Below are 57671 nucleotides of genomic sequence, written 5' to 3'. Positions count from 1 at the left end.
CAGTAGATGTAACATCAGAAGGTGTGATCCCTAAGTCAAAGACTTGAAGGTAAGTGGTACACTCATCACCTGAATTTCCAGTCGTTTTAAGATAGTAATATAACTTTCCGTCATTTATATGAACGATTCCTTTGTCAAAAGTGGGTCCTGAAGTATGCTGATATACCTGTTCGAAATTACTTGTACCGCCTTCTGTTTTCACAATATTCACACGACCGCCGTTCAATCCTATCACATAAATATTATCTCCAGAAGCATACAGTTCACTACCTGCATTATACTCAACGGTAGTAAAATCACTATCACCAGCTTTTCTATAGGTATGAAGCTTTTTGGTGATATTATATTGCTTATCTTTTACCTGAGATACAATATGTTCATCTCCTCGGTCTGTAACCTCAAAATCAAAACCACCTACAATATGAACCATATTTTTTTGTGTGGTCTCTACCCAATCTCCCGGTTCAAATACCAATACTTCACTTGCTTTTACCAATGGAAAAGTCATCGCTTGCCCTTTATGATTCTTCCATTGAGTCGCTCCAGTTGGGTCGTCCGAGTAAGCGTAATACACTCCATTTTGATATTGGAATTTATCTGTTCCATCATGTAATCTACGTTGGAAACCCAACCTCATTTTTCCTCCTGCAAATTTTACATTGCCATAGATACTCCAGTTGTGCGTTTCTCCTTTGCTTTGTGCTCCTAATGCAGTAATCTTTTCAAATTTACCCCATTTTGATGCTGAATCATCGTACTTGATATAAGCCATAGCGCCATCGTAAGAAGAACCTTGACGCATCTTTAAAAACAATTCATCATCATCATTTAAAAAGAACTCAGGATAAGTCATTCTTGAGAAGTTATCTGCATCTCTCACCCCATTCATCGTACAGTGCCTGTAATCTCCATCAATAGGATCTTTGACAAATTTATCCAATGTAAACTCACTGTCAGCTACTTCAACTGTATTACTTTGTGAATAGGAATAACGGAAATAGTCATTTGTAAAATTTCCGACATTTCTATAAGCATGCATATCGTAAGCCAAATGAATTGTTCCATTACGTGGACATATACCAATGGCAATTGTATTGTGTGTCTCCCCTATCCACCATTTACCTGTCAGACCTGTATGTTGGTGTGGAAATTCAATGGTTTTCATAGCGCCTGTTTGAGTGTTGTATCGCGTCAACATCACATGACGATCCTCTTTACCTCCACGATACCAAGTCATAAAAACATAATGTTTATAGGTTTTTATACAATCCCCGTGCGGATTAATCGTCCTTCCGTAAGCATAATCATAAGGAGTGTCAGTACTTTTATTTGTACTCGATTGGTCTTTAACACCATCAAAATACAGGGCCTTATTTGTAATCTGTAATTCCTTCAATAACTGTACTTGTGCAAAAGCATTTTGAAGGTTGGAAATACTCAGAATAAAAAGAAAGAGAAATAAAGTAAATCGCTTTGGGAGCGTCACTTTTTCTTGTTTGTTAAGTCGTGTCCTCATGTTGTTTAAACTAGTTGAAAATTAAAAAATGCTATGTAAGCTTGAATTTTAGTTGTGCCTAAAAATTTACTGGCAGCGTCATTCATTTCTATTTAAAAACACTTAAATATCAATACTTATCAATTAAGCATAAAGTGTCTGTAATAATTTTTTAAGAGTATATTTGGAATATAAGATAGAAGTAAAAATTCTTCATTTTAGATTGTAAAAAAATGAATGAACTTACATTCAGAAAGTATCGATTTTTACTAAAAGAGATATTCCAGACATGCTCTAATAGAAAAAATACACGCACATAAACATAGAAGTATACATTATGAAAATAGTCCTTTAATAAGGTAAAATGATGCATTTATATAGGTTTTATTTTCTGTAATACCTATAAACATTTAAAAATAGAGAGATTGACTGAAATTACTTAGATCATTCTCCCTTTTATACGATTATTATCTACTACTACTTAATATTTTATTCATAATTTTTTCAGCACGCTTCTGTTCTTCAATACGGAAAATCAATGCACAACGAATCGTTCCTTTAGGGTGACTGGGACTCGCTACGTAATAAATACACCCAAAATCACCTTTATCTGGATCGACAAATTCATAACGTGCGAACTTGTAAGGTCCGGCTTGAATAAGGAACTCTTTTCGCTTTTGTCGAGTGCCCTTCAAAACTGCCCTACGTTCTGCAAATTTCTCATCAGTGTTTTCTCCTCCATAATTATGTTTTGCTCTGGTGGGGGCCATAAGAACAAGAACCATATCTTCCTCCAAAAAAACTTTTAGACTCTCACATATACCCAAACCCAGGCTTTCTTTTGGATACCCATAGCTATGTTTTGAAGCTACATCCTCAACTCTTAAAGGAATACCTTTTAAGTTTTCTTTTTCATATTGATCAAATTCTTTATCTGACATTTCTGATACTTTACTATCAATCGGAACGTCTAAGTAAATGACTGCCTCACTTACACAGCTATTATGCTGGATTGTTTTTATTTTTTTATCTTGGCCTAAGGCATTGAGGATGATAACACAAAAAAGGAGCGTTAATACTGATTTTATATTTTTCATTTCGATATAAAGAACAGGTTATAGAGGAGACTGAAATAGAGAATCTCAGTCTCCTTCATATCGTTATCTACTACTTTTTAATATTTTATTCATAATTTTTTCAGCACGCTTCTGTTCATCAATACGGAAAATCAATGCACAACGAATTGTTCCTTTAGGGTGACTGGGACTCGCCACATAACAAATACACCCAAAATCACCTTTATCTGGATCAATAAATTCATAACGTGCAAACTTGTAAGGTCCGGCTTGAATAAGGAACTCTTTTCGCTTTTGTCGAGTGCCCTTCAAAACTGCCCTACGTTCTGCAAATTTCTCATCTGTGTTTTCTCCTCCATAACTATGTTTTGCTCTAGTGGGGGCCATAAGAACAAAAACCATATCATCTTCCAAAAATACCTTTAGGCTCTCACAGGTATTCAAACTCATACTTTCTTTTGGATAAAGGTAACAATGTTTCGAGGCTACACGCTCAACTCTTGAAGGAATACCTTTTAAGTTTTCTTTTTCATATTGATCAAATTCTTCGGCTGACATTTCTGATACTTTACTATCGATCGGAACGTCTAAGTAAATGACTGCTTCACTTACACAGCTATTATGCTGGATTGTTTTTGTTTTTTTATCTTGGCCTAAGGTATTGAGGGTGATAACACAAAATAGGAACGTTAATACTGATTTTATATTTTTCATTTGTTTTATATTAGTTTTTACAATCTTCATAAGTAGTTGAGAATGTTTGTGGTTTTCCATTTTTTTCTTCCATTACAACAGGATGAAATTTCACTTCATTTCGATAATCATTTATGTTTAGACTAATTGTACTTCCAAACATTTTATACAATGCTGCTTCATGACTATAACCTTCATCAATCAAGCGAAGTAACTCGCTATCCGCTTCACTAGCACTTGAATAACTGGCCAAAATAGTTTCCATATCTGAATAGTTATTGATATGTGCTGACCATATTTTTTCTCCAATACTCATGATAAAGTTATTTTCCTCAAAATATTCATACTCTGTACTACTTATTTTTTTTTTTCATGTATAGTTCATGAGAAGTTTTATATATTTTAAATAAGGAATAGATATCCGTTGCTGAGGGTGGATTATTGGTTCCCATAGGGTGCGTATGTATATTTCCAAGTGGAATCCCATAAAAAAGATCTTTTAGTATTAATCCTTCCCATGCTTGATTACTAAACCCTTCGGTTATAACATCATCTTCAATTGGGTCTGCCATTGGATTTAGTTTCCTTGCTTTCCCTCCATAACCATCATCTACAAGCTCGGTATAAACAATCATTCCCCATTCTTTTGGATTCCCACTTTGATTCTCTTCGGTCCATTTTTCCTTGAGTCTCATAACTGCTAAATCAAAATCAGCCATATACCAATCATCTTGTTCTGAATAAATTGTATTTGTGATATTTGTTGCTTGTTTACAGGGTTCAGCGTAACTGACAGGTACTACATTATCTGGATTATTACTGCCAGTGCCTCCACCTGGCAAAACATCTTCCTCCTCAACAATATCACAAACCCTCACATAATCAACAATTTCCATAGAAATAGATTCAACTTCACAATGATGACTTATTAGCTCATCTTCAACATAAACATCCGTACAAAAAAGGTTTGTTACTTCTTTATAAATTGGTACATCATAACAACCTAATTCATTCACTTTAGATGTTCTAGCATTAGTACTGGAAATACTATATTGATCTGGAAATATTCGGCCGGTAACTCTACCATTTTGATATATATATCCATCAATTAACTCCCCAGAAAGGTTATGATAATATACATTAGCATCTAAATCAAACTGTTTCTCCAAAAACCGGTCTTTGTAAACGTTAAATCCTTTTCTCTCCATATAATCTGGAGTATACGCCACTGTCATAAAGAATGGAAATATATTTCCATTTTGGCGATTTTGGGTGACAACTAAACGAGTCATTGAAAAAGTGAATCTCGGATCATTGGATGTCTCCCTTCTCGCTTTAGCTTCAGAAGAAAAGAAATGTAATTTTCTATCTGAATTGACAGGCACATCGATTACTTTAAGAAGTTCGGTTTTTTGCACACTGTAAGCCCTTTTCCAAATGGGTTCTACATATATCTTTTCCCCAGTTTGAGTTTTCATGTAAGCTGGTTCTCCTTTTGTAAAAGTATTGAACCACTCTTTAGCTCTTGCACCACTATGCCCAAGCTGTTGGTTGTCTTCATCTTGAAATTCATTTTCCTGTTCTTCTAAGAAGCCCTGACACCTGATAAACAGAAATAGCATCAATATCAAAGGCATAAAAATTCGAATTGTTTTCATTGAATAATAGTTTAAGTTTTAAGTACTAAAACAAAAAGGTAGGGGTAAGAAAAATGGTTTGTGATATGGTTCATAAAGAAATTATTGAGACATGATACGAACCACCTTGCCTCATCCCTTTTCTTCTGTTTTAGTTTTGTGAAAAATTTAATTGTTACATTCATAGTCCATTCGCTCAAGCGTATCAAGCATACGCTGTAGTTTTGGAGACCATCTTTTTACAGGTTTATTCTTAATTACTTTATATTGATCTAATAGGCTTTCGCAGTCTCCCTTTTTATAATGTAATTCAGCTGTTAAAAAATAAGGAGTAAACCTTGAAGGTGTAATCAGTGATGCCATGTTCCAAGCTTCTGATGCTCTTCTATGATTCCCTAATTCAACTTGACATTTTCCATATTTTTCAAATAATAAGGTATTAGGAAATAAGGACATTGCTTTTGAATACCTATTCAAAGCCTGTTTAAATTCTCTCATTTTAAAATATTGACTACCTGCACTTTCCAAATAGAAATAATTAGATTCTAAATAAGGATCCAATAGCTGCACATTATTATTTAATTGCTGTATATCAGAAAATTTTTTATTCCTAAATTCATTCCATTGAGTATATGCTTGAATTTGTGATAAGAGAAAAATAGTTGCCCAAATGTATACGAACAAAAGTAATATTCGAATAAAATTAATTGATCTATATGTTATTATTCGATCTATAAAATGAGATAATGAAAAGGATACATCTGAACCCGATCGAGACAAAACAGCAATACAAACCACAACCATCAGCATGATTGGAAACACCTCTGATGGATAAGAAAATAGAAGCATTGGCAAAAAAGATAGTAAAGTAATAACACTAATTAAAACACTTTCACTAATAGTTCTATCTAACAGAGTACGCTTCATAGTTTTGAATAAAGAAAGTACTAATCCTCCCAATAACAAGAAGCCTATAACCCCATAATCACATATAATTTTTAGTATTTCATTGTATGGAGTCCATACATCTCCTGCAAGATAACTCCAAATATGCTGACTGTTTTTTTTGAAATAATCAGCTTGCCAAAGTAAATAATTACTTTTAAAACCTTCTATTCCACATCCTAATAAAGGGTGTTCTTTTACTCTGCCCAAAGTAATCTCCCAAACCAGCAACCTTCCATTTGCTGAATCCAATTTATAGGAATACAGTTTGATAGCTATTATCAACAAAATAACTCCACCTAATAAAAATATTGTTTTTTTTATCAGATGATTTTGCAACAAACTCCGGTAGTTTATCAATAAGAATGTAAATAGACATCCTAAGCAAATCAACCATGATGTTCTAGATTTAGATTGAAAAATAATTACAAGTCCAATAGCTAAAACAAATAGCCAAAAATTTACTTTTAAGAATCTATAAATACCTTTGGTATAGATTTGTTTGGAAAGTCGTAACAACACCATTGGCATATTCAAACTAATAAAACAACTGAGTATTCCTTTATTAATAAAACTGCCTCTGAAATCTTCCCAAATATATCCTGGAGCAAAAAATCTTACTTGAAAAACATAAGCATATACTACTTGTAATATTGCACCGAAGAAAAAAAGCAAAAAGATAAAACCAACTTTATTACAGTTTAATTGCCTCACTAATATATACACCCCAACAAAAACTATATTTTGAACGAGATGAATGACATGAACCGAATTCATCAGTAAAAGATGATAAACCAAGTAATATATAACTATTGTAAGCATACAAAAATCTATCTGAGATAGATACATTCTGCTTAAACGAACCGGTTGAAGAAAAAGCAAGATAACGTATAAGGTCAATACAATTACAGCACAACATAGAATAGTAAAATCTTGTCTATAAAAGAACGAATTATCTTGAAGAGAATAAGAGATGATTGATACTATAATAAATAAAAAAAAAGCAACAACATAAATCCAATAGTTCGTTTTAAATGTTCTGATTAAGTTCATTTTTTTTAAAATGATTTTAGAAACAATTCATAAAGACGTCGTTTACTTTGTGTAAGGTAATTTGATACTAAAACTGAATTTTATTATCCAAAAAGAGAGTAAAAAGTATAAGTTACAAAGTTTACTGATTTGTGAACTTTGATCAGTGTAACCCAATCTCAAAAAAAGAACATCAATGATTATGGACAATTGAAAAAGCCACACATAATCAAATCGTTTTATAGCCTTTTTTATTTGATTAAATAGTAAATACCAGAACAAATGAAAACGGACAAAATATCGTGCACCATGACTTGAAGTCATGGGCTTATGGGAAGCTGTTCCATTTTTCAACTTTCATTATAAACTTGATATATATCAAATATTTATAGTTTTTTTCCATTAAAATGCGGATAATTCAAATATTATAATTAAAAGCCGATCAATGAGTTATCTTCCCAAAAGCCCATAATCTCAATTATGGGTCTACGAAACACCCGTTTTCTTCTGTCTTAGTACTTAAGCACTAGGACAAATGAAAAGGGACATTTTATCTTATCTTTTTTATCCTACTCTTCGTTAGATTTTTATCACGTAACTAAGGCTATGCTCTGCTAATCTGCCTCGATTAGAATAAAAAAACCTTAACCTAAAATTATCCCTTTTCTTCTGTCCTAGTACTTATTTTATTCGTTACAATCTTTATAGACTTTTGCATTTGTCCTTCCGTCACCATCATTGTTAGTTTTCATCAATACTGGATAAAATTCTTTTGGATCTGTTCCATCATCTGATACTGACAGTGTAATATTATCTTTAAATATCCTATAAAGAGCTGCTTCAGGTGAATAATACCTATTGTATACTAAATCTTCATATTCTGCTTGAGCTGATTCTACACTACCGAACTTATCAAATGTAGACCTAACATCTGAATAATCATTGATTCGTAAGGTCCATATTTTTTCTCCAATAGTCATCAAAAAATGGTGATTTTCAAAATATTGAAACTCTTCTTCACTAATGCCATCATCATTAACACCTAAATTTCTATTTTTCAGAGCATCTTGATATAAATTTGCCAGTGTGTAAACATCTAAAATTGATGGCGGATTTCTTGAACCTTTCGGATGTGTATGAATTTGTCCAAGAATAGTTGCTACAGGATTTTGATAAATAGCTCTCGAACTAACACCTGCCCATAGATGATTTGAGAGTCCTTCTGATATTTCATCACCTTTATCGTTTGCTCGAGGAATTAATTCTCTTTCGCCTTCCATCTCACGCGTATAAACGAATGTACCCCATTCATTTGAAGCATTATCCTCCCATTTTTGAATTAGGTCTGTAAATGCTTGATTAAAGTCTACAGTACCTGGTTCTCCTCCTGCATTTTCTATCATATTTGCTATAGTTTGAGCCTGAATACAAGGTTGTGTATAATCAATTGTTTTTGAATAATCCGGTGAAGTACTAGTACCACCACCACCTGAAGGCAACTCATCCTCCTCAGTTGCAGGACATATTGTATCATAACCATCAATAACTATTTCAATGGATATAACTTCACATTCTTTATTTAAAAGCTCATCTTCTAGATAAGCTTCAGTACAAAAAGACTCTATTTGTTCTACATACCTTGGTTCTTCATAACAGCCTAAACCAGATGTTCTGGCATTATTAGAGATGGAAACACTATTTTGATTTGGGGCTATTCGTCCAATAACTTTACCATTTAAATATTTATATCCATCAATCAGCTCTCCAGAAAGATTATGATAGTATACATTGGCATCTAGATCACTCTGTTTCTCCAAAAATCGATCTTTGTAAACATTAAACCCTTTTTTCTCCCTATAATCAGGAGTATATGCAACTGTCATAAAAAAGGGAAAAACATTGCCATTTTCACGATTTTGAGTCACAATCAAACGAGTCATTGAAAAAGTAAATCGATGGTCATTCGACGCATCTCTCCTCACTTTGGCTTCTGAAGAATAAAAGTTTAATGTTCTATCTGAACTGATAGGTACATCGATTACTTTGAGATGCTCTGTCTTTTGTACGCTGAAAGCTCTTTTCCAAACGGGTTCTATATAAATCTTTTCCCCATTTTGAGCCATCATGTAAGCTGGTTCACCATTAGTATAAGTATTGAACCACTCTTTGGCTGTTGCTCCACTATGTCCAAGTGGTTGATTGTCTCCCTGTTGAAATCCATTTTCGTGTTCTTCTAAAGGACCCTGACACCTGATAAATAGAAAAAGTATCAATGCCAAAGGCATGAAAATTCGAATCGTTTTCATTGAATAATAGTTTAAGTTTTAATAAGATATTTAATTGTATATCAAGCATACATTGACTTTACTGATTCATTTTAAATAGTTTAACTGTAACAATCTATAACACGATGTACCTGTCACAAATAAAAAAGTACACTATTAGAGAGATAATATTTTCTCCCTATTGCAATGATTGAGTGATACTTACCAATATATATCAGGAAACAAAGGTTCTATTTTCAATCTATATCAGTTCGATTTGTAACAAATTCAAGTCAATAGTTTGTTCTAATAATGTAGCTGAACTCAATAATTCTAAATTTTACTTCATCCATTTCAAGTGGTTTCAGAAACAGTTAATTTATTGATCAAATGTTAGCTTGTTTTATGGTAGCAATTTGATTCTAATACTGAGAAATATTATCCAAAAAGAAAGTAAAATAGTATGAAATCTAATTCGGTTTTATGATCAAATGACTATTAAATTCACTGTATAATCTAAGTATAGCCGAAGTTTTATTAAATCATTTAAAGGTATATGGGTATCCTTCATTCTCCTCAATAGCAATTTATAAGATTAGAGATTTACCATTCCTTTTTTCTTGGTAAGTACTAAGCCAAAAATAATTGATAACTAATTCAATAATTATTTTTGGCTTAGTACAACTTATTAATAGTAAATAGTGGTTCTATTCATACGTTTTTCAAGGTAGTAATCGCAAAACAATAATTGGAAATAGTATTAAATAATTTTGTTTTAGTACTTAAAGGTTAAGCAATCATAAGATCATAATTATTGCTTTTAATATTTTCATGATCCAATTAATCTACCGTAGGAACACTCCCCCACCAATCATCATTCGGTTGCCAATCCGCTTTCAGCATTTCTAAACGCAACTTTTCATGGTGCTTAAACACCCTTTCTTTTTTCTTGGCAATAACTTTAGCTTCTTTCTTTGCATCGTATTTTGGGTCTGAAGTTGGGTAGTTTGCCCCTACACTTTTCAACCAAGTCAGCAACTGATTTGATAGAGCTTTTGTCCTTTTTTCTTCTTGTGAAGATAGATCATGATCCTCATGAATATCAACCGATAAGTTATACAGTTCATCATGTCCATCTTCCCAAAAATGAATCAATTTCCAATCGCCTTGCCTTACGATAGATACAGGTCTTCCGCCTTGATTTCCGTAATGAGGGTAATGCCAATAGAGAGGACGTTCCTTTAGTTTTTTGCCTTTTAAAACGGGTAGAATACTTTGACCATCTGCGTGATTTTCTGGTTTCAATGGCAACCCTGCCAAATCTAAAAGAGTAGGATAAAAGTCGCTTCCTGCTACGGGTGTTTCGCTCTTCTCTCCTTTGCTTTTCATCCAAGGTACATTAACGATGTAAGGTACTCTGATTCCACCTTCCCATTGGTAGCCTTTTCCTCCTTTGAGGGGAAGGCAATTGGTTGAATAATTATCACCAGAAACAACGCCTCCATTGTCTGAAGTGAAAACTACAATCGTATTTTTATCTAATCCATTTTGTTTTAATGCATCAAGTACCATCCCAACGGCATCGTCCATTTGCTCGATCAGGCCTGCATATACAGGGTTGTCTTGATGTTTTCGCATGGGGAGTAAATCTCCCTCTTCAAAACCAGTGGTATCAATTCCTTGTTCCTCTGCTTTTCTTCTGTATTTCTCCCACCTTTCTTTTGATGTTTGAATAGGTCCATGCACCGCATAAAATGAAAGGTAAGCCAAGAACGGTTTATCTTTTGAGCTTTCAATAAATTGGATAGTCTCTTTCGCCAAACGCATTGAAAGGTTCTCCCCTTTTTCTTTATTCTTTAAGTTGGGATTGTTGAATGGAGCAAAGTAACCGCCTCTAGGGCTTCCACTATGATACCCACCAATATTGATGTCAAAGCCAAAATCATCGGGATAAAATCCTTTTTCTCCCAAATGCCATTTCCCTGCAAAAAAAGTAGTGTAACCACCTTCTTTTAAAGCCATAGGGAGCGTCACTGTACTGGTATCCATATGGTGCTTGTAGTAAGCAGGAAGTACCTTCGTAAAACGCTTTTTCTTTCGCCACTTTTCTCCTTCCGGTGAACCAATCCAGTCTGTGATTCCATGACGTGCCGTAAATTGACCGGTCATAATCGTTGCCCTTGATGGACTACACACCTGACACCCAGCATACCCGTTGGTAAAGACCATTCCTTGATTGGCAATACCATCGATATTGGGCGTTTCATAATAGTCACTTCCCATACAGCTCAAATCAGAATACCCTAAATCATCTGCTAAAATGAATAAGATATTAGGTTTTGATATTTCCTTTTGAGGTTTTTGTAGCTGACAACTCCACATCAACAATGTGGATAGAAGTATGATAGACTTATTAATATACCTTTCCATTTTTAGTTATTAATTAAAATATCCGCCTCTTTTTTCAATCGCTTTATAGGACCTTGGTCTCCCAAAAGAAATACTTTAGAATAATCAGTGCCCTCAATTTTTTGAGTGGCAATAATTCTTGCATCAGGATGAGCATTTCTTATAAAGTTGGAGAGTTTGAATGTCGGTCCTTTTCCTTCAATCAATGCCTCTCCTTTGGAAAAGCTTTTACCTGCATTTTTGCTATTCCACCAAGCTACTTTTGATGATTCCCCCTCATTATAGCCTAATAAATAGTACATTGATGGGTGATCACCCATTCGTAAATCTCCTCTTCCTTCTACTGGTAAATTGGTATCATTTCCTGACCATTTTTTCCCTGTCCAATGATAGTTAGTAATTTTCTTTGGACCTCCATGATTTGAATGATTAGGCTCTCCATCATACCAATACACATGAGGGTGACCTTCACTGTTTACAGTTGCTCTACCGATATGTCCCCATTTCTCTCCTGTATTGATAACGATTGTCTTTTTATCTGCATATTCTTTAGTTACGGGCATTTCCAAAGCTTCTCCTTCTACATTATACCATTCATCTTTTTCTGTATCTAGTTTCATATAATAGCAGTTATGACGCTCACTAGTATGTGGTCGCATATTCTGACAAACATGATAATTATAAGCTACCATGATGTCATTATTATTTCCTTTGTGAAAATCTAAGTACCATGAATCGTATACGTCATTGCATATTTTTGTGGGAGCTGTAGGTTTAGCTTTGACAATGGATTTCAGAGGAGAAAAAGTTTTACAATTGTCTTTAGAAACTTGATACACCCAATTACTACGATGGGCCCCATGTCGGAAGAATAGGTAGATATCTCCATTGTCCATTTTGATAAATTGACTATATGTGGCAAAGGGTGTTAGATTGTCCACCACTTCCCAGCTAGAAATGTCCATCGGGCGTTTTGATACAACATGAATTTGCTTTCCACAATTGTAGTTGCCTAGTGGGTTTTTACCCATTTCTGGTGATCCACCATGTCCTCCAAAAACGATATGAATATAGCCTTCTCCATCAACAACCAATGTAGGCTTTCCATGATTATCAATTTTACCGGGTTTCTTACCCAATAAACTTGTTCCGGCCTTGTAAGGACCAGTCCATTTTTTGGTTTTATGGTTGTAAGCGGCTACGTAAGGATCTTCTTTCTCTCCTTGATAAGTCACATAAGTTACTCCTTTATAGTATTCTCCGGCATGTCCAACGATGGGATTACCTAAAGCATTGTTGGAGAAATAATCCACCTCTTGTCCAAATACGGAAATATTTAAAAAGAGGCACTGAATGATCAGTAAGAGATTAAATGTTTTATTGATATATCTTTTCATTTTTATATGCTTTTCTGATTTCTTAAAAGAGGTTGTTCTGCTTATACGAATGATTTGTACCTTCTATGTAAACAGTACATACAGGCGGGTAAACACGTAGGTTTACCCTTACAGTTTTTGGATTCGTGTCACTGCCTCTAAAAAATAATAGTCGGCATAATTCAATGATACATCAATTTCGCTATCTCTAGGCCAGTTTCCTACGCTATGTTTCAGTAAAAAACCTTGATTGTCTTTGTACGCAGAGAAGTATTTATCAGAACTTAATGAAGCGATAATATTTTCTGCTAAAAGCTTATGCTCTTGATCGTTTGTAAACTGATACAGTTCTACCAATGCCGAGGCATAAACACATGCCGCTGAGGCATCTCTGTATTGATTCTTTGGATCCTTCACATCAAAATCCCAAACTGGAACAAAGTCTTCAGGCAAATGCTTGTGGATCAAAGTCGCCACTTTTTTCGCTTGTTCTAAATACCTTGGATCTTTTGTATATCTATAACACATTGTATAACCATACAATGCCCAACCTTGACCTCTCGCCCAACTCGTTTCATCACCATATCCCTGATGTGTCAACTTCTTAGTCACCGAACCATCTATTGGATTGTAATCTACAACGTGCCATGTGCTGTAATCCTCTCTAAAATGATGCTCTAATGTTTTGTTTGCATGACTGATGGCCACTTTTTTGTATTTGTCATCTCCTGTTAGAATCGAGGCCTCAAATAACATTTCAAGGTTCAGCATATTATCGATGATCACTGGGTAAGTCCACTTTTCCTTACCAAAATCCCAACTTTTAATACAACCCACCTTAGGATCAAATCGCTTCATCAAAGCATTTGAAGCATCAATCACTACTTGCTTAAACTCCTCATTTTTGGTGAGTTTATAGCCTTCTCCAAAAGAACAGTAAAACATAAAACCTAGATCATGTGTGGTCGCGATATCTTTCACTTCTACAAAAAGGTTCTGAAAGTGCATAGCCGCATCTTTCCATTTAGGGTCTTTTGTATTTTCATATAATTTCCAACATGCACCCGGAAAGAACCCTTGGGTCCAGTCCATTTTTCTTCTTGCCCACTCTACTTCACCATGTTCATCAGTACTTCGTGGTACTTTGTTTTCAGCATAAGCCGATCTCACTAAAACGCCATATTGTTTAGCCGATCGTTCTATAATATTTTTACTTTGATGTGTTTCATTTTTACATGCAAAAAGTCCAAAAACACATGCTGTTATAATTAATAATCTATTCATTTCTTTATTGTTTGTTAGAGAGTGTCTACTACTTTTTTATAAAAATTCTGTAATGTGTAAAATGCTTTCTTTCTGTTGCCTGTTTCCGAGATCAAACCTTTTCGATTCCAACCATTTTGATAAACATCATGCATCCTTCTTGGAGACCTGAAATCGACTAAAATCCAAGGAGAAATACCACTTAGTTGAGGGATTTTTGCGAGTGTAGGTAACGTTTCTCTGTAAAGTAAATCCTGATGTTCTTCACTCCATATCGTGTTTTCATCTGCATGATACCCTTGCAATGCTCCTGCCCCAAATTCAGAAATAATAACAGGTTTATTTTTATCAATTTCCCAACGGATATTTTTAATATTCTCTACAGTTCCCCCGTACCATCCATAGTACTGATTGAAACTTAGGATATCTACTACATCCGCAAACTTATCTTCTACGACCATGATATTGGGATCTTCCTTTTTACCATGATCTTCCAACGCCGCCGTGATCAATCGGGTATTGTCTAATTGTCTTGTTGATTTAGCCAATCGAGTTAAAAAAGTAAGGCGTTCTTCAGATTGTGGGGTTTCATTGGCCATAGACCAAATGATCACTGAAGCCCTGTTTTTATCTCTTGTAATTACTTCCGTAAGCTGTTTTTCTGCTTTTTGATAAGTGGTTTCATTCGTCCATTCAATTGTCCAATACACTGGTATTTCTTCCCAAACCAACAAACCCATTTCGTCTGCTAAGCGGGCCATATTTTCATTGTGTGGATAGTGGGCTAATCTCACAAAATTGCATCCCAATTCTTTTGCCCAACCTAAAAGGATTTTTGCATCCTCCATAGAATAAGCTCTACCGCCTCTCATTACGTTTTCTTCATGAATAGCTATGCCTTTCAAAAACACTTTTTCTCCATTCAACAAAATGTCAGCACCCTGCGTTTTAATCTGACGAAAACCAATTCTATCTTCTACTTTGTCATTTTCTGTAGAAAGAATTACATCATACAATATTGGGGATTGATCACTCCATTTCTGAAGGTTTTTAACCGGAAAATCTACTTTCACAAAACCTTCCTTATTTGTTTTGACTTTCTCTTTGATGTTTAATTCTGGAATTCGAATTGTGACTTCTAATTCTCCTTTATGATTTCCATTTAAACGGACATAACCACTAATTAACCCATCATTTTCTTTATCCAGTTGCAGGCTGTAGTCTTCTATAAACGTCTCACTTAATGCATAAATCGTCACATTTCTTGTTATTCCTCCATAGTTCCACCAATCTGTACTCAAAGTAGGTACTTCGTCAGCGGAACGTTTATTGTCCACCTTTACAATCACAAAATTGTCTTTCGATTGAACAACATCCGTCATCTCAAAATTAAAAGGAGTAAACCCACCTTTATGAGTACCCAGCTTTTGGCCATTGACATACACATCAGCTACATAATTTACGGCTCCAAAATGTAAGTAGTACCTTTGGGTTGGGTCAAAATCAGGAATATCAAATGATTTTTTATACCACAATGTCCCTTCATAGTAAAATAAATTTTCCTTTTGAGAATTCCAGTCTCCAGGAACCACCATAGTAGGAGCGTAATCAAAATCATACTCCACTCTCTCTTGTTTACTTTTTGCTTTTTTATTTAAAAAGAAAGCCCCAGAACCAGGGTTTTCAGTTTGATCATGCGGTTCCCTTCTATAATTGTAATACCCCGATTCATAAACATCAACGATATAATTCCATCTTCCATTTAATGAAATTCCTTCTCTGGAATACGTATTTTGAAGTAAAGGTTCATTAGCAAAGGACGCTAATGAAAGTAATAATATAAAGAGTGTTAGTAGTTGTTTCATTTCAATCTATTTTTTCCATTTCTCCAATTAAAATATATTGCCTAAGTGTAAAATTGAATTTCTACTAACTTAAAATAATATACTTTTAAATGAAGCACTATTTACTGATACGAACTTCAACTTTTAAAGCCCTTAGAGAAGAGACTTTAAAAATTGAAGCTGTCTGAATTGTTGTATTAAAGGTAGAAGTTCAAGCCTTTACAATAGTCTAAAAAAGTGGTGAAATAATGCAACACCATTATTCATATTACAATTTGTATATTATTGTACCTCGTTATTTACTCTTTCTTTTTGCTCTACAAAGTAAGGTTGAAACTTATAAGCCGAATGTTGATCCCATTTTTTGTTTACTTTAGGTAAATAGCCTTTCAGTTGATTTAATTGCTCCTTGTATTTTTCATTATTTGCTTCATTAGTAAATTCATTAGGATCAACAGTATGATCATATAATTCCTCCCCTCCATCTTCATATTGAATGTATCTGAATCCACCTGATTTTACTGCATGATTTTTATAGCCGAAAGTAGTCATTGCAAAGGCATTTTCCTCTGCTTCTCCATTCATTGTAGAGACTAAACTACGTCCTTCATTTTTGTTATTCGCCGGCAATCCGCAAAGTTCTAACAACGTAGGGTAAATGGATAACATTTCTGCCGGGGTATCTATTACTTTGTTTTGAGGTACTCCAGGACCTGCAAAAATCAATGGTGCATTTGTAGCTGATTCCCATAAAGCATGTTTGGCAAATGTCCCTTTTTGGCCAAGTCTGTAGCCGTGATCTGACCATAGTACAATGACGGTATTATCAGCATATTGACTATTTTCTAACGCATCTAGTGCTCTTCCAATCTCATAATCCACAAAACTCACACATGCTAAATAAGCTTGGATGATTTTTTTCCATTCGCCACTTTCTTTGGCCCATTCAGTAGTGGGCATCATGGGTAGGTCATTAATTTTTAATGCTATAGGGGGTACATCCTCTAAGTCATCAGGTTGATAAGGTGTAACTTCTATACTATCTAGCGGATGTAAATCAAACCACTTTTGAGGAACATAAAGTGGTACGTGAGGACGTAAGATACCAAGTGCAAGGAAGAACGGTTGATCATATTTACGATTCAATCTTTCATTAACCCAATTGACCGATTCATGATCAGGCATCAATGAATCCGCTTCAGGAAACGCTCCCCAGTCTGTACTTGTTTTGCCATATCTTTTTCGGTCTGAAGTTCCCACACCATCCCAAACAAAACGCTCTTTAGGGTAAGGACCAAATCCTTTGTACCTTCCGCCTGATTCATGAAAAACATTATCTGGTGCATGTTTATGAAATAGCTTCCCAATCCCCATAGTGTAATAACCATTCTCACGAAAATACTCTGGAAGAAAAGTAATATCTTTTGTCGCATCATTACCTTTCCATCTCACATTGTTATCTTCTGTCATGCCATATATACCCGTTGTGGAAGGTCTTAAACCTGTCATCACTGATGCTCGTGAAGGCCCACATAAAGGGGCTTGACAGTGTGCATTTGTAAATAGCACACCGCTATTGGCTAATCGGTCTATATTAGGTGTTTTGGTGTTCGAAAACTTATCCAAACAACCCAGCCAAGTGTTTAAATCGTCAACGGCTATAAATAATACATTTGGCTTTTTTGGGGTTTCGTTTTGCTCTAATGGTTTATTGCCTGATTGACATGCACCAAACAATAATAGGGTTAAAACCGCTAAAATATTTTTTTTATTCATCATTTTATATGCTCAGTTAAATGGTAATAAGTAAACTAAGTTTTCGATGTACTTAATACACTTATAAAAATAGACCTGAACACCGAAACAATAGTCTTTAAAAATAGTCTAAATGTCTTTTCTCTTGTCTTTCAACCTATAACTCATTTCCTAACCTTATCACACTAACAGACAGCTCAGGCAATGTTATCACTCCTGTTCCATCCTTGATCAATTTTTTAGGGTTATCATCAATACCTATATTGACAACAGGTCCTAATTCATCAAAGACTAATGCTTCATGTTTGAATGTGCCGTTATAAACTGTATCTCCTGACTGAATAATGAAATTTGCTGGTTTATAAGATAGATTGACTGCCACCACTATTTTCTGCCCTCCTTTTTCAACTAGGACAGCGTTTACGGCATTCATCGTATCGGTAAGTCTGGTAGAAGTGATTGTAGATTTTATTACTTCAGCATTTATAAAGGCTTCATGCATGATCTCATACACCGATAAATAACCTCTTTTTTGTAAGGGATATATAGGCTTTCTTCTCTCATTAACCACTACCATTGGGTTGGTTTTCTTGTTAAAAATAAACCAATTGGCTCTGTCAAATACCTCTTGATTTTCTGTCATATAGAGGTACACATCTGCCATTCCAAGGCAGGCGCCAGAGTTCACTTCTACATTATCATTGGCACTCACTCCCCATTCACTCATCCAAATTGGTTTTTCTCCCGCTACACTTCTCACCCACTTCACATCAGTATCCAAAACCACTCTTGAAGTCAATAAGGCACTGTAAGCTGTATTACTTTCCTCTGCTACGTCTGGGTCTTCTCCCATATATCGATGGAGAGAAATAGCATCGTAATAGTTTTTATCCCCGATGATTACTTTATTATAAGCTTCATGATTTCTTCTCCAACTTATGGGAATCGATACTCTCACTTCTGGAAAACGTTGGTGTAATGCTTCTGCTACTGAGGATGCTCTTTCATAAAAATCATGTTCTGTTTTGGTTTGATTAGAGCGTTGAGATTTCCAGAAATGCTCATTACCCAACTCTATATCTTTGACTTCAAAACCCAGGCCTTTATCTTTCTCGGCTCTTGCTACACAACTTTCTGCATCATCAAAATTCATTGAGTACGTCCACATCATGTTGAAACCCTGCCCATACTTTGCTTTTTTCTCTTCATTTAAAAAGGCAATTTCATTGATATGCCCTTTAATTTTTTCGACATAAATCTCCAAGCCTCCTTCATGGGACTTGTTGTCCCAGCTATCATTTTGATAACCATCCGTTTGCCATTGGTAGAAGTTGGACCACAATCCGCTTGGGAAACGGATACTGACAGGATTGAATTTTCGGATAAAATCCTTTTCTACAGTACTCTTAAAACCTTCAATGTTGTAGCCTAATAATTGGTTTTTGAAGGGTACTTTACTTCCTTCATCCACTTTCAGAACAGCACTGATCGCCCCTTCTATCTCGAAAGGATAGTTATCAGGTTTGGGCACATCAGGAATTTCTTCCTTCTTATCCTCTTCCTTTGGTTGTTCGTTTTCCAGAACTACATCATCTTCAATCTGCTCTTCTATGGTCTTCGACTTACAACTGAAGAGTACATTTGCTAGGATTAAAAATAATAGTGTTAGTTGTTTCATTTCATTTTGGCTGTTAATTCAATAGTGCCAATTTTTCTTGGCTTTCTATTTTATGTATTGTCTCTTCAAAATCATTCTCCTCAAAAACCATTTGAGCATATTTCAAGTCTTTTAGAATCTTTTGAAATGGCTTTTTAGTGTCTTTTATTTGTTTGTATTCCCAAGGTTTTTCATTCTTCAAGTAAGGTAACATGTAGAGGTATCCTTTTTTTATACTCCTCCCATCTTCACTTTCCATGCCCCAAACATCAACACCCGCTTTCTTACCGATGATTGCCAACTGAAGAAAACCGTGTAAGTTCATTACTGAGTAGTTAAATGATTTCGTTCTTGCTAGTTCTCTAGGCTGACTTCCATCTGTTTCAATTTGGTCAAAAATCCTTGCTTTAGTGATAGTATTAAGGTGCTCTTTCACCTTGTCGGTCTCCCCTAAATAAGTTAGAATACTTAATAATTGAACATCATATAGCGTACCATGATTATTCTTTCTTTCCAATTCCTCTATTCCTAGGGTGCTGTTCTGTAACCAATTAATATATGCAGACAACCAAGCATTCATCTCTTCTTCCAAGCTTGGTTTTAATATATTATGATCCTTGAACAACTGTAAGCAATCGAGCACCTCAATAATTTTTTCAAACTCTATTATCCCAAAACACCTTCCATCGTATTTACCGGGAATACTTTGAGCAAAATTCATGTTGGGATTCATCCTTGTTTGTTCATCTATGAACCAAGTCTGAATGAGTTTAATGGCTTTATCGGAATAGTTTTTATTAGTTGTAAAATAATAGGCATCTCTAAGTGTAATTACAGCGTTGAAAAAAGACTGTAATTCATTGAAATCTGTAAAATCGTTTCTTGTATCTGGGTTAATTTCTCCGTCTTTTCTGATATAAGGTAATCCATTTTCAGTCGATGGATTTTTCCACCAATAAGGTGCTATCGTCATGTAATCATGTTTACTCCCACTTGGTGGAGTTCCTTTTTTATTGGTCACTGAAAAAGATCTACTCTTTAATAGAGCATCCGCTTTTTCCATCAATTCTTGATAGTCTTCTATTGCTTTGGGATGATTTTGTTTGATAAGCTCTTTTTGTTGGGCTAGTTCATAATCATCAAAAAGAAGAACATTATTTTCCTTTTTACTATCACATGCGATCAGACATAGTGATAATAGGAAGTATAAAATTGAGGCATATTTTATTGTTGTTTTCATTTATCTGGTATTTAGTACCTGAAATAAATAAGAAAGTATTTTTACTAGAAGTCAGAGACTTCTAAAGATCTTTAAAACACAAGAGTCGCTATCGCTTAACTCTTGCGCTATATTGAGAAGTAGAACCACTGGTGCGAATGTTAAGCGACAGCGTCATTCGTGTCCTACTGATCATAAGAAATCTCCTGATTTCTATATTTATGTTTATTGTGGTTTGTGTAGACGTTTTACTCAAACGCCCCTACAGAGATTTCTGTAAAAAAAGCGATTGGTCGATATCCCTTAGGTACAACCAATCGCTATGTATCACCAATTATTCAAAAATAATTTTCTTTGTATCAACACCTTGATGTGTACGCACTTCTATGACGTAAACACTTGGTGATTGAGATGTTAAATCTATTGTTGTCTGATGAACGAATTCACCTTCAGCAATTACTTCGCCTATCATAGAGTATACCCTATACTCTGCATTCTCAACGGTTGGAAGCTCTACATGTAGCATACCGTTGGTGGGATTTGGATACACTTTTGATGAAACTTTTACAGTTTGGACTGAAGTGATCGTTTTCATTTTAAAGTTGGCGGTAATTTGCAAATCATCCGTTACAATAATTGAAACCGGATTTTCTGTTCCTATATAATCACCTGACCATGATTCAAATTCATAACCTTCTTCAGGAATTGCAGTTAAAAGTACTTCTGAATTGATTTCGTAAATATCAGCTTCAGGCCCAACAGTTACTGCACCATTTTCTGCCTCCACTTCAATTCCAAAAGTTTTGATTTCCCATACGGCATTAACTGACATATTTGAATTAACAATTGTATTTTCATCAAAAATTGCTCCCTCCAAGGTCTCCCAATGCTTGAAGATTTTTTCAATGTGAGTTGGCACATCTGGTAATTCTACAGTACCTCCTGCACTGGCCGTTTTTACAGTGGTCATTGTACCGTCATCAAAAGTAACGTCATAAGTGATCATCGTAAAGTTTGCTGTAATATTCAATGCTTCTGAAACTGTAATCACAGCAGGATTCTCCATTCCTTCTAAATCACCTGACCATGAGGTAAATTCAAAACCTTCTGCTGGAGTAGCTGTTAGAGTAATTTCTGCATTAATTTCATACAATTCTTGATCAGGGCTTACGTCCACTGTTCCATTTTCAGCAGTGATGTTGACTTCAAATGTTTTCGCTTCCCATACTGCTGTTACCGTCAAATCTTCCGTTACAATAGTATTTTCATCAAACATTGCTCCCGAAGCGGTAGACCAATATTGGAAGATTTTCTCAGCGTGAACTGGTACTTCTGGCAGTTCTACTGTACCTCCTGCATTGGTCGTTTTTACAGTGGTCATTGTACCGTCATCAAAAGTAACGTCATAAGTGATCATTGTAAAGTTTGCAGTGATGTCCATTGCTTCCGAAACGGTTACCGTTGAAGGGTTTTCAGTGCCCTCAATATCACCTGACCATGAGGTAAACGCATAACCTTCTGCTGGAGTAGCTGTTAGAGTAATTTCTGTATTAATTTCATATAATTCTTGATCAGGGCTTATGCTAACTGCTCCATTTTCTGCTATAATATTTACCGCAAAAGTTTTTGTTTCCCATACGGCCATTACTGTCATGTCTTCTGTTACAATAGTATTTTCATCAAACATTGCTCCCGAAGCTGTGGACCAATACTGGAAGATTTTCTCCGCATGCAAAGGTGTTTCTGGCAACTCTACCGTACCATCTACGGCTGTAGTTTTCACCACTGTATTTTCTCCATCATTAAAAGTAACTTGATAAACTTCTACTGTTGGAATATAAGTAGCAACAATATTTAAATCTTTTGTTACTGTAACAGTAATTGGATTCTCGGTACCTTCATAATCGCCAGACCATGCTGAAAATTCATACTGATCATCTGCTGTAGCTGTTAAAACTACTTCAGTATTGATTTCATAAGTTTCTTGTTGAGGATTAGCCGTTACTGTTCCATTGTCTGAAGTCACTGTAATACTAAATGTCTTCATTTCCCAAACTGCTGTCACGGTCATATCTTCAGTCACCACACTGTTTTCATCAAACATAGCTCCAGAAGCGGTAGACCAATACTGGAAGATTTGCTCTGCATGTGTTGGTATTTCCGGTAACTCTACTGTTCCATCGGCTGCAGTTGTTTTTACAATTGTATTTTCTCCATCATCAAACGTAACGCTGAACACCTGAACGTAATTTGCGGTAATTGATAGATCATTTGTGACAGTAACAGTGGCAGGATTTTCTGTTCCTTCATAATCACCCGACCATGATGTAAATAAAAAGTTTTCGTTTGCGGTTGCTGATAAGGTTACTTCTGTATTGATGTCATACATTTCTTGATCAGGACTAACGGCAACAGACCCATTAGCTGAAGTAATTGTAATACCAAATTGCTTGGTCTCCCAAACCGCCGTCACGGTCATGTCCTCTGTCACAATAGTATTTTCATCAAAAACGTCACCTGAAGCTGTTAACCAATGTTTAAAATCTTCTTCTGCCCTTGTGGGTACTTCTGGTAAATCCACTGTACCATCGGCTTTTGTTGTTTTGATCGTAGTGTTATCGCCATCATCAAAAGTGACATCATAGGTGATCATCGTAAAGTGAGCAGTGATGTCTAATGTCTCTACTACTGTAATCGTAGTAGGATTGTCCGTTCCTTCATAACCTCCCGTCCATGATGTAAATTCATAGCCTTCAGCAGCAGTAGCTGTTAATGTCACTTCCGTATTGATATCATATGTTGCTTGATCAGGGCTAACGGTAACTGTACCATTTTCAGCAGTGATGTTTACCTCAAATGTTTTCGTTTCCCAAACCGCTGTCACGGTCATATCTTCTGTTACGATTGTATTTTCATCAAAAACGTCACCTGAAGCTGTTGTCCAATGCTTAAAAATTTTCTCTGCATGTATTGGGGTTTCGGGTAAATCAACTGTTCCGTTTTCGTTTGTGTCTTGTGTTGATGTATTGGTCCCATCATCAAAAGTCACTTGGAAACTAGTGTTTACTTTTTTCAGTTCAAAATAATCTACATCGATACCAAATTGAAAGAAGTAGAAACGTAATACATGCTCGCCTGCTTCCATAGTATACGTTCCTACTTTTTCAGTGATAAAAGTGGAACTACCTGTATATTGTAATACTTTCTCTTCTACAAAAGTGATGTCTTCATCTGGAAAAGAGACGGTCAATTGCTTTAAGTCCCCCGTTCTTCTCACTTGATGATTGACATACAATTCATATTCTGCGGTCTCGGGGATATTGATTGTATATTCCAGCCATTCTCCGGTTTTAATGTCACGTACTTTTGTACCATCAGAACTGATATCTACCATTTCGTCTGGTCTAAAATCAGAAGCATTTTGATTCACTTTATCCCAATAGGCCACATTTATACCTCCGAGATCATAATGTTCAAATTCAATTCTACCAGGAATTTGATGGGGAGTGTTATCCTCTGTATACGCCAATTGTTCTATGACAGAAGCTTCAACGACTGTAATTGTTACGCCTTCTGTAGTAAGCCTCTTATTATCATTATCTACCACTGTGGCAGTAATAACGTATGTACCGGGTTCGGTGGGAGTCCATGAATGTGACCATGGTTCACTGGCATCCGACTTTACTTGTTGTCCGTCTACTTTAAAATTTACTCTTTCTACTCCTGCATCAGAGGAGGCATCGGCTGTGAGGGTAATCGCTGTATTCACAATATATGTGGAACCTCCTTCTGGTGCCGTTATTTCAGCGACGATAGTGTTCTCTTCTGCTAGCACATTCTGCGTCATTCCAATTAGAAAAAAAGCAGAAAATAAGAGAAAGTTGCTTAAGAGGGAATTCATTCCCGAAATTGTTAGTTGTTTTTTCATGTTGCTCAAAGATTTCAATCTATAAGTAATAATTCGAAAGCATTCATTTCATCGTCATTGAGAAATGTTGCTTTAGCTAAGTAGCTGATCATAATTAAATATAGTCTATAAATGTAGAATGAATTGATCTCAGGTAAGGCAAAATTTACAGTCCTAGCCATAGCTAAGACGAAAAATTTTAACGAAACATGAGTTTAATTCAAATGCATTTAAGCTATAGATAATTTTGAACAGGTACTTATAATGGAATAATCATCACTTCAAAAAAAGCCTTACCCTCTTAAAAAGGAAGGTAAGAACATTGTAAACTAAATTATCGTCAACTTTCAATTGACACCTTTCTACAAACAATTATAGGATCTACTTTCAAGCTTCCTTCTTCTTCATTTTTCCATTGATGAAAAACGAAGCAAAAAATCTAGGCTTAGAAGTCAAAAGCTAAATTTCATTCCTCTCGCCTAAATGATTTTAAACTCGCTAAAGCTCAAACAAGAAAATCATTTTTAACGGTACATTCCATGAAATTCTTAACGCTTTTCCCTTCAAGGCCGGGGAGAATACTACCAAACTAAAATGGTAGAAAGCTCACTGGCGCGAATGTTAAGCGTTAGCGTCATTTGTGTCCTTCAGATCATCAGAAATCTCCTGATTTCTGAATACTATAATTAACGAAAATTTAGTTTACAATGTAATAAGGCTTAGAATAATAGTCGTTATTTGATTAGTAGCTTTTTGGTCTCAACTCCTTTTTTGGTACTTACTTCAAGAACATAAACACCTGGTGTATTACCTGATAAATCAATTTTAGTAGCTTTTTGGAATGTACCTTCTGCCACTAATCCTCCTACCGTTGTATATACTTTGTAAGCTGCATTTTCAGCTGTAGGAAGTTCTATTGTGATGCTACCGTTCGAAGGGTTAGGATATACTTTTGAAACTACTTGGATAGGATCAATTGACGTCACTGCATTCATTTTGTAGTTGGCAGTGATATTCATATCCGAAGTTACTGTTACCGTCGCAGGGTTATCTGTACCAGTGTAATCTCCTGACCATGATTCAAATGTATAACCTTCTGCTGGAGTTGCCGTTAATGTAATTTCAGTATTGATTTCATAAACGTCTGCACTTGGTCCAACCACTACTGATCCGTTTTCAGAAGTAATATTGACATTAAACGTTTTCATTTCCCATACTGCGTTTACCTCCATATTTTCGGTCACTACAGTTGTTTCGTCAAAGATGGCACCTGAAGCAGTTTCCCAATGCTGGAAGATTTTTTCAATGTGAGTTGGTGCCTCTGGTAAATCTACAGTTCCATCAGGTTTTGATGTTTTTACGGTTGTCGTTGTACCGTCATTAAACGTCACTTCAAATGTAGGTGTCAAACTTGTGAAGATTGCTGTAATTGAAAGGTCTTTTGTAACTGTCACCGTCAATGGGTTGTCAGAACCTTCATAATCCCCTGACCAAGCAGTAAACTCATATCCTTCAGCTGCAGTTGCAGTCAATGAAAGTTCTGTATTAATATCGTATTTTTCTTGCTCCTCAGGTCCTACCGCTACTGTTCCATTCTCTGCTGTAACGCTAAGTGTAAATGTTTTCGTTCCCCATACTGCAGTCACTTCCATATCGGCAGGGACAATTGACATTTCATCAAATTTTGCTCCTGAAGCCGTTACCCAATATTTAAATTCCTCTTCTGCACGAGTTGGTACCTCTGGTAAATCCACTGTTCCATCTGCTTTTGATGTTACTGTTGTCGTTGTTTCACCATCGTTGAATGTCACATCATAAGTAGCTCCAACTTTTCTTAAAACAAAATAATCTACATCAAAACCAAATTGTAAGAAATGAAAACGTAATACATGCTCACCTGCCGCCATGTTTACAGTACCGATATTCTCAGTTAACCAATTACCACTTCCTGTAAACGTGAGTATTTTGTCTTCAATAAAAGTAATTTCCTCATCAAAGAATGAAACTGTTACTTGTGGTAAGTTAACATCTCTTCTACTTTCGTGACGGATATATAATTCGTAATCTGCTGTTTCCTCCACGTTGATTGTATATTCTAACCATTCACCCGTTTTAATATCACGTACTTTTGTACCGTCAGTGCTGATGTCCACCATTTCATCTGGTCTGAATTCTGATGAATTTTGGTTTACTTTATCCCAATAAGCCACATTTAGGCCTCCAATATCATAATGCTCAAATTCAATTCTTCCTGGAATTGAGTGAGGAGTATTATCCTCTGTAAATGGTAATTGCTCCAAAGAAGTCGCTTCTACAACTGTGATTGTAACCGGCTCAGTAGTTAATCTTTTTACATCAAAATCGACAATTGTAGCAGTAATCTCATAAGTACCAGGCTCTTCTGGTGTCCAAGAATGTGTCCAAGGTTCGCTGCCGTCTGATTTGATTTGTTGTCCGTCAATCTTAAAGTTGACTCTATCTACTCCAGCATCTGAAGAGGCGTCAACAGTAAGTGTAATTGGAGTGTTCACAATATGTGTCGTACCCGTGAGCGGTGCTGTTACTTCAGCCACAATCGTATTTTCTTGTGCTGCTGCATTTTGAACTAATCCTATTAAGAATAGAGCAAAAAGTAACAGACCATTTCTTGTAAAGGTGTTCAACCCTGAAATTGTTAATTGTGTTTTCATGTTGCTTAAAGATTTATATTAATTGTATAAGTAATAAAGGCAGAAGCACGTAGTATACTTCAGTAGAAAAAATGTAGCTTTTATTAGTGTCGCTGAAATGTTGAAAACGATGCCTTGCCCACTTTTTTATAGCAGGCGAAGGCTGTTAACAAAAGCACTACTTAATCATTATCTTTTTCGTTTCTACACCTTGTTTTGTGATGATTTCAAGGATATAAATACGGTTGTTTTCAGTTGGTAATTCTAATGTGATTTTATGGACAAAGGCTCCATTTGAAATCAACTGACCTGTAATAGTAGACAGCTTGTAATTCGCTTCTTCAACTGATGGTAATTCTATATTCAGAATACCCTCTGAAGGGTTAGGATAAACTTTGGCTGTACTTTGTTCAGGAGTAATGGAAGTGACTGTAGATACCAATTCAAAATTTGCTCTAATAGTAAGGTCACTACCTCTTGCTACAGTGGTTGGATTATCTGTTCCTTCATGATCACCTGACCAAGAGACAAATCTGTACCCTTCACTAGGAATCGCTGTTAATAACGTCTCATTATTTTCACCAGTACCAATCTCCACTTTACCATGTCCTTCTGTCACCAGAATGCTTATTTTATACTTATTTTCCCAAGCTGCACGTACCTCCATATCCTCTGTAACAATGGTATTTTCATCAAATATTTCATTTTCGTCTGTCAACCATCCATGAAATACAAGATTTTCATCTTCATTTACTGGCTCTTCTGGTAAATCACATGTACCATCTAGGTTCGTAGTGACCACTGTCCTTTCATCTCCATTAATAAATGTCACTTCATACGTTGGTGATAATCCCCCTACTTTTTTCAACTCAAAGAAATCTACATCAAAACCATATTGTAAAAAGTGAAAACGTAAGACGTGTACACCTGCTTCCATTCTGAAAGTTCCCAAGTTTTCTGTGATCCATGTACCGCTTCCTGTATAAGTCAGTACTCTATTTTCAATAAATGAAATGTCCTCATCGGGAAATGAAACGTTCAGTTGGGCTAGGTTCACATCCCTTCTGCTTTCATGGTTGACAAACAGTTCGTAATCTCCTGTTTCAAGAATATTGATGGTATATTCTAGCCACTCACCTGTTTTGATATCACGGACTTTTGTACCATCAGAACTGATATCTACCATTTCATCTGGACGGAAAGAAGAGGAATTTTGATTTACTTTATCCCAATAGGCAATATCAAAACCGCCATTATCATAATGTTCAAATTCTACTTTTCCAGGGATGGTATGAGGCTTATTGTCTTCTGTAAAAGGCCATTGTTCCGGTTTTGGAGTCGTGATCATAATGCTATGTTCAGTCTCCTCTCCTTGTCCGCCTTTTGCTACAAGTTTTAAAGTATATTCCCACTCCGTTAAGTTGGATAATGCTGGAATACTCGCTGAAGACCAAACAAAAGGTGCTTCCGTAAGTGTACCTATATTTTGGTCATTGATGAATAACGACACTTCTGTATAATCTGTACCAATCAGTGCTTCTACATCAAGGTCACTGCCTGTGGGTACTTCCATTTTATCCGAAAGGTTTTTAAAACCTACCACACTTCTTGCATCTGCAACAGTAATTGTCACTTCTGATGATGTTGTGTGTTGTCCTTGTGTATCATAAGCTACAGCTTCAAGTGTATATTCACCTGCTGTATCGGGTGTCCAATCTACTGTGTAAGGAGCTGTTGTAGCTGTTTGAATTAGAGTTCCGTTGGCTTTAAATTCTACTTTTTCAATACCATCTTCCGACGTTGCTTCGGCTGTTATTGTCATTGCCTCGCCAGTAAGTTGTGTTGTACCTTCAAGTGGTGAAGTGATTCCTACATCAATAGAAGAAACGCCTAAATCAAATACTTGAAGATAAGTAGTACGTTGATCGCCTGTACCTCCCTTTTGTTTCAAATAATAGTATAACTTTCCATCCTCAACATAAGCGACTCCCTTATCAAAAACAGGTCCTCTATCATGCTGATAGATCGTTTCAAATTCGCTTGTACCACCTTTCGTTCTTGCGATATTCACACGACTGTTGATTAAGCCAATCACATAGACATCGTCTCCACTTGTGTACAATGAGCTACCCGCCGAATATTCTACAGTGGTAAACTCTGTCTCTCCTTCTTTCTTGAAAGTATGTAACTTTTTAGTGACGTTATTTTCTTTGTCTTTTACCTGACTTACAAAATGCACATCTCCTTTTTCAGTCACCGTCCAATCGAAACCACTTACAATATACACTTGGTCTTTCTTTGTCGTTTCCACCCAATCACCAGGCTCTGCTACTTTGATTAAATCAGAGTTGGAGAGCGGTCTAGCAAAACCATTTCCATTATGATCCTTCCAATCATTTATCCCGTTCGGATCATCCGAATAAGCATAATAGATACCGTTTTGATATTGGTATTTGTCATTTCTATTATTTAATCTTCTTTGGAAACCAATTCTGATTTTACCATTCACATACTTGATATCTCCATAAAGACCCCAATTGTATTCTGAATCGTAATTAGAAGCACCTGATCTGTTGAAATCCGTGTAACCGTGCCATTCCTCACCATCATATCTTGCAAAAAGAAAGCGACCGTTTTCTGAATAGCCAAATCGGTTTTTCATAAACAGATCGCCTTCATCGTTAGTAAAAAAAGCAGGGTAAGTAAGTAATTTAGTCACTGTTACATTGTCAATTCCTTTAAAAGAAAGATGCTTGTAATGTCCTTTTTCTGAGTTCACAAAACGATCCAATGTAAACTCTTCATCTGGAACCGTTGCTCCACCTGTTTCTGTAAATGAATACCTTAGGTAGTCTTCTGTTCCAATATTGTCTTTTGTAATATTTCCATTTCTATGCAAATCATACAGCATATGCACTGTGCTGTCTTTTGGGCAAATACCTACTGAAATGGTGTTGTGCGTTTCACCAATCCACCACTTTCCGTTGTAACCTGTATGTTGGTGAGGGAACTCAATGGTTTTAGAAACACCTGTCTTCATGTTATAACGTGTCAGCATCACATGTCGGTCTTCTTTACCGCCACGGTACCATGTCATAAACACAAAATGCTTGTAAGTTTTGATGCAATCTCCGTGTGGAGTTAGGGCATTTCCATAGACATAATCATAGCCTGTTGTAGAGTTGGCACTATGGCTTGTTGGCACTTTTACGCCATCAAAAAACATCACTTGTTCTGATACTTTTTCTTGAATTTCCATCGTCACTTGTGCCGATGTGCTTGGAAGGTTAAAAAGCCAGAGTAGACATAGTGAAAGTGCCGAGACACACTGCCTCGAACAGGGGAACGCCCCTAAAATAGTTAATTGTCTTTTCATGTTATTTTAAGTAATAATTATGTTTGCTAACGCTTGAGAGCGCTTTAGAAAAGGCTTTCATTTCAATTGACCTTTTCTCTATTTTTTCATTTCATTGTGAGCGAACCAAGTTTATGTTTGAGAACTTGAATCGATCATTTTATAAAGTGCAATATTTTGAACCCTAGGTAAAAGAGGGAAGAGGGAAGAATGATGAGAGAAGAAAAAATGGTTCTTGTTGTGGACCGTAAAGTGGTCCGGTGAACCACATCAAGAACCATTTTCTCTTCCTTCTTCCCTCTAGTTAAACCTTCCTATTAATCCACAAACAATTCATCCACAAAAGGTCCACCTTGCCCTGTAGTTTGGAGTTTGATGGCGTTGGCACCTTCGGTGAAATTCACAATGGTGTTCACGAATTTCCAATCCTTTTCCCAACCTCCTGTTGGTTTAAATTCGAAAGTTTTGATGTACACCCCATTCACATATAATTTCATAGGGTGAAGTTGATTTTTATTGTTGTGCATATAGCGGAAACGGATGCTGAAATCGCCTGCTTCACCGTCGTTTTCTTTGTACCAAGTGATTGCTCCTTCTTCATCATCAAACTTCACAAAACCTGATCCTTTAAAACGGCGAGCCTCTTTACTGACTGTTGCTTTTCCTTCTAAAACGGCTTCCTCTGCTCCTAGATTGATACCTCTACCGATCCACATATCTGCTGAGTGTTCATCGCCCCAGAAAAGACCTTCATCCTTTCCAAAAGTTTCGCTCATGCTCAGTAAAACTTTATCATTATGCAATACAACGGCCTTTACAGTCGTTCCGTCTTCTACTTCAAATGCTCCTTTATAGTCTTGACCACTTGCTAGAGGATCAGTGCCGTCTGTTGTATATTTCACCTTCAAATCCATTGCTTCCACTTTACCAATTACTGGAATATGGTCTGTATCAATCGAGATTTTATTTGAAATATATAATGCTTTGTCTCCTAAGATGGAAGCTGTTACAATTGCTCCTGAAGTGGCCTTGTTATTGGCTTGAAGGAACATTCTATTTTTACCAAAAAATAGCTTTCTAAAATCTGATTTTGTACGGCTCGTCGGATCAATAGGATCACCATTTTCCATGGATACTTTTTGAAGATCTCCAATCACATGATAGTAGATTTGATTTTCTCCATAAGGATAAAGATTTCCGTGGCTGTCCACGCTTTCTGAAGTGATAATATAACTGTCAGCATAACCGTCTTCTGCTTTTAGATGTGTTGCTTCCGTTTTCAATTGAGAAGGTTCAGCACTTGTACTTACTGAAGTTCTTTTCACTTCTTTACCGTTTACATACGCTACGGCCTCTAGTGTTCCTTCTTGGTAAGGGACCATCCAATCGCATTGCATCTCATCCCAAACCGTACCCGGCTTTTCTTTTCCTAATGATTTTCCATTGAAAAACAGCTCCACTTCATCTGCATTAGAATATACCCAAACTGGAATTTCAGTCCCTTTTTTCATGCGTGAGTGTGTCCAATGTGGTAAAATATGTACCATTGTTTCATTGGTCCATTGGCTTTGATAGAAATAGAAAAGGTCTTTTTTGAAACCGGCTACATCCAAGGCTCCACCCATAAATAAGTTGAAAGGTAAACCACCGTGTACCAAGCCTGCTTCTCCGTAATAATCGAATCCTGTCCAACGGAAATGACCACTTATCCATGGATTGTCACGTACTTGTTCCCAGCTTTTACGCGCTGAAATACGGACTGTGGCATTGTCGTAAGAGGAGTTAAAACGTTGCTTTCTGTTCTTCCATTTTTTAGGATCTAAACCTTCATAGAAGAAGATTTCTTTCTCCGTTAAATTCGGTAATTCATACGTACCAGGAAGTTCATTGTCTCTCCACCATGTATGTGTTCTGTAATATCCTCTCGTTTGCCAAGTGTGTGGTGCCTCGGTAGAAATAAAAGGTTTATCAAAGCGTCTATTTTCAATAAAGGTCTTGTTTTCAGAACCTCCATTTACACCAATGATGTCCATATCTTCACTGTTTCCTGCTCCTGATGTATACAATCTTGTGGGATCAATACTTCTACTGAACTTCACTAATTCCGGTGCGATATCACTATGTGTTTCATTTCCTAAACTGTACACAAAGATACTTGGGTGATTGCGGTCTCTTGTAATCCATTCTTTAATGTCACGTTGCCACCATTCATCAAAGGCCTGCTTGCCATAATCTTCCGGTGCTTTTTTATGCCATCCATCAAAGATTTCATCCATGACCAATAGTCCAATTTCATCACAAATGTCATAGAACATTGGAGGTGTTGGGTTGTGTGAAGGACGGATGGCATTGATGCCCATATCTTTCAGCAATTGCAATTTCCATCTCAACATGGGTTTGGTCCATGCTCCCCCAACAGGGCCACCTTCCCAGTGCTCACAAACCCCTTTGAGCTTTACATTTTCTCCGTTCAACCAAAAACCTGTTGTTTTGTCCCATTTTACAGTACGGAAACCAAAGTTGGTGGCTACCTCATCGATGACTTTTTTTCCTGAAAGCACCTGCGTCTTCAATACATACAATTGTGGCGTTTCTGGGCTCCAAAGCTGAGGGTCTTCTACCTTCATTTCTAAATTAAAGGCTTTTGCGACCTCTTGAACGTTTTGTTCTGCTGTGGCCAAAACCTTTCCTTGAGCTGAATAAACTGTTGTTTTTAGAATTGATTTTTTAGGCAGTTTTCCCATTGAGGATAATGCAACCTCGGCATTTACAACGCCTTTTTTCTCTGAGATTTTAGGTGTAGTAATAAATATGCCATTAGGTGAAATATGCGTAGGGTTTACCGCTATCAAAGTAACAGATGCATAGATACCACAAGGGTGATACCAACGTGCCGACGGCTCTAAGCTGTTATCAACTCTGACAGCAATGGTATTTTCACCTTCTACCAAATATTTCGATATTTCATAACGAAAACTAATATACCCATAAGGACGTTTTCCAAGGTGATTTCCATTGACCCATACTTCACTGTTCATGTACACTCCATCAAAATTGATGTAATGCACATTGGAAAGGCTAGCCTTCTTGACGTTGATTGTTTTTCTGTACCAACCAATTCCACCATCATGATAACCTCCGCCTTGCTTTTGGTCTCCACCATCTCTTACGCCTTTGTTGAAAGACCAATCGTGTGGTACGTTGATGGTTTTCCAAGCCTGATCGTCAAATTCTTTTTGTGAAAATGCTTTTTCATCTTCATCTAAAATAAATTTCCAATCGGCATTCAACCGAGTTTCTACACGTTGTCCGAAGGTGCTTGTAAACACCAAGGACAACGTGACTGCTATTATATATTTTGAGATCAATCTATTCATCACAAATCAGTTTGTTTATTGTATTATAAGTTTCACTCTTTCCATTCCTTTGGAAGTTTGCACCTCAAGAAGATAAATTCCACTGTTCGCATCCTTCATCATTAAAGTTGTTTTTTGAATAAAACTACCTTCTTTAACAAGAGTACCATTGATAGAATACACTTTGTAAGTGGCTTTTTCTGTCGTTGGAATCGTAATATTGATGATGCCGTTGTGAGATGGATTAGGATATACTTTTGCGTTCAGATCAAAAGTTTCAACGTTCGTTATCACTTCAAATCTGGCTGTAATATTCAAGTTCTTCACCATTGTAACCGTGATCGGATTCTCCGTTCCTTCGTAATCACCTGACCAACCTACAAATTGATACCCTTCTTCCGCCGTTGCTGTTAATTGCAATTCTGTATTAGGATCATAATTTTCTTCTTCTGGAGAGATCGCTACTGCTCCATTTTCTGCTATGACGTCCAGTGTAAATACTTTGGTTTCCCAAACTGCATTTACCACCATATCTTCTGTCACTACTGTATTTTCATCAAATACAACTCCTTCTGAAGTTTCCCACTCTACAAATGTTTTTTGTGGGTGATAAGGGTTAGAAGGTAGCTCACATGTACCGTCTTCCTGAGTATATTTTACATACGTATTTTCACCGTCATTGAAGGTCACTTTAAAACTTTCTGATGTTTTAGTCAAGACAAAGTAATCTACATCAAAACCGAAGTTCAAAAAGTTCATACGTAAAACGTGCTCTCCTTTCTCCATGTAGAAATTCCCTACTTTTTCTGTCTCAAATGTAGAAGATCCTGTATTCGTCAAAACTTTTTCTGAAATAAACGTAATGCCTTCATCAGGGAATGAAACGGTTAACTGTTTGAACTCTGGACTTTTTCGTGTTTGGTGATTGACTTCTAAATCATAGTTTCCTGACTCTTGTACGTCAATTGTAAATTCAAGCCACTCTCCACTTTTTATATCTCTCACTACCGTACCTGATGAATTAATATCTACCATTTCATCAGGGCGGAATGAAGATGAATTTTGATTTACTTTATCCCAATAAGCGATGTCAATTCCGCCATGGTCGTAATGCTCAAATTCAATTCTTCCTGGTACAGGATGTGGCATATTATCATCCGTGTAAGCCCATTGTTCTGGTGTCAAAATTGTCAGACTTCTTGACTCAATCATACCTTGAGCATCTTTTGCCTCTATTTTGATGGCATAATTTACGGCTGTCAAGTTAGTCAATTCAGGAACTGAAGACCAAACCCAAGGTGCTTGCGTTAGCGTTCCTACATTTTTATCATCTACAAATAAAGTCACTTCTGTATAATCAGAACCCACAATTGCTTCCACGTCTACATTACTGTTTTTAGGGAATTCTTGATTGTTGATTAAGTTATTGAATCCTAAGCCACGTTTTTCATCTACTTCAACAGCAATTACTTTCTGACCTTTGTTAGAGGCATCCGCTTGTAATGAATGCGCTCCGTATGATAAACTTGTACCGTCACCGATGTAAAGCGTTACTGAAGCTTCCGTTACATTTTCCTCGTATCTTACAATACCAAAGTGGCCATTAAATGCGATATCTAAGTCTTGGATAGTCACCGTACTGCTTGCATCTTCTTGACATAAAATGTAATCTACGACTACTTTATTTCCAATCTGACTCTTTACTTTCGCCCCTACAATTACTTCACCGTCATACAAATGCTCTACTGATTTCACACTTGTATTAGTTGATTTGCTCGGTTCAAAAATATGCACATACGGTTTGTCCCATGCTTCGCCTTGCTGACGGATGGCCATGATCTGCGTTTTCTTGTTGATATAACCTCCTTTAGCTTCACGCGTGGCCGGACCTAGTGCTTTTGTATATTCACGCTCTACGCCTGCCGGTGCAAACATATTCATATAAGTGTTGGTCTCTTCTAAATCAAAACGTACTTGAACGGCTTCGCTTACAGGGTCTGTTACTTTAGTATCTTCGAAGAAACGCCAGCCTGGAGACTGTTGTAAATCTCCAATATCATTTTGGTAGCGATCTGTTGCTTTTACACTCAATGAGGCTCCGTTACTATCCATCACATTCGTTGCATCACCAAGGTTATGATAGATGTAATCGTGGAAATTATTTTCTCCTTTTGAACGAGAACGGAACATGTCGAAATAGTAAGCGGTCGTCTCACTTGTACGGATTGTACTTAACGTTCTTTTTTGCTCGTCATTATTGATTTTGTCATCTAAATACTGAGTGGCAAAACTGAAGTGAGGGTGAATAGGGTCTTCCAAATGTTTTGGTTCTGCTGATTCATTCACCGTTGTATTCATCCATAAATAAGAATCCGTATTCCATGATCCCGGTTGAACACCATGTGTTTCGCCGTTGACAATCATGGTATTATTACCGGCATGTCTCCAGAAATACACCTCATGTTCTGGTTCTTTTCTTTCGGCTAATGTTTTTGGTAAACCTGCATTAGCGGCCATAATATAACCTGCCCCATACAGTTCCATGGTGATGCCTGTACAATGAGAGTGAACGTAATGTGCTCCACCAATGATGCCACACAAACCGTAGTCTTCGTTATCTACTTCTACATAATTTCTTTGAAGTGCCACACCTGCGTGTTTGATCACTACAGTAGGTTTTTCAAAATCAATTTCCCCCTCGATCTCTGTTGGAATATCAAATCCCCAGAACAGTTGATCAAAGGCTTTATAATTTCCAAAAACGGTGATTGGTACTTGAGGATCATAACCTCCTTCAGTATCATACCCTTGACGTAACGCCACTGTTGCTTGCTGAACGTATTCATCGTAGCCTCTTCTTTTGGCTAAATTCATGGTGTATCTGTACAGTTCTCCGGTTTTATCAATATCACGGTGTGAATCTCCATATCTTACAAAGCGTCTGTTCGGCATTCTGAGGTTATCAAAAATAAAGTTACCGTCCAGAATTCGCATATAATCATCCATCACATTTAATTCCGGTTTCATTCGGTCTACAATATTAAGCACCAAAGTCACATTCTGCATAAAACCGTAACTCACTGCCTCAGGCCAAATTCCCTGTTCGCCAAACATTGGCAAGATGGATTTTGTAAAAGAGTTCTGCTGTTTTGTACCTACTCTCCAGAATACATCAAACATACGTTCTCTTTCTGCATCATCTTCTACGTTCAAAATGCTAAACAACACGCCTGGCGCTCTCAGAATAGGGTGATTACTTACTTCCTTGCCGTATTTTGTATCAGCACCTCCATGCTCATTCAAAGCATTCATGGCCAAGTTGTAAATGGCCTTTTGCGCTTTCGTATTATCAAAAGCGATTTTACTTCCTGAAGATTGTTGATATACTTTTGTATTGCTTTCTTTTAAATAATTCACCATGAAATCATACGCAATGGCAAATTGTGCATAACCGCATCGAGGGTCATAAAAATGACTACCACTCATTGCTGTTGTTTCAGGTGTTTTAGGAGCAATTTTTTCAATGTAATACCATAAAATATCAGCAGAGAAATGAGCGTATTTTTCTTCACCTGTGATATAATAAACCAAGGCGGCATAAGATGCATAGTTCAACACCTTTGAGTGTGCTGAATTTGCGGATGATGCTTGTGATTCAGATAAGTGATCGTTTGCCGCTAATGCCGGAATGGTATTTAAGATGGCATCAGGATTATCAATATGTGTCTCCACTTTTGAATCAATCGCTGTTTTTGCCTTCTCAATAATTCTGCTTGCCCAAGCATAGTTTTCTACTTTGGCCAACACTGAAGGTTTGTCTGCAGGAGTGGTCCAAATTGCTGGGTGTTGTAATGACTGTGCATGGACGGGGAAGATCCCCATCCAAATACACAAACCAAATACTATATGTACTATTTTCGTTTTCATTTCACGCTGTATTATAACTTCCCTGATTTCAATTTGAAATTCACTGCTTTGAAGTCCGCACTTGAACTTCCGATTCTTAATTCGAAATCACCGTATCCAAGGATTTTCTTCATTTCTAAACCTGTGTATTCCAACATATCTGGAGTGATTTCAAAAGAGATCTTCTTACTTTCACCTGGCGCCAACTCCACTTTCTCAAACCCTTTCAATTCTTGCATTGGTCTTACAACCTCACCAATCAAATCCTTCAAATAAAGTTGTACTGTTTCCTTCCCTTTACGGTCTCCTTTGTTGGTCAAAGTGATGCTCGCTGTGATATTCGAATCTTCCGTCATTTCAGTAGATGAAAGAGAAATATCTGAATATTCAAATTGCGTGTAACTCAATCCGTATCCGAAATCATACAATGGAGAGTTCTCCGCAAACAAGTACCCTTTCTTATAGTTGATTTCTTTTTGGCTGTAGTGGAATGGAATCTGACCGATAGAAGTAGGCACTGTCACTGGCAATTTCCCTGATGGGTTGACCAAACCAAACATAACCTCTGCAATGGCATAATTTCCTTCTTCACTTAAATCCCAGCAGTCCAACATCGCATCTGCTTCTTTGGCAAATGTATTGACCGACAATGTTCTTCTGTGCTTTAATACAATGATGACTGGCTTCCCTAACTTCTTCAATTCTAAAATCAGTTCATCTTGCAAACCTGCAGGATCGATGCTATCTCTATCACCAAATGCATTGGTAAAGAAACCTTCTTTGGAAGTGAACTCATCACCACCCACTACTGCAACAATTACATCTGCCTCTTTTGCCGTCGCTACTATTTTATTGATTCCTTCTCTCTGGATTTTCTCTTCTGTCAATTCTGGAACGCCTCTTCTTCCATTTGTAATATCAAATCCTTTTTCAGAAACCATTGATACATTCTCACCAACAATCGCTGCAAACTGCTCTTCTACTGTTTCATCCAATACTGGTCCTACTAAGGCTAATTTTAATTTCTTATTTTGATCTAATGGTAAAACGCCGTTGTTCTTTAATAAAACGATAGATTCTCTATCCGCCTCTCTTGCTAACTCCAAGTGCTCTTCTGTTCTCACTACATCATTAACTTTCTTTACTTTAATGTAAGGATCTTCAAACAATCCCAAAATGAATTTAGTACGTAATACTCTTGCCGCTGAACGGTCGATGTACTGCATCAATTCAGGATTTTCTTTTGCCATTTTAGGCAATAAAGCATAAGCATCCTCAGCATAAAGATCCAAATCCACACCTGCTAATAATCCTAATAAAGCCGCATCATCTGGTGTTTCTGCCACTTTCATAAAGTAATGTAATCTTCCAATATCATTGGCATCAGAAACTACATACCCTTCAAAATTCCACTGATCACGTAATACTTCTGTCAATAACCAAGGATTGGCGTGACTTGCAACACCGTTGATATCACCATGGGATGCCATAATTCCTAAAGTGTTTGCCTCTTTCACTGCCGCTTCAAATGGAGGGAAAATTTCATCAATCAAAGTACGTGGTGAAATTTCAATGGATGCAAAGTTAGTACCGCCTGCTAATTGAGCATAACCTGCAAAGTGTTTCGTCACCGCTCCAATATGTGTACCTTTCAACCCCTCATAATCACCTTGCAAACCATTGACTGCGCTAATGATCATCTGCGTTGTCAAGTAAGTATCTTCACTAAATGCCTCACTCATTCTACCAAATCTTGGATCTCTTACAATATCCGCTTCCGGTGAGTGTGTCAGGTGCAATCCTCTCATACGTGCCTCTTTTCCCACTGCATCATATACTCTCTTCACCAATTCTCTGTTGAATGTTGCGGACATATTAATCGGACGTCCAAAACTTGTACTCCCTTCTGCATCCACACCATTATAAGATTCTGTCACAAAGAAACCTGGAATTCCCAAGCGACTATTTTTAATGATATATTTTTGTAATTGATTATTAAGTTCAGCTGCTTCCTCAGGAGTATTGTGCTCACCAGGATTCTTAATACCGCCAATACCTAACTTTAATTTTTTTTGTACTACCTCTGAAAGGTCTAATTTTCCATCTTTGAATTTCACACCTTTATTGGCATGGAACATTCTCATCTGAGCCACTTTCTCTTCCAGCGTCATTTTTTTCAATAAGTCTTCCACACGACTTTCAATGCTCGCTGTTGGTTGCTTGTATACTTCGACGATTGGTTGTTTGTCTGTAGTTGTAAAACTACTCGCTAGTCCCACACATAGAACTAATACCGTAATCTTTCTTAAAAAATTTATCATATCAATGTCATTAAAAAATGTCGCCTTTGTTTCTCTCTTCTTGTCAAGTAATAATTGTCTTTTCGACAGTTTTGACCTATCACAATTATAACAGTAAATCAGCACTTTACAACTGTAAAATAATCCAAACTAAAGGTAAAATAGTGTAGAAATTATTCTTCTTGTTTTTGGTATTATTGGAGAGGTGAATGGGGGAAGAATAATTGTTTTTAGCACATATCTTCTCTGAATAGATGAGGTAAAATAGGAAAAAAACGTACACCATAGCTAAAGTTATGGGCAAGTGATACTGACTCCACCAACACCAAAATGTTGCCTTCGTTATAAACCTTCAAGACTTTAGTCTTGATAAGGTTACTGTATCACCTGCCCATAGTTTTAACTATGGTGTACGAAACACTCAAATACTATAAAGCCGTATCCGAATCTTTGTTGTATTTGACTACATAATTTCCGGAACCCAACATCAAATTACCTTCCTTAAAAACAGGATTGAGTAATTGATTATTTCCATTTTTATATACGCTCAAGCTTTCTTTTTCTTCTGGAGAAAGAATGATTTCAGCGGTAGTATTGAACGGTACTTTTAATTCCATATGAAGAGCTCCTCCTTCCATTTTCCAATTGTTTGTCACTGCACCATAACGAGTGGGTACACTTACGTTGGCGTATGTGATTTGATCAGGGAAAGTAGGATCTACGGTAAATGTCTTGTAACCGGCTTGTTCAAAAGTAGGTTTTAGACCGCCGATGCCTTCAAAAAAGTAGGCGGAAAATCCACTGTGCATTGGGTGGTTTAAGGAATTGGATAATCCTGGCATTGTCTCCCATTCAAACTGACGTTCTGGCCAAGTGGTAAAACCGTAGTTCATCACATAAGTTTGGCTTGGGAAAGTGGGAATGGTAAGGATTTTATAGGCTAAATTGGCTTTGTTGTATTTACTCAAAACGGAATAAATATAGCGATTGCCATGAATACCAGTGGAATGATGTCCTCCTTTTTCAACCTCAATATTGTATTCTAAACCATCTAAAACTGAAGTAATATGTTCTTCGGAAACCATACCAAATTGCAAGGCCATCACGGTAGCGGTTTGACTTCCGTACCATTTATGCCCCGCCTTATCTTGCATATATTCTTGACTGAAGGCCTTTTGTAATTCTTCTTGTTCTTTTTGAAGTTGAGTCGCGTACTTTTGATCATCAACCAAAGTGGCAAACTTGTTCATAATGCCTAAAATATCATAGAAATAAGCATTGGCTGAAATCACTGGGTCGCATTCCATAGCTTTTGGATTTCTTTTTCTATCCCAATTCGGCGGACACCAATCCCCCATTCCATTATCAATAATGCCTTTTTCATTTTTGAATGAAAGATAATAGTTGGTCAAGCCTTTCATATCTTCATAATACTCTTTTACGATAGAAGAATCACCGTAATACAAATAATTATACCAAGGCAAATAAATCGTAGCCACACCCCAATCCAATTTCGCGATCGTTGAAGTACGCTTTCCGGGGGCAATCATTGTAGGGGCTTTGAATGTCTCTTCAGGATTGTTGTGTCCTTTCACGGTTTTCATCTGCGTGCGGATATCGACCATGTATTTTTTATAAAATTCATCCATTTCATAATTGTACAAAGCGTATTCACAAAAAGCATGAGCATCACCTAGCCAACCACATTTTTCTCTATGCGGACAATCTTCTGGAATACCATGAATATTATCAACAATGGTCCATTTACTGATGTCGTGCATCTTATTCAATAGGGTATCAGAACATGTAAAACTACCTTTCTCCTCAATATCAGTCGCTACTAATTCCGCTTTAATTGTTCCAATTTCCGGCTTATTTTTCAAACCGCTGATTTTAGCATATCGAAAACCATGGTATGAAAATTTAGGAGCCCATTCTTGATTTTCTTTGCCGTTACTGATGTATTTGTAATTTTGCTTCATCCCATTGGCACCACCTCCTGTTGAACCCGGATATACATCTTTTCCATCTTGGGTTAAGGCTTCTGTTGTAATTATATCTATGAGTTTACCTTCTTCTTCTGAAATATTAATTTTAATCCAACCAGCTATATTTTGCCCAAAATCCACAATCCAATCACCATTTGGAGCCTTGAAAATCTTTTGAGCCTCTAACTCTTTTAAAACTCGGATTGGAGGCATTAATTGTGCATTAATTTTACCCACTTTAGGCTGTTCAATATTTACTGAAGCCCAATCTGCATCATTAAAACCTTGCTTATTCCATCCTTCTATTTCATACCTTGCATCATAGGTTTCCCCACCATAAATATTATCAAAAACGATAGGTCCTGTTGTAGCCTTCCAACTTTCATCAGAATAATAAGTTGAGGTGGTTTTATCTTTATAAGTGACATTTACCAACAAACGAAAAGCGGGCATTCCATACGACAAATCTCTTTCTGATTCAGGATCGCGTTTCCACGAAATATTTTGACCATAAAAACCATTACCTACAATGGCTCCAATTGCATTTTTTCCCTTTTTCAATTGTTCCGTAACATCATAAGCAACATAATACGCCTGCTTATCATAATTAGATGGAGCAGGATCTAAAACATGATTTCCTACTTTATTTCCATTCAAATACAATTCATAATACCCCAATCCGCAAACATAAGCTCTGGCACTTTGGATTTCTTTTGGAGTTTCAATTTCATTTCTGAAATATCCAGCTGGCTGACTCGTTACCGATAATGGTTTTTTCATTCTTCCAGTTTTATAAGGTCTGAATCGGTGCTCTGATTTTCGATTGTCTTTTACGGTTAACCATTTTGAATCACCCCAATTCTGCTCACTCATCAATCCCATTTCGAAGGATGTCGCAGATGACCAATCAGAAGCGACTCCATTTTCATCCCATATTTTCACTTTCCAATAATACGTTTGGAAGGGTTTTAGTTTTTTGCCGTTGTATTGAATATAAGAAGTTTGATCCGTTTGTATTTTACCATCATTCCAAATATCAGCCTTTTCTTCATTTAATTTTTCTAAAGAACTGGCCACTATTAGCTGATAGGCCGATTGCTTTTTGTTATAACCGGAAGCTTCCACCTCCCATGAAAAAGCAGGGTAAGGTGTATCTAAACCCATCGGTTGACTGATGGAATTACATTTCAAGGATTTGAATTCGATAGGCAAATGCTGTTGCTGCATTTTGGGACTACACCCAATAAGCATAACGAATAACGCTATTAAATAACTATTTTTCATTGTTGTAATTGAAATTTTGAGGAATGAGTAGGAGTTAAGAGGAAAGAATTAAGAGATGTGGTTCGTAAATACTAGGACAAAAGAAACAGGATAAAATACTGTGCTCAATAATTTAAATTATGGGTCTACGAAACACCCTGTACCTTTACTCTTAAAGAAAATAGAAAAGGCAGACATTTCTGTCTGCCTCTCTAGCTATATTTAAAATGGTTTGCTACTTTTTTAGTCAAAAGTAACTTACACTATAAAAGCTTAGTCATTACTCCAGAAAGGAGCTTTTCTTACGTATGAATTTAACTGATGACCAATTCCGTTAGTGAAGATATAGTTGTGTGCGAACACTTCCACACCTTTACGAGTAGATGGCATCTTCGTCTTAATTGCTGGAAGACTTGGACGTGGAATATCAGAGTTAATTCTCATTTTTTGACTGAAAAGTCTTTTTGCGATTTCGATTTCTCCATCCTCACCTTCTAAAAGTGTCTCATAGTAAAAATGGAAATCGTTTTTCGGGATATCATTTTGACCCAATTTCACTGTCACAATATGGTACTGTAATGCTCTTTTCAATACTTCAACATCCATATCTGCCAAAGGTGTTTGATCTGACCCCGTTGCGTCTTTGATCAATACTTTCATGGCTTGGTTGGTTAATATAAAAAATGTTTTTTCCGAATTTACATCACCATAAACATCTGACATACCTGTTAATTCAATCGCTTCAGTCAAATATTCAAATTGTGGAGTTCCATCTGTTTCATTATAAGTGGTGTCCGTATTGATCATCGTAAGCCACTCCATTGCTGTCAAACCTGTAGGTTGGTTACCAACTGGCTCTTTGACATATTCCCATTCTCTTTGTAGGGCTAAATCACAACTAGCAGCAGACAATACTACTACGCCCAGTAATAAGATATTCTTTAATTTATTTATAAAACCTTTCATTTCTATCAAATTTTAAGTCTTAAAGTAAAATATATGGCTTATTCAAAAAATAGATTTAGCAATGGGAGTGACTTTATTAGGATCACTCCCTATTTTTTAAACCTAACTAAAGTAATTTAGATCAAGCCAATAGTGTTTAGTAACCTTCTGTTTGTGTTAGGTTAGGATTTTCTACTAAGTGTTCGAAGAAAATCGGGAACAAAAGTTTATCTTCAGTCTGTCCGTTGATAGGTCCTAAAACTTCCACTGCCTTGTTATTTCTTCTTAAGTCGTGCCATCTTTCACCTTCAGCAAACAATTCAAACTGACGTTCATCCAACACTACATTAAGCACTGCTTCTTGAGTTGGATAGTCTGCTATATTGATTTGTGGTAATTGACGTGCTGCTCTGATACGGTTTACCAAATCTACTGCTGCCTGAGAATTTCCTAACTTTGCTTCAGCCTCAGCTTTCAATAATAACATTCCTCCATATCTGTATACTACAATATCCGTATCGTCATCTCTTGTAGGATAGTTTGTTGTATTATACTTTGCGTATCTTCTTTCACCAGGGATTTTTGCTTCTTCAATAAGTTGACCAAATCGTTGATAATCGCCATACATTAAATTACCTTCTTCATCTTTGTTGACTACCGTAAAATCAGGGTATTTTGTTACAAATTCAGCAGAATCTGAAGGGAACGTACTTAACCATTTTTCCTCAAGTAGAGCAGAAATACCATAAGTTGGAGTACCAGGCCAGAAAATACCATAAATACCCGCTTGATTCAAATCTTCATCGATATTGTAAACGATAGAGAAAATTAATTCAGGACCATTTTCCTGTAAATCTTCTGGAACTTCAGCACTTGGCAACTCATTTCTAAATAATGCATGGAATTCCAATGGTTCAGATGTTAAGCTGTAATCATTAAACGCCTCTAATTTATCCAAACAATCTTTTGCTTTTTGGTTCTCACCCAGGTACATGTAAATTTCTGCTTGTAAACAGTATACCGCTGCTTTTGAGAAAGTTGCTTTGTCTTTTTGTGTGGTAATTAACCTTTCTGCTTCTAACATATCAGGAATAATCACCTCTTGCATAATTTGCTCTCCTGAAGTTTTTTCACGGAAAATATTATCATTCACTCCCGTGATTTGCTCCAAGTAAAGCGGTACATCACCATACGCTCTTACTAGGTCAAAGTAAGCAAATGCTCTTAATGCGTGTGCTTGACCTAAATAGTTATCAATATCTCCAGAAATATCGTTAGCCTTAATTGCATTGATCGCAATATTAGCTTTCAATATCATATTATAGATATTTGTCCAACCACTTACGTCTTCATTTTGGTCCGTAAGACCGTTGGTCATCAACTGTAAACCAGCATCGTTATTACCACTTGGGATCGGCTGGAAGTTATCTGATCTTAACTCTCCCCAAATAAAATATTTCTTACCGTAAGCTTTCTGAGCAGCATCATAAATTGCAGCTACACCAGAATTGACATCTTTATCTGTCTTCCAAAATAGTGCTTCACTAATCTGACTTTCAGGCTCTACATCCAATAGGCTATCACAACTACCTAGTAAAAAAATCGGGATCAACAATGAGGCTCCCCATCGAAAATTACCTAATATTTTCATTTTTCTTATTTCTTTAAATTTCCTAACAAAGATTAAAAATTAGCTTTCACACCAATGATGTACTCACGAGATAATGGGTATCTCAAGTTGTCTAAACCTGGTTTTAAAGCATTTCCGTTTGTACCTAATTCTGGATTGTAACCATCAAAGTTGGTCCAAGTGAATAAGTTCAGCGCTGAAGCATTGAAAGATAAGTTTGAAATGAATCCGACTCTATCCATCAATTTCTTAGGTAATCTATAATCGATACGTACTGAACGTAATTTGATGAAGTCCGCTTGGCTAATCCAATAAGAGTTGATGCCTGGAATATTATTCACTTTAGCACGACTCGATTGTAAAGTTGGATACTTTGCAACATCACCTTGCTCAAACCATGCATTCTCGATACGCTCTGGACCTGGAACCACTGTACCTACCATACGTTGGTTTCTAACTTGGTCATATCTCTTGTAGATATCGTTTCCGAAATTGTAGTCAAATAAGATCGATAATGTGATACCTTTATATTTGAATTCGTTGAAGAAACCACCATAGAAGTCTGCAAATCCATTACCGAGTACAGTACGGTCATCATCTGCAGTAATTTTAAAGTCACCATTGTGATCTTTCCAGTGTACATCACCACCTTTCAATACATTGTTATTGTATTTTAACTGATTGATTTCACCCGAATACTCTTGTCCATTCAATTCGTAGTTTGAGAAGTTTCCATTTTCATCAAAAATTGGCGTTAACTGATTTCCATCAGGGTCAAATGCATTGGACTCATCATATTGGAATACTCCGTTGGCAGTGAATCCATAGAAATCACCAATTGCACCACCTTCACGGATAATGTATTCACCTTGGATGATTTCACCATCTTTCTCTGCTAATTTAACTACCTCATTTACGTTAGTGGCAATGTTAAATGAAGATCTCCATTTGAACTTCTTCTTATTAATAATATTGGCAGAAATGTTAAATTCAATACCTGAGTTTTTGATCTCACCAATGTTACTTCTGATACTTGTAAAACCTGTTTCAGCAGGAAGTGGAATACTGTATAGAAGATCTGAAGTAACTTTCTCATAGTAATCTACATTTACTGTAATTTTGTCTTGCATGAAACCAAAATCAGCACCTACGAACGCTTGTTGTGTTGTTTCCCATAATAAGTCTTGGTTACCCAATTGAGAAATCGAAATACCATTTTGACCATTGTATAGGAATCCTGGAGAATAAAGTGTTTTACTTTCAAAATCAGGAATTCTTTCGTTACCATTTTGAGAGACACCTGCACGAAGTTTCAAGTTAGACACTACTGGCTTTAATGGCTCCATGAAGGTTTCATCTCCTAATCTCCATGCTACTGATACACCTGGGAAAACACCGTATTTGTTATTCTTACCAAATCTTGATGAACCATCACGTCTCACTGTCGCTGTCAATGAATATTTCTCTTTGAAGTTATATTGTAAACGACCGTATTGTGATACTAAAGCATGAGCAGTAGCCGTTGTTCTTGTATTTTTAGGACCTAATATTAATTCTTCCACGTTATTAAACGTACTTAAGATATCGTTATTAAATGTTCTTGACTCAAACTTAGCATACTCATTATTCCATGTTTGGACCTGCATACCTGCCATTGCAGTAATATGATGGTTTCCAAAGTTTTGCGTCCAAGTGATAAAGTTTTCTTGTTGTAAACTAACGTTTAACTGAGTAACCTCATTACCTGATGGTGCTTGACCCACTTTCTGTACGATTGTCGGGTTGAAATCATTATTTCTTCTCAAATTCAAGTTCACACCTAAAGTAGATTTGAATGTCAGAGATGGAAGGAATTGAATTTCACCATACGTAAACATTTGTCCACGGTAGGTTCTTCTTCTCTTCTCTGTAAACAACGCTTCTGCCAAAATATTTTGTTGACTTGATGTTTGAGGAACAAATGTACCATCAGCATCTTGTACAGGAAGGTAAGGGTAGTGTGTAGAGATTTGACCAAATACTGCACCTGTTGCTAGACCATTGCTTTCATTATATGAACCTACAACTCTTACACCCGATTTCAACCAGTTACCTACCTTAAAGTTCAAGTTTAATGTAGTGTTCAATCTTTGCTGGTACGAATTGACAATTACACCATCCTGATTCATAAAACCAGTATTCCAATAGAATTTAGCATCATCGCTACCTCCACTTAAAGAAAGGTTAACTTGCTGTCTTGTACCAACTCTTGAAATCATTTCTTGGTAGTCATAATCTTGGTTATACAACGTCGACAATGAATCTGCAGGTAAATCTGCAAAATCTCTACCTCTTCTTGCCTGAGCAAAAATTCTTGCTTGTCTTGTATTAGAAACAGGAATTTTTGACGCTAGATGATTGAAACCTTGTACAAAATTTACGTTTACTTTTGTATTACCTGCCTTACCTTCTTTTGTTGTAATGATAATTACACCATTCGCAGATTTTGAACCATAGATAGCCGCAGAAGCACCATCTTTCAAAACACTCATTGTAGCAATATCCTCTGGGTTAATATGGCCGATATCATCCATTTGCTGACCATCTACTACATATAAAGGACCTGTACCACTATTCAGTGTAGATGTACCTCTAATCTTAATATCAGGAGTTGAACCTGGACCGCCATTTGATGTAATAGATACACCGGCAAGTCTACCTTGCATACCTTCTAATGCCGAAGTTGGAGTGTTTTGATTTAAATCGTCAGATTTTACTGTAGCCACTGAACCAGATATAGTCTTTGTCTCTTGTTGACCATAACCCATCACTACTACCTCATCCAACTGTTCAAGGTCTTGACTCATTAGAAAGTCAATATTTGTTCTACCGCCAATCGCAACAGTTTCAGTTTTATAACCGATGAATGAAAATACTAATGCATCATTTGGCGCTGCACTGATAACGTATTTACCATCCATATTTGTGATTGTACCATTTCTAGAACCTTGAATAAGGACGTTTACACCTGGCATTGGCAGTCCATCATCGCTTGATGTCACTATACCAGATACAGTTAATGTTTCTTGTGCTAGCATATTGATACTGCTCAACAGTACAAATGCAGACATAAACATGAGTCGTTGTAGAATTTTATTCTTCATGGTTATACATTTTGTATTAGTTCGCTAAAACTAATCTCTGTTTAATGAGATCTTGTGTTGTCTTAAATTGAAGATCAAAAAAAATAATAGTCGCATACACCTAATTAGTATTTAAAATTGCTGAGTGTATGTCATCGTTTTTTGGTAAGTAATTATACCTGTCATTTCATGTTCTTTAGTATTGCTTATTGTCTCCCATTTCATACTATTTTAAATTGTTTTAAAAAAAGTGAGCAATAAAAAAGTTCATTTCAACTTATAAATCCTTCCATTTCATTTACCGGTAACTTTGGATAATTCAAGTGAATTTGTTTTAACATTTTCAAAACCAATTAAAATATCCTTCAATGAAAAAATTCGTTCGTTTTGACAATTTGAAGTACGATAAAATCCCATGAAAAATAATCTCTAAAAGAAGTAAAATTGTCTTATTCGTACTATTCACCCCCTTTAATAGACTATTTTATACATTTAATTCTGTTTTTAAGTGATATTCCATTTCATATTTCAATATTTAAAATTTCAAAAAATATTTATTCCTGATCGTTGCTCAAAAGTTAATATACGTTACAATTTCTTAAAGAAAGAATCAAGCCATTAATAGCTGAGTTATAGTATTAATCCAGAAATAACCAATAGCATTTGTATCTGTCATACTGTTAGCAAAAATACACAAAACATATGAATCTTAATAAATGTTATCATGTTATTTTTGATAACAAAGTCTTGAACACCAAAAAACTTGTATGCATCGCTAAAGTGTATTCTCATCAAGACAAAAAGAACCCTATCCTTCTTTCATATGGAAAGAAAAATAGGGTTTGATCATTGTCTAATTAATTCATTTCGAAGACTTCACCAATGTAGCATCACTAACCCTTTAAGTCATGGGCTGATGATGAAGGAAAGTATATTTTGAAACTGTAATTTGCTCTAATCTATTAATCCTCTATGCCTAAACTTTCTTTAAACTTAGCGGCATATTCTTTAGGGCTCATTCCGTAGTGTTTCTTGAATGATTTTGAGAAGTAATTTGCACTCTTAAAACCAACTTTATACCCCACTTCTGAGATATTGACCTTTCCTTGTTCTATCAATGTGGCAGCTTTCTTCATTCTCACATTCAATATGTACTCATTAGGCGTTTGATCTGTCCAATTTTTGAACTTAGTAAATAATAACGACCTACTGATACCCAATTCTTCACAAAGGAAATTGATATTTAAGAACTGATTTTCAACGTTATCTTTGATAATCTTAATTGCATTATTCATTAACGTTTGATCCACTGAATCCACCACTTCTTCTACATCCATTGTAGCTCCATTATCAGCATATTTCTTTTTCAATGAATGATGCGTGTTGATCATGTTTTTACATTTCAACAACAATTCTTTCACCTCAAAAGGTTTACTTAAATAATCTTCTGCACCTGATTCTAACGCATTGATTTTATAGATCAAAGAAGTTCTTGCCGTCAATAACATCACTGGAATATGACTTGTTCGATCATCCGATTTTATTTTCGAACACATTTCTATTCCATCCATGACAGGCATCATTACATCACTTATGATTAAATCCGGTTGTATCGAGAGTGCCTGCTGGAAACCTAAAGCTCCATTTTCTGCCACATGTACTTTGTACCTAGAAGCTAAAATATTATGAATGAAAGAACTAATATCTGAATTATCTTCCACCACAAGTATTGTCGCCTCTTTTTCCTCACTTTCTACGTCTTCTTCCAGCTCAATAGTGGCATTTTTCACTTCCTCTAAGTATTCTTCAGATTCATAATACTGAGAAATATCTTCACTATCTTTAAAGTTTTCGATGATTTCATCACTGTTGAGATGCTCATGACCTAATTGTAACGTGATGATAAAGTGACTTCCTTTACCTTTTTCACTTTCAACTCTAATTTCACCTCTATGTAAATCTACTATGTCTTTTACGATGGCTAAGCCAATTCCCGATCCATTTCTTTTCTTTTTTCGGTTCCCGTCTTGTGATGCCATATAAAATCTATCAAAGATTTTTTCCAAATGATTAGCCTCAATGCCTATACCACTATCTTTAATTCCAATAGTAACCTTTTCATTTTGAACGGCAACCGCAATACCGATTGCACCTTTAGGTGAAGTATATTTAAAGGCATTTGAAATAAGATTGTACAACACTTTTTCCAATTGATCACGATCGTAATAGGCATTTACTTCCTCCTCTTCTGAAGTAAAAGTATAATCTATAGAACGGATTTTTGCCTGCTGAGAGAATGAAAGATAGATCTCTTTAATAAACTTTACAATATTACCCTTTGCGGCTTTTAGTTGTACTTGGTTATTTTCCAGTTTTCTAAAATCCATTAACTCATTGATCAATTTGAATAATTGATCAGTATTTTGCTTGATCACTAGTAGCTGTTTGTAAACGGAACTAGGACCTTTATAATCAGTTATTAATTTCTCTAATGGACCTGATATTAGCGTCAATGGTGTTCTAAATTCGTGCGAGATATTGGTAAAGAAACGAAGCTTTTGCTGATGTATTTCTTGCTGATGACTCAAAGCTTGAGTCTCCATTTCCAGTTGATGTTCCAAGAAAATTCTTGACCTGAAGAAATAAGTAATCAAACCAAAAATACCCAACACTACCAAAGCATAAAAAGTATAAGCCCAAGTAGTTAACCAAGGTGCATCTTTAATATTAACTTTCAATCTTGTAACTTCCTTACTTTCAATACCATGACTATTATATCCTTTTACCTCAAAAATATATTCGCCTCCTTTCTGAATAGCATAAGAAACATTGTCGTTTGTCGTTTTCACCCATGCATCATCCAACCCTAATAGACGGTACGAATATTCCTTATTATCTGGAAAAACATAATTCGGCATTGAAAAAGAAAGTGTGAAAATATGTTGGTCATAATCCAGCGTTATTTCATCTGTATATTCAATTGATTTCTCTAAAATTCCAGATGCATCACCTGGAGACAATTCCTTTCCTAAAAGATTGATATCCGTTAATACTACTTTTGGAGCATAAGTGTTTTTCTTTCCTAATGAAGAAGGATGAAAAGAAGTAACTCCTGAAGCCCCTCCAAAATAGATTCTTCCATCTGAAGCTCTAAGTCTTGCTCCTCTGTTGAATTCATTTTTAGCAACACCGTTATCACTATTGAATGTTTTCTGCTCACCAGTCAAAGGGTCATACGAGACAATTCCCTTTTCTGTACTTAACCACAACTTTCCATCATTGGGATCTTCTACTAATGAAAAAACGGATGTAACATCTTTCAAATTCACTGAAAGTACTTTGTCATCTTTCAAATAGAAAAGTCCACCTAATATTTGTGCTCCTACCCAAACCTTTCCATCTTTTGTTTCTATGATATCATTAACGTAAAACTTTACCTCTTCACCGTTTTCCATTTTAAAGAAATGAAAATCCAAATTACCTTTTAAATAATTTTCAACCGGTAATTTTGATATCCCTAGGCCTGTTCCCACATAAAGATCTCCTGATTTGCTCACTAGCAACGAACGTACATTATTATACTTTATCGCAGGTTTTTTATCACGAGCATGAAAAAGTTTGAAAGTATTTTTTTGAGGATCAAAAAAGTTTAAACCTCGATTAATTGTTCCAACCCAAAACCTTCCATCAATCGCTCTTTGCATAGAGTGGATCTTATCAGAAGCAATAGTATTAGGGTCGGCTACATTATGTCTGAATTCTTTATATTTTTTAGTTTTCAAGTTTAAGTGCACTAGTCCCTTATCAAAAGTACCTAACCAAACTTTATCATTTCCATCATTAAGTAAGGTTTTTACACCACCAATAGGGTTTCCGTATTCTAATTCATCTAACTTTGAAAAGATTTGGTTTTTAGAGTCATAAATGGTCAGTCCACCACCTTCGGTACCAAAGTAAATTTTTTCGTTTGCCCCTTCAACGATAGCATTCACAACATTATATCCTAGTTGAGTACCATGTCTTTCATCAAACTTCTCAAAACCCATCAACTGGTCGGACCAATAATTTACTCCACCAAAATAAGTGGAAATCCATACTCCCCCATTATTATCAGTGAATAATGAACGAATATTATTACCTGTTAATCCACTAGTATTTTGTGGGCTATGATTTATTTTGGCAATAACGTTTAACTCCTTATCAATGATATTTAAACCATCATATGTACCTACCCAAATTCTCCCTTTGTGATCAACTGTAAGACAACGAACTGCATTATTTGTCAACTTTTGGCCAGTCAATTTTGCAAAACGCTCAAAATTTTTCTGCCCCTTTCTCATCACAAAAAGGCCATAAGAAGTCCCTAACCAAACATTTCCATTATGATCATTGATAATAGCATTTACAAGAATGTCATTTTTCCTCTTGTATAAGTATCTTTTAAATTTTAACCGCCCTTTTTTATTAACTACTAGTTTGTTTACTCCATTATGTGTACCTACCCATATGGTACCGTCTTCTGATTTATACAATGAAGTCACTTTTTTTGAACTTAATGAAGTAGGATTATCTTTTTCTAATCTATTACCTACAATTTTACCTGTCTTTGTATTATAAACGACAACACCTGCATCTGTAGCTAGAAAAAATTCATCTTTGTTGGCCTTCAATATATCAAAAACTCTTCGTGAAGGGTTTATAATTTTGTCAGGTAATTGTAAACGTGCCAATGAATCATTTATTTGATCGTAAACCCTTAAACCCCTTTTTGAGCCGATCCAGATTCCTACACCTTTATCTTTGTAAATAGTATATATATCATTAATACCTTGGCCTTTAACCTCTTCATTTTCATGATGCATTAATTTTAAATTTACTCCATCATATCTCATGAGTCCGTTTCTAGTCCCAAACCAAATAAAGCCTTTGTCATCTTGATCAATAGAATTGACAGAATTTAAAGCAAAGCCTTCTGATGTGGAAATGTGGCGAAAGTAGTTAAACTGATGTTGACCATAAGATGTGTTGAAACGGACAGCTAGTAAGGTCAAAGTGAGTATAGTAAAATAAAAAAATCTATAAGTAATATACATTCAATTCGAAGATTTACAGGACTTAAAAAATAAATGTTAACACAATATAATTTATTTAAAAGTATTTACCCAAACGGATAGATACTTTTCGTTGTTAGGAGTATAAAAAGTTTTTTTCTGGTGTATTTCATTTCATTAAAAAATTTAGTTTAAAATTTGATAATAAAGAGGGGGTATTTTTGTTAACTAAGTCTGCTTTCGATTACAAAGAGTAATTAAAAGACAACTTCAAGCGAAGTTGCCTTTTATGCCTTTTAAATCGTCTACTCGTGTGTTTGTAATCTCAAATATTAAATTATTCTATGTACTGTTTCTCAATTAACTCAAACCTTTTGTGTGTATTTACTAAATACTAAGAATAGAATACCACAAAGTAACCATGCTGGCAGTGTAACGAATGATAAAAATACATCGTACTGCACTGAGATGAAGTAAAATAATCCAAAACTAATCAACCATGCTAAGAAGACTGATGCATTGAATTTAATCCCTGCTACCTCGGCGTAATTTTTTGTGATACCTAACTTTTCTGCAAAGAAATGTTCGAAAACGATAATGGCTCCAAATGGTGAGAGTATAAAACCATATAACGCTACGAAACCTAATAGCTTCATGGCAAACGCTGGGAAAAGTCCTGCAATAGTGGCAACTGTACCCGCTATGATCGTTACCCAAAAAGTGGATAACCTAGGCATTATACCCTGAAATGCTAAACCTGCTCTATAAATTGTGGGGTTGGCTGTAGTCCACCCAGCTAATACTACCGCAATAATGCCTAGTGCTCCGATTGCATTGTACGCTAATGGTCCTGGTGCTACTGGAGGAGCTTCTCCGTTGTTTAAGTAAGTAGCCGCCTCTGGTGATTTTAAATAAACAGCATATAAAAGTGCTGCTGCAATCCAAGCCATATAGTGCCCTACATACATTCCTGCTGCCGTTGCCCAACCACTTTTGGCTGACTTTGCAAAACGGAATACTGAAAGATCTGACATACCTATATGCATAGCACCATTCGCAAACCATGACCAAATCACTACATGCCAAAAGGTGAATTTTGTCTGTCCTGTAAACGGTTCTCCACCATCTCCCCAAATTGCCCAAAACTCATCCACTGATCCTACTCCCAACTGACCCAACGCTACAATCCCTGAAACCAAGAAAGCTAATACAATCACTGGCGACATCCAATTGGCCGCTTTTGAAACCGTTTCATAACCTTTTGAGGCGATCAATGAAATTACTACGCCAATCACGACTACAATCGCTACCCACATTGAACTGTTAGGCATTGTATCGGTCAGTTTTGGCATCTCCAAATCAAATGGAATACCTACTGCAGTTGCAGACACCGTAATCATTGACCCCGCTAAGAAGCAGAATAAAATACCATTGGCTAAATTATAACCAATCACTAATTTTCTACCAGCAATTTTTTCTAACTGATAATACAATGTCAGTCTGTTTTTAACCGCCACTTCAGAAGTCAAGTACCTCCATGATAAAACCGCCAAAAGGTTTCCTAATAGTAAACCTACGATCAAGTCAAAAGCACTCACACCTGCGGTAAGGAATAAAGGTCCAATCATAAACTCGGTACCTGCTGCATGCTCTCCGGCATACATTCCTAAAAAGCTTTTCCACCCTTTAAGTTTGGAAGAAGGAACGGGTTCTCTTTCAAACTCTCCTCCACCTGTATCTTCTACGCTTTGGCCTACGACCTCCGCTTCATTTTCCATTACATACTGACTCATACTTATTGTTGCTTTATCAAATTAAAAAAATTGAAGTGAGGCGAAATACTATCTTCTACAGTCAGATTCCAGACCTACTTTTATTACTAGTGTTTACTCGTTTGTTTTCTTTTCTTAATTATTCTCTTTGATTATATAAATACAAATAAAATAAATGTACATTTTACAACAAATGCACATTATGGGAATTATTTGCACAAAATGATATTTGACAAATGAATAATTATGCTAATTATGATATAATACTCTAATTTTTTAGCCATTATTTGACATAAGAAAAGATATAATTTAATGAGCATATCTTCTCATTTTCAAGCTTGAGGGCGTCAATATTCCATTGATTTCTTCAATTTTAGTCAGTAACCCTGTTTCAGTATCTCTTTTAAATACCACTAAACTATTTGAAGTTTTATTGGCCACAATTAAAAACCTCCCGGTAGGATCTATGACAAAACTTCTTGGAATATTGCCTAATGTAGATTGATGTCCTACCAACGAAAGCTCTCCGTTGTGAGTATTGATCTTAAAAATTGAAATAGTATTTTCCGCTTTACGATTGGAAGCGTATAAGAATTTTCCATCAGGTGAAATATGAATATCGGCTGAGGCATAACTATTATGTTCTTTCTCATAAGAATTATACGATTTTCTAAATTCCAGATGCCCTTTTTTATAGGTATAGAAAGTAACTTGCCCACTCAACTCATCAATGCTATAGCCATAAACCCCATTGGAATGAAATGTAAAATGTCTTGGCCCTGCACCGGGTGCGGTATTGACAGTATGTGCTTCAGACTGTCGTAACTGTTTTTTGGGGTGATAACGGAAGGCTCTTATCTTATCACTCCCTAAATCAGGTGAAAAAACATATTTTTCATCAGGGCTGAATATACTTGAATGCATATGTGCTTCCTTTTGTCTACTTGGTAGCACTCCACTTCCTTTTTCATAGGCAAAAAATTGAGCCATAGGTTGAATACTTCCATCTTCATTGACTTTAAAAAAACTGACACTGGGATCTGAATAATTGGAAACTACTACATGTTTATTATTTTGACTTACGGTTACATGAGCGGGGTTTCTTCCTCCTGTTGTTTGCTTATTGATATAGGTCAATTTACCCGTTAAACTATCAATACTAAATGCAGAGATAGAGCCATGTGTTTTCAACCTTGTATCAGTACAAGCATATAAATATTTGCCATTTGGTGATAAAGACAAGAAAGAAGGGTTGATCAAGTTGCCTTCTCGTTCTACTTCTTTTAAAGCTCCTGTTTCTGAGTTGAAGTCAAAAACATAAATACCATCCGTTTTTTTACTGTCGGTATAGGACCCAACGAAGAGATAAGTGTTTTGACCAAAGGCTAAATTTCCAAAAAGAAAGAAGATAAATGTAATTAAGAGTTGTCGTTTCATTTCAAAGAGTTTTTAGGGAGGCTGTTTACAAATATGGGTCCAAGTCACACTGCCAGTGTATAACTTGAACCCTTTGATTTTTTTGGATTTAACTACATTGTAAACTAAATTATTGTCAACCTTCAATTGACCTTTCTACAAGCAATTATAGCATCTACTTTCAAACATCCTTCTTCTTCATTTTTCCATTGATGAAAAACGAAGCAAAAAATCTAGGCTTAGAAGTCAAAAGCTAAATTCCATTTCTCTCACCTAAATGATTTTAAACTCGCTGCTCTCAAACAACAAAATCATTTTTAACGGCT

The 57671-nt window shown here is 36.1% G+C and carries 27 protein-coding genes (1 of these 27 running past the window's edge); all 27 read right to left on the bottom strand.

The window, feature by feature from the left end; genetic code table 11:
- Nucleotides 1–1516 carry the 5' portion of a BNR-4 repeat-containing protein gene (locus PL77_RS20135; RefSeq protein WP_063769035.1) on the bottom strand. The gene continues 254 nt to the left of window position 1, outside the view, so 1516 of the gene's 1770 nt are visible here — the first part of the coding sequence; its start codon is at nt 1514–1516; its stop codon lies beyond the left edge, outside the window.
- Nucleotides 1517–1962: 446 nt separating this feature from the next.
- Nucleotides 1963–2592: a hypothetical protein gene (locus PL77_RS20130; protein ID WP_044209461.1), complete on the bottom strand. Its 630-nt coding sequence runs from the start codon at nt 2590–2592 to the stop codon at nt 1963–1965.
- A gap of 63 nt (nt 2593–2655) precedes the next feature.
- Entirely contained in the window at nt 2656–3285 is a 630-nt protein-coding gene (locus PL77_RS20125; protein WP_156152456.1) for a hypothetical protein, read from the bottom strand.
- A gap of 10 nt (nt 3286–3295) precedes the next feature.
- The gene (locus tag PL77_RS20120) at nt 3296–3580 is read right to left on the bottom strand and encodes a hypothetical protein (protein WP_044209458.1); all 285 of its coding nucleotides are present in this window, start codon (nt 3578–3580) and stop codon (nt 3296–3298) included.
- A 37-nt stretch (nt 3581–3617) separates the two neighbouring features.
- A complete protein-coding gene (locus tag PL77_RS20115) occupies nt 3618–4922 on the bottom strand; it encodes a hypothetical protein (protein ID WP_044209457.1) in 1305 nt (434 codons plus the stop codon).
- A 147-nt stretch (nt 4923–5069) separates the two neighbouring features.
- Complete coding sequence (locus tag PL77_RS20110) at nt 5070–6668, bottom strand: O-antigen ligase family protein (RefSeq protein ID WP_172665911.1); 1599 nt, start codon at nt 6666–6668, stop codon at nt 5070–5072.
- Between the two features lie 896 nt (nt 6669–7564).
- Nucleotides 7565–9184 carry a hypothetical protein gene (locus PL77_RS20105; protein WP_156152455.1) on the bottom strand — a complete coding sequence of 540 codons (1620 nt, stop codon included), beginning with the start codon at nt 9182–9184 and terminating at the stop codon, nt 7565–7567.
- A 798-nt stretch (nt 9185–9982) separates the two neighbouring features.
- Nucleotides 9983–11572 carry a sulfatase gene (locus PL77_RS20100; RefSeq protein ID WP_052444589.1) on the bottom strand — a complete coding sequence of 530 codons (1590 nt, stop codon included), beginning with the start codon at nt 11570–11572 and terminating at the stop codon, nt 9983–9985.
- 2 nt (nt 11573–11574) lie between these two features.
- A complete protein-coding gene (locus PL77_RS20095; RefSeq protein WP_052444588.1) occupies nt 11575–12948 on the bottom strand; it encodes a BNR-4 repeat-containing protein in 1374 nt (457 codons plus the stop codon).
- Between the two features lie 108 nt (nt 12949–13056).
- On the bottom strand, nt 13057–14211 hold the full coding sequence (locus tag PL77_RS20090) for a glycoside hydrolase family 88 protein (RefSeq protein ID WP_044209448.1): 1155 nt from the start codon (nt 14209–14211) through the stop codon (nt 13057–13059).
- Nucleotides 14212–14225: 14 nt separating this feature from the next.
- The gene (locus PL77_RS20085) at nt 14226–16055 is read right to left on the bottom strand and encodes a glycoside hydrolase family 2 protein (protein WP_044209444.1); all 1830 of its coding nucleotides are present in this window, start codon (nt 16053–16055) and stop codon (nt 14226–14228) included.
- Between the two features lie 261 nt (nt 16056–16316).
- The gene (locus PL77_RS20080) at nt 16317–17813 is read right to left on the bottom strand and encodes a sulfatase (protein ID WP_044209441.1); all 1497 of its coding nucleotides are present in this window, start codon (nt 17811–17813) and stop codon (nt 16317–16319) included.
- 133 nt (nt 17814–17946) lie between these two features.
- Nucleotides 17947–19467 (bottom strand): hypothetical protein, encoded by a 1521-nt coding sequence (locus PL77_RS20075; RefSeq protein WP_044209438.1) that lies wholly within the window; start codon nt 19465–19467, stop codon nt 17947–17949.
- A gap of 13 nt (nt 19468–19480) precedes the next feature.
- The gene (locus tag PL77_RS20070) at nt 19481–20686 is read right to left on the bottom strand and encodes an alginate lyase family protein (protein ID WP_052444587.1); all 1206 of its coding nucleotides are present in this window, start codon (nt 20684–20686) and stop codon (nt 19481–19483) included.
- A 313-nt stretch (nt 20687–20999) separates the two neighbouring features.
- The gene (locus tag PL77_RS20065) at nt 21000–24593 is read right to left on the bottom strand and encodes an InlB B-repeat-containing protein (protein WP_044209436.1); all 3594 of its coding nucleotides are present in this window, start codon (nt 24591–24593) and stop codon (nt 21000–21002) included.
- Between the two features lie 713 nt (nt 24594–25306).
- Nucleotides 25307–27262 (bottom strand): InlB B-repeat-containing protein, encoded by a 1956-nt coding sequence (locus PL77_RS20060; protein ID WP_044209432.1) that lies wholly within the window; start codon nt 27260–27262, stop codon nt 25307–25309.
- Nucleotides 27263–27419: 157 nt separating this feature from the next.
- Nucleotides 27420–30617: an Ig-like domain-containing protein gene (locus tag PL77_RS30885; RefSeq protein ID WP_156152454.1), complete on the bottom strand. Its 3198-nt coding sequence runs from the start codon at nt 30615–30617 to the stop codon at nt 27420–27422.
- A 296-nt stretch (nt 30618–30913) separates the two neighbouring features.
- Nucleotides 30914–33973: a sugar-binding domain-containing protein gene (locus PL77_RS20050; RefSeq protein WP_044209430.1), complete on the bottom strand. Its 3060-nt coding sequence runs from the start codon at nt 33971–33973 to the stop codon at nt 30914–30916.
- Nucleotides 33974–33988: 15 nt separating this feature from the next.
- Nucleotides 33989–37879, bottom strand: a complete 3891-nt coding sequence (locus PL77_RS20045) for a T9SS type A sorting domain-containing protein (protein WP_082026645.1) — start codon at nt 37877–37879, stop codon at nt 33989–33991.
- Nucleotides 37880–37890: 11 nt separating this feature from the next.
- On the bottom strand, nt 37891–40179 hold the full coding sequence (locus tag PL77_RS20040; RefSeq protein WP_044209425.1) for a glycoside hydrolase family 3 N-terminal domain-containing protein: 2289 nt from the start codon (nt 40177–40179) through the stop codon (nt 37891–37893).
- Nucleotides 40180–40586: 407 nt separating this feature from the next.
- The gene (locus PL77_RS20035) at nt 40587–43373 is read right to left on the bottom strand and encodes a family 78 glycoside hydrolase catalytic domain (protein WP_253274003.1); all 2787 of its coding nucleotides are present in this window, start codon (nt 43371–43373) and stop codon (nt 40587–40589) included.
- A gap of 309 nt (nt 43374–43682) precedes the next feature.
- Nucleotides 43683–44375, bottom strand: coding sequence for a fasciclin domain-containing protein (locus PL77_RS20030; RefSeq protein ID WP_044209420.1), 693 nt, complete (start codon nt 44373–44375; stop codon nt 43683–43685).
- Between the two features lie 136 nt (nt 44376–44511).
- Nucleotides 44512–46005 carry a RagB/SusD family nutrient uptake outer membrane protein gene (locus tag PL77_RS20025; protein ID WP_044209417.1) on the bottom strand — a complete coding sequence of 498 codons (1494 nt, stop codon included), beginning with the start codon at nt 46003–46005 and terminating at the stop codon, nt 44512–44514.
- Nucleotides 46006–46037: 32 nt separating this feature from the next.
- Nucleotides 46038–49127 carry a TonB-dependent receptor gene (locus PL77_RS20020; RefSeq protein ID WP_082026644.1) on the bottom strand — a complete coding sequence of 1030 codons (3090 nt, stop codon included), beginning with the start codon at nt 49125–49127 and terminating at the stop codon, nt 46038–46040.
- 941 nt (nt 49128–50068) lie between these two features.
- Nucleotides 50069–54157 carry a two-component regulator propeller domain-containing protein gene (locus PL77_RS20015; protein ID WP_172665910.1) on the bottom strand — a complete coding sequence of 1363 codons (4089 nt, stop codon included), beginning with the start codon at nt 54155–54157 and terminating at the stop codon, nt 50069–50071.
- A 365-nt stretch (nt 54158–54522) separates the two neighbouring features.
- Nucleotides 54523–55950 carry a cytosine permease gene (locus tag PL77_RS20010; RefSeq protein ID WP_044209410.1) on the bottom strand — a complete coding sequence of 476 codons (1428 nt, stop codon included), beginning with the start codon at nt 55948–55950 and terminating at the stop codon, nt 54523–54525.
- Between the two features lie 288 nt (nt 55951–56238).
- Entirely contained in the window at nt 56239–57366 is a 1128-nt protein-coding gene (locus PL77_RS20005) for a lactonase family protein (RefSeq protein ID WP_044209408.1), read from the bottom strand.
- Nucleotides 57367–57671: the final 305 nt, after the last annotated feature.

The organism is Flammeovirga sp. OC4 (assembly GCF_000812565.1).
In the GTDB taxonomy this organism is placed as follows: domain Bacteria; phylum Bacteroidota; class Bacteroidia; order Cytophagales; family Flammeovirgaceae; genus Flammeovirga.
This window is presented reverse-complemented; position numbering and strand designations above follow the sequence as displayed.

Bases quoted from the DNA above. Each gene is read 5' to 3' on its own strand.
- PL77_RS20045 (WP_082026645.1), bottom strand. From the start codon at position 37,879: ATGAAAACGAAAATAGTACATATAGTATTTGGTTTGTGTATTTGGATG.
- PL77_RS20120 (WP_044209458.1), bottom strand. From the start codon at position 3,580: ATGAGTATTGGAGAAAAAATATGGTCAGCACATATCAATAACTATTCA.
- PL77_RS20090 (WP_044209448.1), bottom strand. From the start codon at position 14,211: ATGAATAGATTATTAATTATAACAGCATGTGTTTTTGGACTTTTTGCA.
- PL77_RS20085 (WP_044209444.1), bottom strand. From the start codon at position 16,055: ATGAAACAACTACTAACACTCTTTATATTATTACTTTCATTAGCGTCC.
- PL77_RS20010 (WP_044209410.1), bottom strand. From the start codon at position 55,950: ATGAGTCAGTATGTAATGGAAAATGAAGCGGAGGTCGTAGGCCAAAGC.
- PL77_RS20070 (WP_052444587.1), bottom strand. From the start codon at position 20,686: ATGAAAACAACAATAAAATATGCCTCAATTTTATACTTCCTATTATCA.
- PL77_RS20030 (WP_044209420.1), bottom strand. From the start codon at position 44,375: ATGAAAGGTTTTATAAATAAATTAAAGAATATCTTATTACTGGGCGTA.
- PL77_RS20075 (WP_044209438.1), bottom strand. From the start codon at position 19,467: ATGAAACAACTAACACTATTATTTTTAATCCTAGCAAATGTACTCTTC.
- PL77_RS20040 (WP_044209425.1), bottom strand. From the start codon at position 40,179: ATGATAAATTTTTTAAGAAAGATTACGGTATTAGTTCTATGTGTGGGA.
- PL77_RS20110 (WP_172665911.1), bottom strand. From the start codon at position 6,668: ATGCTTACAATAGTTATATATTACTTGGTTTATCATCTTTTACTGATG.
- PL77_RS20035 (WP_253274003.1), bottom strand. From the start codon at position 43,373: ATGCAGCAACAGCATTTGCCTATCGAATTCAAATCCTTGAAATGTAAT.
- PL77_RS20025 (WP_044209417.1), bottom strand. From the start codon at position 46,005: ATGAAAATATTAGGTAATTTTCGATGGGGAGCCTCATTGTTGATCCCG.
- PL77_RS20100 (WP_052444589.1), bottom strand. From the start codon at position 11,572: ATGGAAAGGTATATTAATAAGTCTATCATACTTCTATCCACATTGTTG.
- PL77_RS20130 (WP_044209461.1), bottom strand. From the start codon at position 2,592: ATGAAAAATATAAAATCAGTATTAACGCTCCTTTTTTGTGTTATCATC.
- PL77_RS20115 (WP_044209457.1), bottom strand. From the start codon at position 4,922: ATGAAAACAATTCGAATTTTTATGCCTTTGATATTGATGCTATTTCTG.
- PL77_RS20050 (WP_044209430.1), bottom strand. From the start codon at position 33,973: ATGAATAGATTGATCTCAAAATATATAATAGCAGTCACGTTGTCCTTG.
- PL77_RS20080 (WP_044209441.1), bottom strand. From the start codon at position 17,813: ATGATGAATAAAAAAAATATTTTAGCGGTTTTAACCCTATTATTGTTT.
- PL77_RS20020 (WP_082026644.1), bottom strand. From the start codon at position 49,127: ATGAAGAATAAAATTCTACAACGACTCATGTTTATGTCTGCATTTGTA.
- PL77_RS20105 (WP_156152455.1), bottom strand. From the start codon at position 9,184: ATGAAAACGATTCGAATTTTCATGCCTTTGGCATTGATACTTTTTCTA.
- PL77_RS20005 (WP_044209408.1), bottom strand. From the start codon at position 57,366: ATGAAACGACAACTCTTAATTACATTTATCTTCTTTCTTTTTGGAAAT.
- PL77_RS20065 (WP_044209436.1), bottom strand. From the start codon at position 24,593: ATGAAAAAACAACTAACAATTTCGGGAATGAATTCCCTCTTAAGCAAC.
- PL77_RS20095 (WP_052444588.1), bottom strand. From the start codon at position 12,948: ATGAAAAGATATATCAATAAAACATTTAATCTCTTACTGATCATTCAG.
- PL77_RS20125 (WP_156152456.1), bottom strand. From the start codon at position 3,285: ATGAAAAATATAAAATCAGTATTAACGTTCCTATTTTGTGTTATCACC.
- PL77_RS20060 (WP_044209432.1), bottom strand. From the start codon at position 27,262: ATGAAAACACAATTAACAATTTCAGGGTTGAACACCTTTACAAGAAAT.
- PL77_RS30885 (WP_156152454.1), bottom strand. From the start codon at position 30,617: ATGAAAAGACAATTAACTATTTTAGGGGCGTTCCCCTGTTCGAGGCAG.